The following is a 57,671-nucleotide window of genomic DNA, read 5'->3' on the forward strand; positions in this document are numbered from 1 at the left end:
GCTTCGTGCGGGGTCTCGTCTGTCTCGCTTTCCCGCAGGAGTCGAGCGATGCTTCTCCAAACAACGCAATGTATCACACTATTATTTTAGTCACGCTTTTCTTTATAATAAAAGAATTAATGTGCAGGTGGTGCCCCCGATGATTTCAAATCAAGAAACCCTTTATTTAAGTCCATATATGGCGATCTACGATATTGTTGTGCCAAAAGATAATATACTTCGCCAAATCAATGAACTTGTTGATTTTTCATTCATTTTAGAAGAGTTAAAAATAAAATATTGTTTAGACAATGGACGTAATGCCATTCCTCCAATTCGTATGTTTAAGTACTTATTATTAAAAGCTGTATCAGACGTCGACCTTGTAGAGCGTTCAAAGTACGATATGTTATTCAAGTATTTCTTAGATATGGCGCCAGGAGATCCAGTCATTGATTCAAGTTCGCTTACAAAATTTCGTCGGCTTCGTCTTCAAGACGTAAGCTTATTAGACATGCTCATTGGGAAAACAGTTGAGATCGCATTTGAGAAAAAAATCATCAACAGTCCAGCGATTATCGTGGATGCCACACATACAAAAAGATATTCATTCAATATAGTAATGGGATTTAAAATTTCGCATTGGTATATCTGTTTAAAGTTACCCTCTTCTTCAACTAACCTGCCCGTTAGCCATCCATGTAGCGCTGGTTTTTGCGCAACATGGATGGCTAATGGAGAGAAATAACGAAAACCGTCATTTCGATCAATCTTTTTCGAAATGACGGTTTTCTTCCTTTTTAAAATAGCATTAAATAGTGTTTAACGTATCAAAATAAAAATTTTAGATATTTGTAAAGTGTTCATTTTCCTTTTGTTCATAGTCTTCGCGACGATTTTTGATGTTTTGTAATACACTATTTAGCACATTCTGTTCAGCTAGCGTTTGATAAAGGACATTTTGTACCTCTGCTGCTTCCTTGTTTTCTTCTTGGTTACTTAGAAATTCACTGTATGTTCCCATATATTCATGATAATCAATATTAGAAAGTGTCTTAGCAGCAATTTGGTTGTGTTTAGTTAACGCAGAAGTAAACTGTTTACGCGCCTCATCTGGTTGGGCAGGTATTAGTTTGATTTTACCTTTTGTATCTGAGTCTCCTGTGAAGTCAAGGAATTGATAATCAAACGCCAATGGTTTAGCAAGAGCGATATGAGCGTGAAGAGCAACAGCATGGTCAGGAAGTTTTTCCGTTATTTCACGAAGGATATCGTTTCCTTTGTCAAGGTAACGACTGCCATCGAAGGCAAGAACGCGTCCTACTTCTTCAGAGAAATAGTCTTGAGCAAGGAATTCCTGATCGTATCCTGTAGGTGGTAAAACTCGAAGTCTTAAGTTATTTGATACGATGTTATGGCCGTTTATTTGCATAGCTACTTGAATGCTATAAAATCCTGGGTCATCAATTAACCAGCCATTTTTCCCTACAGACGCGAAAATAGTTTCGTACAGTGATTCACCAGGCATTATTACCTTGTTCTCTTTGTTCCACAAATATTGAGCATGAGGTAGTAATCGCCGTCCTTGTTTTCCATCTTTTTTAACCATTACAGTCATTCCGTATAAATCGGACAATATATGTTTATTGATGGATTGAGGTTGATTCGAAGTATTCGTTAGTTTGATTTCAATAACTGTAGGTTCTAACCATTGGAATATTGGTGATTTACGGTTAACCCTCAATTCAAGATTAAAAGAAGGGTGAATAGACATGTTTGGTTGCTCAAAACCATGATCTACAGCCCAGTCAGCATTACCCATTTGTACGAAGCGCTCAGGTGCATGTCGCATAAACAACAATTCTTGATCACTAAAACGATACTCAAAGTTTTTAAAGAACTCTTTGCCACCAGATTTACTATCATAATTGTAAGGATAATTCATAAAACTTAGAGCCTTTGGTTCTGGGATAAGAGGGCGCTCCAAAGGTTCCCAAGGATAACCTAGGTGTTTTTGCCAAGAGTGCAGCAGATTAAAAGCATGTCCCATCTCATGGCAAGCACACCAAAAACGATAGCGCTGTACAAAAGCTTCAGGAGCAGGGTCACCTTTAGGTGGATCGGCAATAAATGAATTATTAAAAATGGCAGTCCCTTGACGATGATTCGGACCTAAGCTATCAAACATAATACCGCCTAGACCATGGCCTTCTTCAGCTTCCGAATTTGCAAAGAATGTCCACATGGACCATTGGGGCTTATTATCAAAGTGCGACCAATATACTTGCATGGCATCATGCATCTCTTGAGTGTTCCACTTTTTATCAGTCCCTGCATAGTCTTTGGAAACAATATTATTACCGTCTGATATTTTTACATCAAACCCCGTGCGTTTGAAAACTTCTGAAATTGACAAAGTTTCATCCGGCAAAGATGCAGGCTTGTCTGGATGAGCGTGAGTTTGATAGGTAGTAACTGGCGTTGTATCTTCTTCAGCATCAAATTCAAATTCCACAGGGTGGAAGTAAGGAGATTGAAACTGGAAAGTGCTAGTTCTGTCTATCTCCCCTCCGATTAGAAACGCGACTTCTGCAGAATGCTGTTCAGGTAATGAACCGCGTGTTACTTGTATTTTCACATTTGTATAAGGAAATGATTGGTTGTCGTCTAAATATTTATTTCGAATATTGCCTGTCCATGTATCTGGACCATTCGCTGTTAACTTAGCAATCCAATGAATAGTAGAAGACTGGTTTGAAATAATAGTGCCACTTGCTACCATTTGTGGGTAGTATCCGTCGACATCGATCCGAAGTTCCTCACGAATTTGCTGTTCACTCCATACATATAAGCCACTAATTGGTGCGAGGGGAAATTCTCCTAAACTGGAAGGGGTAATGGCTTTTACTTTTGGTTCGTTCGTTTTGTTTTGATCCATCTGTATTACCTCCATGTTTATTATTTTTTGTTTTTCTTCCTCAATCCCAAGAGCCACAATGCTAAAAATGCAAAAGGTGTTTCAATTATTATATATGCAGCAGAAACTATAAATATGACACTATAAATAATAAAATAAATACAGTGGATAAAATGCGAGAATAATCTAATTATTTCCCAAGAAATACAAGAATGAAGAAAGAAGGTGTGGTCATGCATGTTAAAGAGTACGGAGATATACATAAGCCACTTATACTGTTGATTCATGGGGGTGGTGTTGGAGGGTGGATGTGGGATAAACAAATCCAATACTTTTGCGATTATCATTGCGTTGTACCAGAATTAATAGATAACGGGGCTAATAATAACTCTGATTTTTCAATTGAAGATAGTGCCAAAACCCTTCTATCATTAATAGAAGAAAAAGCAAAAAATAAATGTGTCATAGTAGTCGGTTTTTCATTAGGAGCTCAAATTGCTATTCAAATGGTTAGTCTAAAACCGCAATTAATAGACTTTGCCATCATCAACAGTGCTTTAGTGACACCATCCACCCTTAATAAAAAATAAATCCTTCGCCAAGCTTCAAGCTAAAACATTGTATGTAGATGAAGAATATTTTGAGCAATATTATGAAGATAGTTCAAAGATGAAAGTAGATACCCTGATAAAAATATTGCAAGAAAATATGTCTTTTGCTATCCCGCATGATTTTTCAAAAGCTCAAAGTAACATTTTAGTAACTGTCGGTGCAAAAGAGAAAGGCATCATGAAAAAATCTGCGATCCATCTTGTGAATAGTAATCCCAATTGTCAAGGTGTTGTGCTATCGAACATCGGCCACGGTGTCTCATTAGCGAATCCTGAGTTCTTTAACCGTTTTGTAGAAGAGTGGATTAAGGATGGTAAGTTACCAGAAGGGAAGGTTATCAATTAGTGCATCGATTAATTTTCTCAAATAGGCTTGTCCTATTCAAATTGAAGCAATGGGAGTGATACGAGTGTTTAGCCAAACACCGAATACACCGAATAGTCAAGTAACTATTCAGTAAAATACACATCAAACCATAACATTTTCTAAGGTTTGATCGTATAGCTTGGAGCCATTCCTTCGTATAGCACCATATTGATGGAGAATGGAATACTACAACAAATGAATAAGTGGTAAAATGTAGTAATGTGCTAATTTCAAAAATCTGACCTAAGGAGAGTAGTACAGATGGGGAAGAAGAAAAAAACCTTACCGAAAAATTTCGATGAACTAATTGAAGTAGGCGATATATCAGCATTAAAAGAGGTATTTATGCAATGCGAATTAGATGCCCGTGGCGGTTACAGTAAATCAACAGCTTTGAGCTTTTTCAATATACCGAATGAATTGGTCCGCTGGCTTGTGGAACAGGGTGCTGATATAAATGCTAGTGACAGTTACGGAAGAACGGCTCTACATAAACATGCAATAAGTTGGTGCGGTAATACTGAATTACTGCTTGAGTTGGGTGCAGATATAGAGGCCATTGATTATCAAAACGAGACACCTTTATTTGCCGCCGCAGCTTCATTCAAGCCAAATGCGGTAAACACGTTGATTGCCAAAGGGGCAAATATCAGCGCAGAAAATAAGTTGAAACAGACGCCCTTAGAAAAAGCTTTGGCAATGTGTAGAAACATAGATATCGTCAATATGGCGAAAGTTGCCGATATTTTGCTTAACGCTGGAGCAACTGAAACGCAGAAAATGAAAGACTCTATTAAGCGAATTGGCAATGACTTTGAGTTTCACAGAGAAGGCTTTAATAAAGAATATTTGAATCAAACAGATGAGGCACTTTTACGTCTATATGAGCTATTTGATGTTCCTCCAGTAGGGAAACGAAAGACTCACGATGGTACCTCTCCGATAGCAGTATCAACAAAGGGATGGCAGGCGCAACACGATGAACTTTGGAATTTATTAATTCCTTCACAAGGACATGCGAAAACCGTACAGGGTGAGGTTATCCGTATTACAGGTAAAATATCATACGAAATTTTAGATAACGGCAGTATCAACTGGGATAATCAATATCGTAACATGATTAACAGTTTAGGCCATTACTTTAGCTTGGGTACGCCATTACATCCAGATGCACTTCTAGAGGCTGAAAGATTAGCGAAAGAACTTCACAACGGCAATGGTAGTAAAGAGCCCGCGAGACTATGCGAACTAGCGGTGCATTGGGTACTCAGCAATCCTAATCCTATTACTTTGGAACAGCCCGACTATAAGCGATAACTTATGTACGACTTAATCAGCATATACAATAAACTTTTAAATGCACTATACATACTTTTTTCTAAGCACATATCAGCTAAGAAGAGGGATGAAATAAAGGGGGTTAATCAAACATGGCGGAACGCATACCATGCAAGACGGAAGACTGCAACGCAACAATTTTGCCGAGTACAGCAGTCAAAACAGGCGGCATCTGCATGCCTTGCCATCAGGAGCAAGAACGAAAAAAACAACAAGCTTATATTGAGCAGCACCGCAAAACAGTGAATCTCTTTGAAGGACTAACAGATTATGTAGATATTCTCAAGGTGATGCATGCACCAAGAAGGCAAGGTCCGCTTATCCAATACACTCCTTATCCTTTGAGCATGGAGCAGTTGTACATTTCGTTATCAGATAATGAAGCAGGCGCTATGCTGGAATATGCGATGGAATTACTCGCTATTAACAATGAAAGTGAAGCACAAGACATTTTATTATCTCTAGTATGCTATCGGAATGATAATATCTCGAATGCTTTGCCTGAGCTTATAGAGCGCGGCTTGTTTCATAACCCGATTGTTTTTAAAGATGCACCACAAGAAATTCAAGAGCAGCTTTTGGAGCGAGTGAAATGGGATGAGGATAACCGAAATCAGCTTCTCCTTGTGCTCGGATGGATGGGGAATGCCCTGGTCATAGAGCAGTTTCGGGAATGGCAAATGCAGCCGCCAAAATGGGCGGAGCAGTTGTATGTAACTCCTGAAACATACGCTCTCGATGGAGGATGGGAGCTAACCCCAGACGGAGAGAAGCGTGATCTAATTAATCATTTATGTTATCCAATTATGCAAGTAGAACAACAGAATAACGATTTAAATGAAATACATCATGCCCGTTTTCTTGAGATAAGCCATTCAACATGCCCATGGTGCAATAGGAAGTTAACAAAGTTGATGGACGTAGCTACATCTCACCCTTCCTTGCAATATCTAGACTTACAGATGGAGAATCTGCAGGTGATAACCTGTGATTTATGTGGGGGCTTTAGCACGATATACATAGAGCTGGACAATCATGGCGTGCCTGTATGGAGCCGCTATAATCAGGAACCTGCTTATCTTCCGGATATTGATGACGTAAACAGCAGTACTGAAATCCCGCTTAGTTTAGTCCTATCACATGAGCCACAATCACCGTATTATGCTGCAGTTTGGACCATGTCACAATTAAATTCGCAGATTGGCGGCCATCCAAGCTGGGTCCAGGATCCGGAGTATCCGCTTTGTCCATGTTGTGAACGAAGAATGCGGTATATAGGGCAAATCGATTATGCTGATTTCGATGGATATGCTGAAGGTATTTTTTATATGTTTGTATGTCTAAAAGACAAGATTACGGCAACAGTATATCAGCAAAGCTGAATAACGTTCATGTTGATGTAGCACCGTGTCAAAGGGCCAGATTCTTGAATTGGAAGGAAGTTAGCAAGACAGAGAATCTTTTCACTGGTACAGAAGGCAGCAACTGAACTGGATGTGCATGAAGTATTTGTTAAAATTTTAATGGAGGTGAACTATGAAGACGGAAATTATTATAACTGTAGTTATAATTATTGGAATAGTAATCTCAATAGACAAAATATACGGGAAAATTAATATGGAAAATTATTCTCCTATTTGGGAGTATTTTTCTAAAGCCCTTCTCTATGGGTTTATTGCTAGCATTACATTATTTTTTGAAAAGGAATCTCTAAGAGATGTTAATGCACTAGAATGGGCCATCATTGCAGTTTCAGCAATAGAAGGAACAGGGAACTATATTAATTATGTAAAAGAATCAAAACGGAGAAAAGAAGAAAAAAGAAAGACTTGAGGTAATCAAACTTAGCTACATTTCTATGATTTTAACCCAAAATTATCTAATGATTTGGAGTTAAAGTTTCAAGAAGAGCCAGAGCGACGGAAGGAAGAAGCGAACCGACGGAAAGAAATCCGAGCGACGGAAAGTAGAGGCGAAGTGACGGAAGGTAGAGGTGAAGTGACGGAAAGAAATCCAAGCGACGGAAAGAAGAGCCAGAGCGACGGAAAGAAGAGTCAGAGCGACGGAAGGAAGAGTCGAAGCGACGGAAAGAAATCCGAGCGACGGAAGGAAGAGTCAAAGCGACGGAAAGAAGAGTCAAAGCGGCGGAAAGAAGAGTCAAAGCGACGGAAAGAAGAGCCAGAGCGACGGAAGGAAGAGGCGAAGGGACGGAAGGAAGAGGCGAAGGGACGGAAGGAAACTAGTTGGCTCGAACAAATTAAAACCATATTTAAAACTCGATTCATTCAGTAGGGGTCGAGTTTTTTTTGCGATTATTACAAATGTTATTCAACTAACAGAGGCAGGATAAGAAGAAAGTAAATCCATGATGTGGGAAATAATGTAGTTCTCTTATGCAAACAACAACTCATAATAAAATCAAAACAATTCGGAGGTAAAAAAATAAAAAGTCCGTGATTGTACCATTATAGGTGGAGGTCCTTTTGGGTTAAGTGCTAGCTTAACTTTAGGAAGGGCTAGAATAAACATTGCATTATTTGACGATAGAACGAAAAGGAATAGAGTGACACAAGCATCACATGGACTTATTACTCGTGATGGGGTAAAACCACAATCGTTTAAAGAAATAGTGTTAAAAGAGTTGGGAATTACCCGTCCGTATCCTATTTTTACGGTAACAGTTACTGAGATTATTAAGAATATAGGTAATGAGCGATTTACTGTCAAAACATCTACTAGTCAGGAATTTGTTTCAGAAAAAATAATACTCACCACTGGTACTTGTGGACATTCATGACAAAATCCACCTACTTTAGCAGGTGGTAATTTAAAGCACTCTTATCTTAACTGATGTTAAAGTGAGAATCTTATTTTGACTTATTATGCATTATCTACCGAGTATTTTAACTTGAACGCCATAACTTAAATCACATTAATCATTGAAAATGCTTGTCATTTTCATTGCAACCTCTTCGGTAATCGCAAGAAATCGTTTGGAAATTGAGGTCATGTAACGATCCTTAAGTGTAATTATATTAAGTTTTGTTTGTAACACTGGATTTGCTAGTGGTCTAAGTACCGGTAAATCAGGAGAATTAAGTAGCTTGAAACAGCTAGGTACAAAACAAATCCCTGCGCCTTTCATTACCATCATAAGTGTTGGTAATGTTTCTGTCCCCCAGTAAATGACATTAGGCGTAAAACCACTTTTTTGACATGCCTCGATCACATCATCAGCAACACCTGATCCATAAGATGTTGTATTTAAAAGAAAGCGTTCGTTTGTCAAGTCTGCAATATCAATAGAATCTTTTTCACATAGATGATGGTTGGGTGGAAGAGCTAAAAGTAAAGGTTCTGTTAGTAATATTGAAGTATGGATGTCCTCAGCTCTCACTGAAGTTCGGACAATTCCAATATCTATTTTATGACTTCTTAGTTCTTCTAAAATATATGATGTATTACCCTCGCGAACATGTGTAACTATGTTAGGAGTTTCCTTTTGAATTTTTTTTAAGACATTTGGCAAAATAAATAGATTTGCTGAAGTAGTACAACCCAATTTCACCGTACCTCTAATTCCTTCATGAAACTCGACTAATTTCTTCTCCGTATTCTCAGATAAATCAAGTAATTCTTTTCCTTTTTCATATAAAAATAGTCCACTTGGTGTTAATTCAAGAGATCTACCTAAACGATTAAACAAAGTGACATTTAATTCTTGTTCAAATTTTCTAATTAAAATACTTAAGGGGGGTTGAGTCATTTGCAGTGCAGTAGCAGCTTTTGTAATGCTACCTTCCTCAACTACTGTAATAAAACAATGTAAACGATGAAGGTTCATTTTGATAACTCCTCCTTTTAGTATTCATAAAATATATGGAAGCCATATAAATATTATAATTTACATTATAAAAATGTAAAGATATACTATTTTCATAATTAAGAATAGTTCAAAAATTCAAGTTGGATTGTATGTCAGTTTGAAGTTAGTTGATACGAGAGTGTATCCATCCAATCGCAAATTATTAATTTATAAATGGAGGTTTTATCAATGACAACTAAAATTACTCAACAATCAAAAACTGTAGAGTTAGCTAAACTGGACAAAAAGCACTTGCTACATCCAGCTACAAATCCGAAGGCTTTAATTGACAATGGACCGCCTATTATCTTTGTTAAAGGTACAGGCGTTACAGTTACAAGTACGGATGATGTGGAATACATCGACGGGATGTCAATGCTTTGGAACGTGAACTTAGGGCATGGGAATCAAGAACTTGCAGATGCTGGTAATAGTCAATTATCTACCCTCGCGTATGCATCATCGTTTAAAGGATTCTCAAATGAACCATCCATTCTACTTGCTAAAAAATTAGCTGAGTTAGCACCGGGAGATTTAAATAGTGTATTCTACACTTCTGGTGGGTCAGAATCAAATGATACAGCAATTAAATTAGCTCGTTTCTACTGGGAGCTTAAAGGAAAATCAGAAAAAAGAAAGATTATTGCGCTAACGAATGCTTATCACGGTGTAACAATAGGAGCGCAAACAGCTACTGGTCTTGCAGCATACCACAAGTTCGCATCATCAAATATAGACGGAGTTGTTCGTGCAACAGCCCACCTATTAAACAGCGAGTTAGGTGATAAAAGTGATCCGAACTATGCAGATTCTATCCGTGGAACAATTGAAAGAGAAGGTGCGGAGACGATTGCCGGAATTATTATTGAACCTGTGCAAGGTGCGGGCGGGGTTAATATTCCACCTGAAGGTTACTTAGAAGTAGTTCGTAAAATTTGTGACGAGCATAATATCCTTTTCATAGCAGATGAAGTTATTTGTGGATTTGGTCGTACGGGGAAAATGTTTGGTGTAAACAACTGGAATGTTGTCCCTGATATGATGTCAATTGCAAAAGGAATTACGAGTGGTTATTCGCAACTTGGCGGGGTCATGATGAATGATGAAATTAGAGAAACAATTGCTAACTTCGATGCTGTTATCCCACATGGTTTCACATATAGTGGCCATCCGACTGCTTGTGCGATTGGACTGAAAAACATTGAAATACTAGAGCGTGATAATATTATTGACCACGTAAACGAAATGGAGAAAGAACTTAAAAAAGGTTTAGATTACTTAGCTGAAAAGCATAGTATTGTAACAAATTGCAGAGTAATTGGTCTGTTGGCTGCATTTGAACTTTATGAAGATCCAACAAGTGGGAAATTGTTTGATCCAACTGTTTTCCCAGCAAATGCGGTAGTTGACGCATGTTTCGATCGCCAATTAATAGTAAGAGCGCTTGGAGCATATAACCAAATTGTAGCAATTGCGCCACCGCTTATTATTAACAAGGAAGAAATTGAAAAAATGATTCAAATTATAGACGATGCGATTACTGCTTTTAAAAATACACGCAACTAAACTATTCCTATAAAGTAAGTTGAGTAGTGGTGGTTATAGTAAAAAAAGGGGAGGTTCTCTAGTGCTTTATATAAACGGTGAATGGCGAGATACAGGAAATAAATTAGATGTAACAAATCCTGCGACAGGAGAAATAATTAGCACTGTTGCTACAGGTAGTAAAACTGAAACTAAAGAAGCAATCGAAAGTGCGAAGAGAGCATTTGAATTCTGGGGTAAGACAACTGGAAATGAGCGCAGCAACTACCTGTTTCAAGTGGTTCAATTGATGAAAGAAAAAACAACAGAATTAGCTGAAACGATTACCCTTGAAAATGGTAAGCCTTTACCAGATGCTACTCGTGAAGTAGCAGGTGCGATCGGCTATCTAGAATGGTATGCAGAGGAGGCTAAGAGAATTTATGGGGAAACAATTCCTGCATCTGCAGCTGATAAACACTTAATGGTAATTCGCGAACCTGTTGGGGTATGTGCAGCTATTACACCATGGAATTTCCCGTTATCGATGATTACAAGAAAAATTGCACCTGCACTTGCTGCTGGTTGTACGATTGTTTTAAAACCGGCTGACTTAACGCCTCTTTCGGCGATAAAAGTATTCGAATGCTTTCATAAAGTTGGACTACCTGCTGGCGTTGCAAACCTGGTAATTGGCCCAGCTGAAGAAATTGGAAACGAGATGACGAGGAACCCAGACGTTCGTAAAATCACATTTACTGGCTCGACGCGTGTGGGGAAAAAACTTATCCGTGATTCGTCTGATACAGTGAAGAAAATATCAATGGAGCTTGGTGGACACGCACCGTATATTGTGTTTGAGGATGCTGATATCGACGCAGCAGTTCATGGTATCTTAGTGTCTAAGTTTATTAACTCAGGTCAAACTTGCATCAGCACCAACCGGATTTACGTAGCAGAAACTGTAGCAGATGAATTCTCAGAAAAGTTAGCTGACAAGGTATCTAAATTAGTTGTAGGAAATGGATTAAAAGATGGCGTAAATGTCGGTCCAGTAATTAATAAAGTGGCTCTTGAAAAAGTGAAAAGTCAAGTAGAAGACGCTGTGAAACACGGTGGTAAAGTAATTGCGGGTGGTAAAGTATGTACATTAAATAATGGTAGCGGTTACTTCTTTGAGCCCACAGTTATTCAATATGCAAGTGATAATATGAAGATTACAACAGAAGAAACATTTGGACCAGTTGCACCAATTTATACATTTAAGACGGAAGAAGAGGTAGTTGCAAGAGCAAACCATCCTGAATATGGTCTTGCAGCTTATTGTTATACGCGAGACATTGGTCGAGGCTTGCGAATGATGCGTGCTTTAGAGTTCGGAATTGTTGGTATTAATGATCCAGCTCCAGTGGTTGTACAAGCTCCGTTTGGTGGGATGAAGGAAAGTGGAATGGGAAAAGAAGGCGGTTGGTACGGACTAGAGGAGTACCTGGAGAAGAAGTTTGTATCGATTTATTTAAAATAATAAAAAATGTTACTAGGTAACTAAATATATCAGGCGTGTTGATTAGGGAAAAATAGGTTTAATATTGCGTGATAAATGGATTTTTTTGTTACTATTTTGCTGATATATTTCCATTTTAACTGATTGTAGCGTAGGGCTACTCGACTCCCGTAGGAAAGCGAGTAGCCCGTAGCAGAAATCAGCCTCTTCGAATGTATAAAAATGAGTAATCGACACACCTGTAAATATATTGTTGTAGACTTATCTACATTCTCCATGTCTCCCATACATTCTTTAGAAACTATGTATGGGAGACAGTCTACACAATTAATAAAGTAATAAACTTTAATTCCAATAAAATAAGAGGGTGAATTTATTATGTCTCAAGTAAATTTAAAAAATAATGGACAAGAAATAGTTGTCCGCAATATTTTAAAAGAGGATCTTGCTGAAGTTGCCGCACTTTCTATGAAGTGTTTTGGACCTGATATGGCATTAAAATATGAGCATTTTGAAAGTCAGATTGAGTTGTTTCCAGAAGGCCAAATCTGTCTAGAATATAACGGTAAAATTGTAGGAACCGCTTTAAGTCTAATTGTAAATTTTGAAGATTACGGAGAAAGTCACTCCTATTTTCAAATCTGTGATTTAGGATTTATTCGAAATCATAACCCGAATGGTAGAAACCTATACGGTATTGAAATTGGCGTACACGAAGATTTTAGAGGGTTACAATTGGGACGTCATTTGTATGATGGCCGAAAAAAAATATGTGAGAAACTTAACTTAGAAAGTATTTTAGTAGGAGGTCGTATACCTTATTACTATAAATATGCTGAGCAGATGAGTGCAGACGAGTATGTACTAGAGGTAATGAAAGGGAAAATATATGATCCTGTTTTAACATTCCAATTGAAAAACGGATATGTATTAAATAAAGTAATGCCAGGCTACTTACCTGGGGATGTTGAGTCATTAGAATATGCAACACTTTTGGAATGGAAAAATCCAGTTTACAAGCTTAAATTAGTATGAGTCTTTTGTCCGTTATGTTCGCCTATTTTAATAGGCGAACAGTGGATGCCCATTGTTAATTGCGATTATTTAACTTCTCTAGTTATGTAAGCGCTTTCAATTGATTGTTATAAGAGTTCCATTAGAAGTAAGTCTTAGGCAAAGGGAGGAGTTATAGTGGTTATCGCTGATAAAGTTATTTCGAGTGAAGCAGTATTTACAGGTTTAGAAAATGAAGCAAAGCCAGCTGCTATTGCGATTAAAGGTAACAAAATCATTGCGGTAGGTTCGATGGAGGAAATAACACCATTTATAGGTTTAGACACGAAGGAATATCATTATGGCAACCAACTCATTATGCCAGGATTTCATGATGCGCACCTTCATCTCATGTTTGGTAGTCTTTTCTCGCATGCAAGTATCAATTTATCGGATGCTCATTCGGAAGAAGAGGTTGCTAGTTTAGTAAAACAATTTTCGGAAAACGTGCATGCTGATGAGTGGATTATAGGCTATGGATGGGATCATACAAATTGGGCGGAGAAATGCTTGCCGACACGTTTTTCTTTAGACAAAGTAGTTCCTAATCGCCCAATTATTCTTTTTCACGCAGAAGGTCATTATTCATGGGTTAATAGTTTGGCACTTGAAAATGCAAGGGTTACAAATGAAACTGAAGACCCTCCTAATGGTACGATTCAAAAAGATGAAAATAATGAAATCACAGGTATTCTTCTTGAAACAGCAATGAATTTAGTTGTGGATATTGCTCTCGCATTTCCAGATAAACGGAAAGAAGAATTGTTTGAAGAGTTCTTAAAAAAATCAGCTCAATTAGGTATTACATCAGTAAATGATTTGTTTGCAAGTAGTTTTGATAAGTTAAATAGTTTCGCTATGTATAAGGCATATGATGAAGCTGGAAAACTTACGACTCGCATTCATCTTTACCCTGAGTTAAATGATGATATAGATAGAGCAATAAGCTTGCGTGAAAAGTACAATTCCGAAAAATTACAGCTTGCAGGACTTAAGCAGTTTATTGATGGCGTTGTAACTGGACATACCGCATACATGTTAGATCCTTACTTAGACAAACCTACAACACGAGGGAGTACTGCTTTTCCTGTAGAAACGATCAAAAATTGGGTGACAAAAGCGGACAAAGAAGGATTTCAAATTCGCTTCCATACAATAGGTGATGGCGCAGTTAGGCTTGCTCTAGATATATTTGAAGCAGCAAGGATGGAGAATGGTGTGAGAGATTCACGACATGCGCTAGAGCATATTGAAGTGATTCATCCGACAGATATTAAGAGATTTAAAGAATTGGGGGTTGTTCCATCTGTACAGCCTTCTCATCTAGCATTGATGCCAAAAGAAAGTCATACTTTGCGTGTCGGTAAAGAGAAAGCCCCTTATACGTATTTATGTAAAACGTTATACGACGCAGTCGAGTATATTGCTCTTGGTACAGACTATCCAATAGCAACATTAGATCCTTTTAAAGAAATTTTTCATGCGATTACGAGACTAGACTTTACTGGTGATTATGAGTGGAATAGTCAAGAGCAGCTAACACTCGCAGAAGCGTTGAAAGCATATACAAAAGGTTCAGCTTACAGCACATTCAGAGAAAAAGATTTGGGTACATTAGAAGTTGGAAAATTAGCAGATATTATTGTACTAGATAAAAACCTCTTTGAGGTAGAACATAAAGAAATTCTTCAAACGAAAGTTTTGTTAACAATTATGGATGGTGAAGTTGTTTATAGTGAATCAGTCTACTATCCTACTATTTTAGTTAATTGATCATTTTACCGGGAACATTTTTTTATTACTATTCGGGGAGTGGAAAAATGAAACATTCAGTTAATTTGTCTAGATCGCTTTCTTTAACGTCTGTTGTTGTTACTGGGTTGGCCTTTATGGCTTTAACTACAGTGTTTAGCACATACGGCATAGCCTCTCAAATATCTCATGGTATGGTCGCTGGATCGTATGTACTTGCATTAATTGTGATGATGTTTACGGCTCATAGTTATGGTCAAATGGCAAAAGCGTACCCTATTGCGGGATCTGCCTATACCTATGCGCAAAAAGCGATTAATTCTCATGTTGGTTTCTTAGTGGGATGGGCAATTTTAATGGATTATCTCTTGATCCCAATGGTTAACTTTTTACTATTTGGTATTTTCTTCTCAGCTGCAATACCTGAAGTTCCACAGTATGTTTGGATACTTACATTAGTAGTTCTTGTGACGTTTGTAAATGTTAAAGGTGTAAAGTTAAGCGCAAATGTCAACATGATTGTAATAGGCTTATCGGTATTATTTCTAATTGTCTTTTGCATCTTATCAGTTAAATCAATAGTAACTGGAACCGGGACTGGCATTTTATTTAACCTTGATCCCTTTTTTAATACCGAGGAATCATTTACGTATATAGTTGCTGGTGCTGCACTATTATGTTTCTCTTTCCTCGGTTTTGATGCAGTTTCTACTTTTTCAGAAGAAGTAAAAAATCCGGAGAAAAACATACCGCGTGCAATATCTTTAGTAACAATAATTGGTGGATTATGTTTTGTAGTCGTATCTTATTTTGCCCATAATGTTTGGCCAGATTATACGAGTTTTAAAGATGCTGATTCTGCTTCCTATGAAATTGCTTTCCTAGTAGGCGGGAATGCCTTACAAGCAGTATTCCTAGCAAAAACTGCAGTGGTTGTATTTGGTTCCGCGTCCGCTTCTCAAGCAAGTGCTGCACGTGTATTATACGCAATGGGAAGAGATGGACAATTACCTAAAAATTTTTTTGGAAAACTAAATAAAAGAACGAGAACCCCGGTAAACAACATTTTATTAATTGGTCTTTTATCATTATCTGCGATGTTTTTAAGTCTAACCTTTGTCGCGTCTTTCATTAACTTTGGCGCCTTACTTGCATTTACTGCTGTGAATTTATCCGTTGTTTTTTTATATTACGGTAAACGAAAAGAACGCTCCTTAAAGGGGACTATCTTCTATTTGATTTTTCCATTAATCGGAGCAGTACTTACAACTTGTTTGCTTTTCAATCTAGATGTTTATTCGATTACTCTTGGTAGTGTTTGGTTAGGAATTGGTGTTATTTATTTATTATTTATGACAAAAGGTCTTAAGCATAAACCACCAGTGCTCAATGCAGTTCAGATTGATTAGTCGCAGTTTAAAACATTAATGAAGCAGCTAAAAATATGTAAAGGGGATGGATGAATGACAGATAACACTACGCTTAAAAGGTCATTAGGTGTTTGGTCAATTGTTGCACTGGGATTAGGATATATGACGCCTACAGTGGTCTTTGATACGTTTGGAATTGTATCAAAATTAACAAATGGTGTAGTACCAATGGCGTATTTTGTCGCCTTGTTAGTAATGGTATTGACAGCGATTAGTTATGGAAAGATGGTACAGGTATTCCCGGCTGCTGGTTCAGCATATACATACACCCGGGAAACAATGGGGTCTCACCTAGGATTCCTCGTAGGATGGGCATCGTTATTAGATTATTTATTATTACCTTTAGTTAATGCATTAATTATTCGAATATATATGGAATCTCTGTTTCCGAATGTACCTGTTTGGATTTGGGTTTTTGCTTATGTCATTGTAGTTACTGCAATTAATGCTTATAGTATGGAATCAACATCGAGCTTAAACTTTATACTCGTTGTTTTCACGATTTGTTTAATAGGTATTTTCATAATACTTGCTTCTGTACAACTTTATCACGGTATGGGAAATGGTGCTTTATTCACGATTCATCCACTATCACATGAAAATGTGAAATTAATAGCCGTTTTAACTGGGGCAACAGTAGTAGCTTTCTCGTTTATCGGTTTCGACGCAATAACAATGTATACGGAAGAAGCAAAGGATACATCAACAGTTCCTAGAGCAATCCTTCTAACTGTTTTAATCGGTGGGGGTATTTTCTTTATCGCTTCTTATTTTACACAAGCATTATTCCCGGATGTTACTGTGTTCGAAAATGTAGATGATACATTGCCGGAAATTGGTTTATATGTAGGAGGGAAGTTATTTCAACTGCTTTTCATTGCAGGAGCATTCGCTGCCACTGTAGCTTCAGGACTTGCATCTCATGCAAGTGCATCTCGTTTGCTGTTTGTTATGGGCAGAAATGGTGTACTTCCTAAAAAAACTTTCGGATACTTACACCCTAAATTTAGAACGCCTGTTTTTACGATTGTTTTGACGGGAATCGTATCATTATTTGCAATAGGGCCAAATTTAGAATTAATTGCTTCAGTCATTAACTTTGGGGCATTAATTGCATTCACATTCGTTAACCTTTCTGTTATTGTTCATTTCTATATTCGTCAGAAAAGGAGATCAGGCAGTGAAACCTTTAAGTACTTAATTATGCCTTCTTTCGGAGCATTAGCTACTGGAGTTCTTTGGTATCATTTACACGCTGATGCATTTATAGGTGGAATCGTTTGGCTTATAATCGGAATCATTTACATGCTGTTTATAACAAGCTTCTTTAAAAAAGAACTTGGAAGCATGGACTCTATTGATGACTTGGAGTCATTAGATAAAGAGATCTTTAATGAGAATAAGATTAAAGTCTTGAATTAACTATTTAGAAGATGAGAATCTCTTAGATAATCTTCCTCTTTTTAATGACACAAGAAGTAAATAAAGGAGTGAATGCTTTGAAAGAAAAAATTCGACTGTATATAGAAGAAAATAAAGAAGAATTATTTAAAACAATTCAAGATGTCGTACGTATAAAAAGCGTTGTCGGTAATGAACAAGAGATGCAAGTATACATGAAAAAAAAATATGAAGAACTTAACTTGATTTTGCATGAGATTGAACCACAATATGAGAAGGTTTCAGCTCATGAAGCGTTTATTGATTCAGGTATTCCGTTTGAAGACCGAAAAAATATTATCGGAATACATAAAGGTGTCTCCGATGGTAAGTCATTAACGATTCATGGGCATGTAGATGTTGTTTCACCAGAACCATATTCAAACTGGACGATGGACCCATGGAGTGGAGATATTATTGGAAACAAGTTATACGGTCGAGGCTCTGCCGATATGAAAGCAGGACTTATTTCAAATTGGTTCGCATTGAAAACATTAATTGATTTAGGTTATCCAATTGCTGGAGATGTTCAGCTACATTCAGTAATAGAAGAAGAAGCTGGTGGTGGAGGCGGAGCTTTAGCATGTTTGGAGGAAGGCTTCGTAACAGATGGGTACATTTCGACAGAGCCACATAATTTGAATATGACAATAAGTCATGGGGGGATTATGTATTTCCGAGTGTACGTAAAGGGAAGAACAGCGCATGCTGGTTTAGCGCATGAAGGCATAAATGCTATTTCAAAAATGATGAAAATCCTTAGTGCACTGGATGAATTAAGCGAATGGCGTGCTAAAAATGTTAAGTTTGATTTATTTGAAAAGGGGTCTGGACAGTCCGTTCACTTAAACTTAGGGGTACTAAAAGCTGGGGACTGGGTATCTACAGTTCCAGGGGAAGCGATCCTCGAAGGAAGAATTGGTTTTATCCCAGGGGAAACTCGCGAAGAAATTAAGCAACTAGTACAAGACACGATTATGAAAGCTGTCTTAGGCGATGAATGGATGGCTAAAAATCCACCTGTTATAGAGTGGTTTGGATGGTCAACCGAGCCATGGTACCAAGACCCTGAGAACCCTTTTGTAAAATTATTTATGGAAAATGCAGAAGATGTTATGGGACATAAAGTCATCATGGTTGGAAGAGCTGGAGGAAATGATGCACGATTTACGCAGTATTACGGAAAACAAGGATTGTGCTTTGGGCCAATTGGAGAAAATATGCATGGACCAGATGAATGTGTTCATTTAGATAGCGTAGTAGAAGTAACTAATGTTTTGGCAAATTATATTATTAAGTGGAGCGAGAGTTAACTTTTGGGAATATCCATTGGTAGCTAAATGATTAGGATGTTATGGAAAAAGGAAGCAGGCTTAATGCAATTGGTATTAGATTTAAAACAAAATCTAGCATTAAAAATGACACAAGAAATGCAACAATCTTTGCAACCTTTATAAATGTCGTCTTTTGAATCGCATGACTATTTATCTTTATTCGACAGAAGACTCCAAGTGAGAATTATTTGTACACTAAAAAAACTTTTAATCGGGAAATTATGAGTATGGAAAATTATTTGATAAAACAAATCTCTCTTAACAATTAGATCGACGAAGCAATTCCTGTATCTGTAATTATTTGAAAATTAAATTAATTCATGTCCGAGATGTAAGTAAATCACATTTTAGTAGTTGGCAAGCGTATTGTTTAAAAACATTTAAAAGAGAGGATGTATTTTTATGAAAAGAAATTATTCTGTTGAAGAACTTAAAGTGTTAGACCAAAAGCATTTTCTACACCCTACTTCACCAGTAAAGACGGAAAATGGACCGGCATTTATTTTTACAGAAGGAAAAGGTGTTTATCTGTATGATATTACAGGAAAAAAAGTTATTGATGGTATGTCCTCGCTTTGGAATGTGAATATCGGACATGGAAGAACAGAACTTGGTGAAGTAGCGAAGAAACAAATGGGTAAATTAGCCTTCAGTTCTTGTTTTGCAACGTTTAGTAATGAGCCTGCTATTCTATTAGCAAAAAAGTTAGCAGAATTAGCACCTGGTGATTTAAATACTACATTTTTTACGTCCGGTGGTTCCGAATCCAATGATAGCGCCTATAAATTGGCTCGTCATTATTGGATATTAAAAGGGGAAAGTTCTCGAAAAAAAATTATCTCAAGATCGAGATCGTATCACGGGGTGGCAATCGGTGCTACAAGTGCGACGGGTTTAAAAGGATTTCGTGATTTTACAAATTCTAATGCACCGGATTTTCTATTCGTAGATCATTTCTCCATACAGGCTTTACGTGATTTGATTGAAACTGAAGGTCCAGAAACAATAGCTGCTTTCATCACCGAACCAGTACAAGGTGCAGGGGGGGTGCATGTTGCACCGGATAATTATTTCAAAGAAATTCGTGAAATTTGCAATGAGTACGGTATTTTGATGATAACTGATGAAGTTATCACAGGATTTGGTAGGACGGGTAAGTTCTTTGCGATGGAACATTTTAATGTGGTACCGGATATGATGTGCTTTGCAAAAGGTGTTACTAGTGGATATGCACAATTAGGTGGTGTAATGATCTCAGAGAAAATACACCAAGAATTTTCTGAGTTATCAGAAGGAACTATATTGCATGGATACACTTATAGTGGTCATCCAATGGCCTGTGCAGTTGGGTTGAAAAACATTGAAATTATAGAGAAAGATAATTTAGTAGCAAATGCAGAAATTCGTGGTCAAGAGCTATTAGCAGGGTTAAAAGTATTACAAGCGAAGTATCCATTTATTGTAGATGCAAGAGGTTTAGGTTTAATGGCAGGTATAGAAATTTCTTATGAAGGAAGACTCCTCGCTCCGCAAATAGTGACGGAGGCAGCAAAGTTGGGATTAATATGTCGCTCTGTTGTACTAGATGCTCAAGATATAGTTGTATTTTCGCCACCATTATCAATAAGCCAAAAGGAGTTAAGAGATTTATTGGCTATTCTAGAAAAAGCGATTCAAGAAGTAGAAAATCAGGTATTGGCAAATAAGTTGTAATACGAAAGGTGAGGTAATTATAATGAGGAAAAATTTATTTATTAATGGGGATTGGGTGGAAGCAGCAGAGTATACAGAATTATGCTCTCCGTATAGTAGCGAGGTCATTGCAGAAATACCGAAGGCAAATGTCGAGGAAGTAGAAGCAGCTTTAGTAGCTGCCGATGCAGCACGTGAAACGATGGCGAATATGCCTTTGTATAAGCGTGCGATTATTCTTGAAAAATTAGCTTCTTTATTAGAAGCACGTGCTGAAGAAGCGGCAGAGCTAATAGCACTAGAAGCAGCCAAGCCTATTTCAACCGCCAAAGCTGAAGTTCAGCGTACAATTCAAACGTATAAATTTGCTGCTGAAGAAGCAAAGCGAATACATGGAGAAACAATTCCTGTGGATGCTGCCCCCGGTGGAGACGGGCGCATTGCCTATACGGTTCGTGAACCATTAGGCATCGTGGCAGCTATTACACCTTTTAATTTCCCAATGAATCTAGTAGCTCATAAAGTAGGGCCAGCAATAGCATCAGGTAACACGGTTGTATTAAAACCTGCAAGTCAAACACCATTAACTTCCTATTTTATTGGTGAATTATTAGTAGAGGCAGGATTACCGAAGGGTGCGTTAAATATCGTTACTGGTGCAGGTTCTTTAATTGGTAACAAATTAGTCACGGATAATCGCGTGAAAAAGATTTCTTTTACAGGTAGCCCCGCTGTAGGTATTGGCATACGCAATCAAGCAGGTCTTAAGAAAGTAACGCTCGAATTGGGTTCTAATGCGGCTGTTATTATTGATGAAAATGTTAATATTGATAAATTAATTCCACGTGTTGTTTCCGGTGCATTTGCATTCCAAGGGCAGGTATGTATTTCAGTTCAACGAATCTATGTTCACGAAAAAATGTATGATTTGTTTGTAGATAAATTTGTAGCAGCTACAAAAGAGTTGAAACTTGGTGATCCCCTAGATCCTACAACGGATGTTTCAGCCTTGATTAGTCCACAAGATGTAAAACGAACATTAAGCTGGATTGAAGAAGCAAAGAGGCAAGGGGCAATTATTGCAACTGGTGGAGAATCTGAAGGGAATATCTTACAACCTACCGTACTATTAAATGTAAAACCGGAGCAGAAGGTTTCCTGTCAGGAGGTATTCGCACCAATCGTATCTATTATGAAATTTACATCAATTCAAGAGGCATTTAATCAAGTAAATGACTCCAAATATGGTTTGCAAGCTGGTATTTATACAGATAATATCCATGTTGCTTTACAGGCAACGCAAAAACTCCATGTAGGTGGTGTCATTATAAATGATATTCCTACATTCCGTTTAGATCATCTACCATATGGTGGCGTAAAGGAAAGTGGTATGGGAAGAGAAGGGCTGAAGTATGCAATTGAGGAAATGACAGAAATGAAACTTGTAGTGATAAACCAAAACTAAAAAAATAGGTAGGAGGAAATATAATGATAATTGGTGTACCTAAAGAAATAAAAAATAATGAAAATCGAGTAGGAATTACTCCAGCAGGTGTTGTGGCGTACAAAAAAAGTGGTCATGAGGTAATAATTGAATCGAGTGCTGGGCTAGGTAGTGGATTTACAGACCAAGATTATTTAGATGTAGGTGCTCAAATTACTAAATCGACTAAGGAAGCTTGGGATGTTGATATGGTGATTAAAGTGAAGGAGCCGATTCAGGAGGAGTACAAATATTTTAAAGAGAATCTAATTCTCTACACATACCTACATTTAGCGCCAGAGCCTGAATTAACGAAAGCTTTGCTTGAAAGTAAAGTTACTGGAATTGCTTATGAAACAATTCAATTAGATTCAGGTGCCTTACCATTGTTAACGCCAATGAGTGAAGTTGCAGGCCGAATGTCTGTACAAATTGGTGCACAGTTTTTAGAAAATTCCAAAGGAGGCAAAGGAGTTCTCTTAGGTGGTATTCCTGGTGTTGCACCTGGAAATGTAGTAATTATAGGTGCTGGAGTTGTCGGGACGAATGCTGCGAAAATGGCAGTAGGATTAGGTGCAAACGTAACAATTTTAGACGTTAATATTACACGCTTAGGTCAAATAGATGATATGTTCCAAGGACGTGTTCGTACACTTGCATCAAATACCTACAATATCGCTGAAGCAGTGAAAACAGCAGATTTGTTAATTGGTGCTGTGCTAATTCCAGGTTCACGTGCACCACAATTAGTTTCAAAAGAAATGATTCAAACGATGCAAAAGGGATCTGTTGTAGTGGATGTAGCGGTAGATCAAGGAGGTTCTATTGAAACAATTGATCGAATTACTACTCATAGTAATCCTACTTATGAAGTATACGGTGTTGTGCATTACGCAGTTGCGAATATGCCAGGTGCTTGCGCGCGTACCTCAACAATGGGCTTGTCAAATGTAACTGTTCCATACGGTTTGCAAATTGCTAATAAAGGCTATCGCCAAGCTGCTTTAGATAATCCTGTTTTAGCGAAGGGGATAAACGTAGTAAATGGAAAAATAGTATATAAAGCGGTAGCTGATGCACATGGATTACCATATACGGATCTACAAGTAGAATTAACAGTAGATTCAAATTCAGCGTTAGCAGTTAAATAGAATAACGAGAAATAATGTTATTTGAAATGAAAAGAAGGTGAAAGTTGGTAGAGAACGTAATCTACCAAGCTTTCACCTTCGTTGCGGATATTCCGTCGCTTTGCCTCATCCTTCCGACGTTTGGATTTCTTTCCGTCGTTTTGCCACATCCTACCGTCGCTCGGATTTCTTTCCGTCGTTTTGACTTTTTCTTCCGTCGTTTGGATTTCTTTCCGTCATTTTGCCACATCCTACCGTCGCTCAGGCTCTACTTTCCGTCGCTTTGACTTTTTCTTCCGTCGTTTGGATTTCTTTCCGTCATTTCGCCACATCCTACCGTCGCTCGGATTTATAGGGAATTACTGCACGCATTTGATACTCGTGTAATTGGGTAAATGGGTTCAAAATCATACCCGGAATCCAAAATAGTGGTCGTAAAATGCCCTGGAAATAGGTTTTCTACTTTCTTTAAAAGAGGAATCGCTGCTTTACTGACAGATGTCATGAGGCGAGAGGCGATATATTGACTCTTGGCTGTCACTACGAGATGCCCTTTAAAGTCAAACGCCGTCACTGTTCAGCGAAAGCGTAGTGCTAACGTAGCGGCAGCAACAAAGCCCAGCCGGAACGGAAATCAACCACATGTTTTGATGAAGAGCCAGGGTATATAAAAACAGTAAGATGTTAGGTATAATTATTATTTAAGAAAAGAAAAATTATTTAAATAGAAGGGAGAGAAAATGTGAATTGACAAATAATAATAAAACGGTTATCCGTTCAATGGATATTTTAAATTTATTTATCGATCATACTGAGCTGACATTTCAAGAAGTAATTGAGTTATCAGGAATCCCTAAAACCTCTGCTTTCCGCATGTTGAAATCTTTTGAGGAAATGGAGTTTTTAGAGAAGGGAAATGATGCAAAATATCGGTTAGGTATTCTCTTCCTTAAATTTGGACATCTCGTATCAATGCGCCTAGATGTGCGAAAAATTGCAGAACCAATTATGAATGAGTTACATAATGATGTAAAAGAAGCGATTAATTTAATCGTTCGTGATGGTGACGATGCTGTTTATATCGAGAAAATAGATACGAAGCAAAAAGTTCGACTCTACACAGCAATTGGTAGAAAAAGTCCTCTTTATGCAGGAGCATGTCCTCGTGCTGTATTATCCTTTTTACCGGATGCAGACATAAAGGAATATCTCGAATCGGTAGAACTTAAATCATTTGCAATGGGGACGATTACGGAAAAGGAAAGGCTTTTTGAAACGATTGTGCAGGCTAGAGAACTTGGTTATACAATTAGCCATTCAGAATTAGAAAATCATACATCTGCTGTTGCAGCACCGATTTACGATCATAAAGGAGAAGTCGTTGCAGCAATGAGTATTGCGGGACTAGAAACGAATTATCGAGGGGAAAACGTTGAAATCTTCGTCGATAAACTTAAGAAGGCTACCGCAGAGATTTCTAAACAATTGGGGTATGAGCCGCAATAAAAAATGGGTAGTCTCAAAAGTCATTTGAGATTACCCATTTTGCGTTGGAGTTGATAATTTATGGATGACATTTTTTAAAATATATGCACTGTATTTTAGTTGATTGTAGTGGAGACTGGGCGACTCCTTGGGGATCAGCGTCACAGATGAGACCCTGGAGCGAGCAACGCGAGTGAAGCGGCTCATCGGACGCCCCCAGGAAAGCGCCCAGTCGGAACGGAAATCAACCACACGGTTTGGTGAAAAGCCTAATTTTTAGGGAATATTTTTATCTAAATAGGCTATAACCTTTTTAAATGGAGCCCAAATGCTAATTCATTTCGTTTTCTTTCTTGATGTATTAATGCTAATTGAGCTTCTTCAAGAGAGACCTCTTTAAAGTAGATTCGACTATTTGCTTGCATTTGTGCTAATGATGGTAAATCGGCAGAAATCACTTGAGCTATTTTAGCATATCCACCAGTAGTTTGACGATCTGCCATTAAAATAATAGGTTGCCCACTAGAGGGCACTTGAATCGTTCCAAATGTAACCCCCTCGGATAATAATTCAAATGGCTCTTTTAATTGAATAGCCTCTCCTTGTAATCGGTAGCCCATTCGATCTGCGTGGGTTGTGATGGTGTAAGGCGTTGAAAGGAATTTTTTTAAACTTTCCTCATCGAAATGTTCATATTCAGAGCCCCTTATGAAGCGGATTGTTTGCGTTTTTTTAAATGTAACAAATGGTGTGTAATCAGCTGACCAAGAAAGGAACGTTGGTTCTTTTTTTAATTGGTTAAAAAGATCTTCTCCTAATTCTGATCGTCTTTCTAATTCAATGACATCATTCTTCAGCAATTTTCTTCCGTGAAATCCTCCAATCCCAGCACGTATGTAGGTGCTTTTACTGCGCATCACTTTGGGCACTTGCATTCCGCCACTAAACGATACGTAGGCTCGGCAACCACTAATCGCAGCATTAAATTTTAAAACAGAGCCTTTTTGAATGAAAAGTGGTCGCCACATTGGTGCTTCTTTGCCGTCTATCGTCGGTTGTAAATTGCCACCTGTAATAGCGATCAGTTCATCCGTTTCAAATAAAAGGGTTGTTCCATATAGTGTCACCTCAAGAGCGCCTTCTCCTTCTGCATTTCCAACAAGTAAATTCGCAATTCGTAAGGAAATTGAATCCATTGCTCCTCCGACGATAACACCAAACTTTTGTAGCCCATATCTTCCTAGGTCTTGAATGGTTGCTAGTATACCTGGCTGTAATACTTTTATGCCCATGTTTTCATCTCCCCACCGTTTTTATATTCTTCCAACGAAATTGGGACAAACTGAATTCGATCACCCGGTTGTAATAAGGTTGGAGGAGACTGTTCAGGTAGAAACAAACGAGCGGGTGTTCGTCCGATGATTTGCCATCCTCCTGGAGTTTCTAATGGGTAAATACCTGTTTGATTTCCTGCAATTCCAACAGATCCCGGAGTAATCGATAACCTTGGAGTTTCTTTACGAGGTGTTGCAATTTGTTTGTCCATTCCTCCCATAAACGGAAAACCTGGAGCAAAGCCTATCATGTAAACAAGATATTCTACAGAAGAGTGAATTTTAATAACTTCATTAGGTGTTAAACCATGATAAGAGGCTACAAAGTCTAAATCTGGACCCATTTCACCACCATATACTACAGGGATTTTTACGACACGTTCCTTTGTTGTTTCATTTATGTGAGATTGATTCATTAAAGAAAGAATTGTTGCTTTCACCTTTTCGTAGGGCATTTCGCCTTCTTTTCCTATAGTGGAAAAGTATACTTCAACCGGATTGTAATAAACCGTCACATTATTATAGGCAGGCACAACCTCGATGAATCCTTCAAATGGATTTCTCTCTAATAAATTCAATATAGTTTTAACTTTATTGTGAATCGCTTCACTGATTCCTTCACCTACATGAATGACTAGTGCAGAATCACTCAAAGGTCTTATTTGTACATTCTCTTTTAAATTCAGCATAAAAATCATCTCCTGAAGTTTCGTAATTCGGTATGTAAGTTTTAAATAACGGATTATTAATAGTATATTTAAACAATAAACGAAAACAAGTTTAATTTAAATGAAAATTTTAAAAAAAATATTCTTTCTCAAAATTTGAAATTTGCACTTTTCAGTAATAATAAAATATGTTAAGATTTTTTTAAATTTCAAAACTTAAGTTCCGAATATCGGTACAAAAAATGTAAACGTATTCAGTGTAACTATTTTAGTGGGAAGAAAATGGGGGAAGAAGATGTTTCGAGTTGATTTAAACTGTGATTTAGGGGAAAGTTTTGGTCGTTATCGACTTGGGGAGCAAGAAGAAATCTTAAAATATGTAACCTCGGCTAATATTGCTTGTGGATTCCATGCTGGAGATCCAACTGTTATGCGAGAGACAGTTAAGCTAGCCATTGCTAATGGTGTGAAGATCGGGGCACATCCAGGCTTACCGGATTTAAATGGCTTTGGACGACGTGAGATGAACATCACACCACAAGAAGCCTATGATATGGTTGTTTATCAAGTGGGAGCATTGCAAGGTTTTCTAACGACTTACAATGCAACGATGCAGCATGTAAAGCCGCATGGAGCACTTTATAATATGGCTGCTAAAAATCCGGCGATAGCTGAGGCAATCGCACAAGCGATTTATGATATTTCACCTTCACTTGTGTTATTCGGTCTCTCAGGTAGTGAATTAACAAAAGCTGGAGAAAAAGTAGGGCTTCAAACAGCCCATGAAGTGTTTGCAGATCGTACCTATCAAAAGGATGGTTCTTTAACATCTCGTAAGCAATCTGATGCATTGATTACCGATAAGGACCAAGCTGTGAATCAGGTTGTGAGAATGGTGAAAGAGGGAATTGTGCTGTCACAACAGCAAATCGAAATACCATTAAAGGCAAATACAATTTGTATTCATGGGGACGGGGAACATGCTGTAGAGTTTGCAAAATATATTCATTCAAGATTATCAGAACATCAAATATCAGTACGTGCAATCAAGGAGGGGGAGTCTAATGGGAGCAAAAATAACGGAAGTTAGTGAAGTAGTAATCGAACAAGAGAAAAAAGGTAAATTTGTTAAGAAAACAGCAAGTAAAAGTGTGTTAATAGGAGCTGCCTTTTTAATGGCTACCTCATCAATCGGACCAGGTTTTTTAACACAAACGACAGTATTTACACAGCAATTAGCGGCTAGCTTTGGATTTGTCATTTTAATTTCATTAATTTTAGACATTGTTGCACAGGTAAACGTTTGGCGAATCATTGCTGTTTCGGGCTTGCGAGGGCAAGAAATTGCCAATAAGGTGTTACCTGGATTAGGTGTGCTCCTTGCAATTATGATTGTTATAGGTGGTTTAGCCTTCAATATTGGGAACGTTGCTGGAGCTGGATTAGGGTTAAATGCAATGCTTGGGGTGGATCCAATTATGGGTGCCATTGTAAGTGCATTTTTTGCTATTTTTATATTTATCTATAAAGAAGCAGGAAAGGCAATGGACAAGGTTGCGCAAATTGCTGGTGGTGTCATGATTCTACTCATGCTATTCGTTGCTTTTAAAACGTCACCACCTGTAGGAGAAGCGGTTGTGAACACCGTTTGGCCTAAAGAAATCAGCTGGTTTGCGATTGTAACTTTGGTCGGTGGATCAGTAGGAGGTTATATTACTTTTGCTGGTGGTCATCGACTTTTGGACGCTGGCATCAAAGGACAAGAATCATTGCCAGAAGTAACAAAAAGCTCTGTGACAGGGATTTTGATTACTGGCGTCATGCGTGTTGCTTTATTTTTAGCGGTTCTTGGTGTTGTTTCAAAAGGTTTAGTGATTGATCCTGCGAATCCGCCTGCATCTGTTTTCGAACTAGCTGCTGGTAATATTGGTTATCGTATGTTTGGGATGATTATGTGGGCTGCAGCGATTACTTCTGTTGTAGGTGCAGCTTATACATCCGTTTCATTTATTCGTTCATTCCACCCTAGCATTGAGAAATATCATAATTGGGTGATTATCGCATTTATCGTCATTTCAACAACAACTTTTACTTTGGTTGGAAAGCCTGTTAATGTGTTAATTTTGGTAGGTGCATTAAATGCATTAGTTTTACCATTAGCACTTGGCATTATATTAGTTGCTGCACACAAAAAAGAAATTGTTGGTACATATAAGCATCCACGTTGGTTAACTGTCACTGGAGCAATAGTAGTTGTGCTTATGGGATATCTCAGCATTAATACATTAATTGAAGAAATTCCTAAAATTTTTAGTTAATCTAACAACTATCCATCCATGAGCATCTTTTTCATGGATGGTTATTTTATAAGGAGTGAATGGATGATGATAACATATAGTGCTTTAGAGCCAAATGAAATCCGTAAACTTATTCGCAATCAAGAAATTTTTGGACCAACTTCAGGCATGTCGATTGGGTTTACACAAGCAAATTTAGTGATTTTGAAGAAGGAGCATGCGTTTGACTTTCTATTATTTTGTCAGCGGAATCCAAAGCCATGCCCATTATTAGATGTGACAGAACCTGGATCATTTATACCTTCAAAAATTGCTAAAAATGCAGATATTCGCAAGGACATTCCGAAATATCGTATTTATCGGGATGGTATTTTAACGGAAGAAGTTTTAGATATTACAGATTATTGGGAAGAGGATATGGTAGGTTTTTTAATCGGGTGTAGCTTTACATTTGAAACACCTCTTCTTGAAGCAGGTATTCCAATAAGACATATTCAAGAAAATTGTAATGTGCCAATGTATAAAACAAATATCGCGTGTGAAAAAGCAGGTGTATTTGAAGGACCAACTGTTGTCAGTATGCGTCCTATGACACCTGAAGATGCGATTCGTGCAATCCAAATTACTTCGCGTTTTCCAAATGTACACGGTGCACCAATTCATATTGGTAGTCCAGAACAAATAGGTATTACGGATATTTCAAAACCAGATTTCGGTGATGCTGTGTCCATTAAGCCAGGGGAAATACCAGTATTTTGGGCTTGTGGCGTAACCCCTCAGGCAGTAGCAATGGAAAGTAAACCTTCTATTATCATTACCCATGCACCGGGTCATATGCTAATCACTGATATTAAGGAAACAAGCTTGAGCATACTTTAAGGTATAATTGAAAACATTTATAGCGTGATGAGGTTAGGACAATATCAATTTCAGAAATCTAAAAAGCTGGTGAGATTTTACGAAGAGTAAAATTTCACCAGCTTTGATTTGTTAAGTGGATGACTAAAATAACAATGAAGTGGATGGTTCATTACAATTGAAATAATATTAATATATACTTTTTTATTAGGAATTATATTGCTAAAAGAAGAAAGTGCAAGTTTGAACTAATGAGGTGTATATAGTTGGATTGGAAACCTGATAGAAAAGCGAAAAAAGCGATCTATAAACAACTCGCACAATATATTGAAAAGGGCATTGCAGATGGTACATTTCCACCTGATAAACCATTGCCATCAGAGAGATATTTAGCGAGCGCTCTAAATTTAAATAGAAGTACTGTCGTTCATGCTTATGACGAATTAGAATCGATGGGGCTAATTGAAAGGACTAGAGGAAGCGGTACTACCATTAGTAAAGATATATGGGGTATAACAAAAAAGCGGATTCCTAGCTGGAATAGATATATTGAGGCGGGTTCTTTTTTACCTAGTCAACCTGTCACGCAAAAAATAAGAAAAGAAGCAGTTGAACATCAATTAATAAATTTAGCTTCCGGTGAATTGTCAGAAGAACTTTTCCCCAAAAAATTTTTAAACGAAATAACGTCAACACGTTCTTTTATTGGAAGCCTTGGATATGATCATCCACAGGGCAATGAAATTCTAAGAACTACCATTGCAAAACACGTAAAAGAAAGTCGGGGAATCGAAACGGATCCTTCTTCAATACTGATAACATCAGGAGCGCAACAAGCATTACATTTAATTGTACAATGTTTGTTAAAGCCTGGAGATGCAATAGCAATAGAAGATCCTTCGTACAATTATAATTTGCCAATTTTTAGATCAGTAGGTATACAAATACATTATCTACCTGTCGATAATAACGGAATAAACCCAGAAGATTTGCAGTCATTATATAAAAAACATCGAATAAAAATGATTTTTTTAAATCCATATTTTCAAAATCCAACGGGCTCTTTATTGAATAAAAAGAAAAAAGAAGCGATTTTAGACATATCCTCAAAGCTTGGAATTCCAGTAGTAGAAGATGATCCCTATAGTTTAACAGCTTTTTCAGGAGATAAAATCGCTACCCTTAAATCAATGGATAGGAATGGCAATGTATTATATATTAGTTCTTTGTCTAAAATTGTTGCCTCTGGATTAAGAATAGGGTGGATTATTGGCCCAACATCGGTCATTGAAAGATTATCCGATGCGAAACAACAAATCGACTTCGGTCATTCTAGCTATACACAATGGGTAGCGAATGATTTTTTAGAATCAGACAATTTTCATATTCATATAAAAAAGTTGATTAAGGAGTTAGAAAAAAGAAGGGATAGAATTATAAAAAGCCTTGATACTTATTTAAAAGATCTAGTGGAATATTCTATTCCTCAAGGTGGTATTCATATATGGTGCAAAATACTTAAAAATTATAATGAAACCCAATTGCTTGAAGAATCTATTAAAAGAGGCGTCATTTATGTTCCTGGTTCTACAATGGGATCCAAAGATGGTTTTGTTCGTTTTACTTTCGCGAAGGAAGATGAAGATTCAATAGATGAAGGAATCAAAAGGTTTGCAGAAGCACTTAATAGTATATAGTTAAATGGATGGTCAAAAAAGCATCGAAGTGGATGGTTATAAAAAATATAAATCCCTTATCATGAAGAGGTGGATGATAAAACATCGATATAGCCTATTATTTTACATGAAACAAATAATATAGTAATTGCTATTAATTTTTTTGAAAGAGTTGGTATACTATGACATCAGGTTTGATTATTACACTAGTGATTGGATCTATTCTTAAATTGTTAATGAGCCCTCCTAGTATAGCTGTGGGATGGGGGGTCAGTAAATTTGAACTTCATAAAAAACTTGATTCAAAAGATGTGACGGTAACATTTAATGGAAAGAATTTAGAAGAGGAAGAAAAAAATAAATTTACAGACTATTTTAATAAAGCTTCTTTTTTGAAAAAACATTATATATTTCCAGGTAATGAAAAATTATTTTTACAACCAGAGTCTAATGTCACTCCATTTATTATGAACGTAAAAAGAGGCAAAAAAGATGTTAATTTCTTTGTTTTTAGTTACGACAATCACGTTGATGTAGTTAAGAAGCACAAGGAGAAGGTTGTTTCATATAGCATTAGTTCTGAACATCTTCAAAATTTCGTAGCTTTAACTACAAATGCAAAACATTAAAATATGGTTTTCGAAAATTAGGGATGCGGTCATTGACGTAGAATCCCTTTTTAATACCCTGAAGCATTACGTCGAAATTATTTTCCAATTCAATTGAATGGAGGATTTTTTTTTGACAAAAAAGTCGGGATTATAGTGCTACTCACTCAGCACTTAATACTTGATGAAAAACTTCCTTTAATCTTCTTTAAACTAGGGCTTTACTTCGATGTCAAGGGCTGTAGATCCAATGCGAATTTAAGCTCCATTTCAGCAGGTGTCTAAACACTCGCTGAAATAGAAGAAACAAGGCTAACAACTTAACACCGTGCTGTTGTTGTTGTTATTGCTGCCGCTTCGCTTTCGCACAGACAAACCATGTTGCTGCCGCTTCGTTGGCACTACGCTTTCGCACAAACAAACCATGCTGCTGCCGCTTCGCTTTCGCCCCAAAAGACATTTGTTGGCCAAAAGCCCCAGTGGGAATAGAAGTAAAAATAGAAGTAAACTACTAATTTTTGGGATAATTCTTGATTTATTATTCATCTCCCTAAAAGTTGGTAGTATAATTGTAGAAGCATGCATTCATAAAGGGGAGAAATTGATGACAGCTCAACAACAAGCAGCTATGCAATCCATGATCGATTGGCTAGCAGATGAACATGAACTTGGGCAAGAACCTAAGAAAATAGAAATTGCAGCAGAATTTGATTTATATGATATGCACTACTATATATTCAAGTATAAAAAAACAATACTCGGCAAATGGCTCCTTGGCGTATGTGGAGGCTATGAGGACCCTTCTGACACTGAGCATTGCGGTCATATATTCAGCGAGATGCAACCTTATGACCCTGCGACTGCAGAGCAAGAAGCTATAAAGATGGTAGAATTAATCCGCGAATACTGGATGCAGCGGGCTGCAGCATATGAAGCTACCCAATCCATGGAGGACGAGACGGACACGCAAGAGAATGGATCGGGTATTTTTAATGGGTTCGTTCTGCTTAACTCTGCAGAATGTGATATGGATCAGATAAAGGCCAACCTTTTGAATGATTGGAACATCACCTGCTCGTCAGTAGAGGATGAGGAAAACGCCGAAGAAACAGAGGATGGAACCTTGGTCTTTGAAGTGGACGACTGCATGTTAGCGGTTAGTTTTGTTGAAGCTCCCGTACCAGATGGTGAGGCGGAGTATTATGCCCAAGGCAATTATATGTGGAAGGAAGCCGTGGAGGTTACGCAAACCCATGTAGCTCAAATCATCCTGGCTGCATTTACTCGCTCCGGCTCCCCGCTGGACAGTGGCAGGCTATACACTAAGTTGGCGACCAGTTGTTTAAAGCTTCCTAACGCAATAGGGATCTATACATCTGGCACCGTATTCCAACCTGAACTTTTCCAGGATATGGCTGAAATCATGAAAAATGACGATATATTTCCTTTACTGAATCTTGTCTATTTCGGCCTCGTCGGAACGGAAACTGGGGTAGATGGATATACTTATGGGCTTACGTCCTTTGGCAAGGATGAAATTGAAATCATAGACAGTCAAGCATCCCTAGCCGAACTACGTGATTTTTTGATTACGATTTCCGGGTATATTGTAGAAGAGAATGTCACTTTAAGGGATGGAGAAACGATCGGCTTCTCAGCAGAGCAAAAGCTGCCGATTTCCCGTTCCGAGGGAGTTTATGTCGATGGGGATACTCTCAAAATCAAATACTAGTCGCATATCTAAAAGACACCGTAGTAGGTGTCTTTTTTGCTGCAAAATCAAATTAACTAATCGCGATATTTTCTAGTGTCATGAATGATATACTTACTCGTGGCCATTTTGCACGGTCTCCGAACTTGCTCTTTAGCATACAGAACCTTCAAACTCATTTAAAATAATGGGGATATAATTCTTTATGCTGCCATATCCAGTTTTTCATCTCAAAAACCATTTCTTCATAGCTAGGTACAGTAAATGAAAAATCATTTCGAGTGTTGACAAGGGTTTTATTTATGTTTACGAGCTCATATGGTCGTATGATGACTTTATTTTCCTTGAAATGTTTATTGAATAATTGCAGAAGGTCAAACTTTGAAATACTGCTATTGTTGACGAGGTGATAGAGGCCTGTTGTCCCTTCAATTGCTGCACGTTCAATTGCTTTTGCTAATGTTAGGGTGGTAACTCCCGTCCATATTGCACTAGTATAGCCATTAATAGTATCATGCTGCTTCATAAACCAATTGAAGAGACCAATACCATCTTCCTTCAAATCCGGACCAATGATAGAGTTGCGAAACGTTAGGTGTTGAGTGCTTTTAATTTCTCCTAAGCCCTTCGTACGATCATAAAAAGTTTCTCCGTCGAGAAGGCTTTTTTCATGATAGGGAGCTGTTTTTCCTGAGAACACACAATCCGTACTCAAATGAATAAGCTTGGTTTTCCTGCTTTTTAATAAAGATACAATGGCATGAGGCAAATAACTATTGAGATATACACTTTTCTCGCGGTCCGTTTCACAGGCATCATTTAAAACGCCGATACAATTGACTACAACATCGTAGTCGTCTTCTAGTAATAGTGACCTTAAAAAATTTGCATCAGAAATATCTCCCGTAATATTATTTCCATATGAAAAGGCTGTTCGTGAATAGGTAGTTACATCATGCCCTTTTGAGCATAAATAGAGTGAAATCGTGTGGCCAGCCATTCCTGTAGCTCCAAGAACTAAAAATTTCAAGGTTTTCCTCCCATCCAATTATGTAATTCTTCTTGAACAAGAGGGAGCTTTAATAATTTTTCTTTTATTTCAGCGACGGACAGTATTTTCGTATTAGTAGAGTTATATTCATCGGTTAGCGTAATTTTAGGAGAACCCTCATCAAGATATTTCCCATAATTTAAATCTCGATTATCTGCAGGGATTCTATAAAAATTCCCCATATCGAGTGCCTTTGCGGCTTCTTCCTTCGTTAATAACACTTCGTAAATCTTTTCACCATGCCGTGTTCCGATTATTTGTATCTTATTTTGTGCCTGAAATATTTCTAGTAAAGCCTGTGCTAAATCCTCAATATACGCAGCTGGTGATTTTTGTACCATAATGTCCCCGTTATCTGCGTGTGAAAAGGCGTATAAAACTAGTTCTACCGCTTCATCAAGACTCATCATAAAGCGTGTCATTTTTGGATCTGTAATAGTTAAAGGATTGCCAGCTTTAATTTGTTCGATAAATAAAGGAATAACAGAGCCGCGTGAAGCCATGACATTGCCATACCGTGTACCGCAAATCAATGTTTGATCTGGGTGGACCATTCTTGACTTAGCAATAAACGTTTTTTCCATCATAGCCTTTGATATGCCCATTGCATTTACTGGATAAGCAGCCTTATCAGTAGATAGGCAAATAATTTTTTTAACACCGGTTTGAATAGCAGCTGTTAAAACATTGTCGGTGCCAATGATGTTCGTTTTAACTGCTTCCAGTGGGAAAAATTCACAAGAGGGGACTTGCTTTAGAGCTGCAGCATGAAAAATAAAATCGACGTCATACATCGCATTGTAAATGCTTTGGATGTCACGTACATCGCCGATAAAAAATTTGATTTTTGGATGTTGATAGAGTTTACGCATATCATCTTGCTTTTTTTCATCTCTTGAAAAGATGCGTATTTCTTTAATGTCGGTATTCAAAAATCTCCTTAATACCGCATTACCAAAAGAGCCTGTGCCTCCGGTTATGAGAAGAACTTTATCTTTAAACATTTTATTGTTTCACACCCTTACATGTTTGGAGTACTAATTTATTTTAATCCTCTTCGATGTAAATCATATTCAGAATTTTCTCTCGGGAAGTTATACCAATATGCCAATTCATTTGTATATTTGCTGGTCGGATTTTTATCCATTAAGGCACAATTAAAATCCCAATCCCCGGCAATATCTTTTCTTATGGTAAAGGTTGCATCACCTATAAAACTTCTTCGAATAATTTTAAATTGTCCAGGTAAAGTATATCGATTAGATTCATCTTTTATAAATGTGTAGCCAGCCTTTGTTAACATGTTGTAGTAGTAAATATCAAACTGACCATCTACTTGGGCTAAGACGTTTCCAATAGCGGGTAAATAGTGATCATCACTATCAATGATAGCTATATAATCACCTGTAGCTTCGGCGATACAACGATTATAGGCTACACTAGCACCCAAATTAGTTGGATGGTTAATGATTTTCAAGGCAGGGCAGTTTTTTTGATAGTCCTTTAATAGGGCCACAGTATTGTCGGTGGAGCCATCATCGCAAACGATAATTTCATAGGCGTATTCTTTCGGGATACTTTCCAACATTGTTAATATCCACTCTTCACTATTATAGGCAGGTGATAAAAAGCTGATTTTCATGGATAACCCTCGATTCTTTTATTGTTAGTAAAAAATGTTCGATAGGCGTAAGCAGAAGGTTTAATGCTGTTAGCTTTGATTGACATAAAGGATTCTTTATTACAATATGCGTTGCAAGAGCTGTTCTATAGGCAATTGATTTAGATTCGTTGTTATTTAAAAGAGAGAAAGCACATTGAAAATAAGGTGATTTTACTAGTGTATTCACGGTGCTTATACTATTCTTTTCACGTTATTAAATGAGACATCATAATTTAATAACAGCATTGCATTTTAACTTCCTTCAGCAATTATTTTTTGTAGAGAAAGAGAAGGGTCAGTTACAGTATTGTTCTACTTCTAAAGGTGAGTGAGATAAAAGTGAATGAACCTGACCTGCTGAAAGAAGTAAAGCCTCCGGCGGGTGTAACGAAATCGGCTTTGTGCAAGCATAAAGCGATTCTGGACGCTTTTTTTATCTGTAGCGACAGCTACAATTATGCCGAGGCATAGTTGATAAGGGGGGATGATATGTCAAAAAAGATAGCCTTCATATGTAGCGTGGAATCGTATAAGCTTTCTGACGCACATATTTTCAAAGATTTGTGCCTTGTTCCGATTTTGTTAGGTGAATATTTAGGCTATGATGTTAGTATTTTGACGACGGAAATGAATGAGGCATTATTGAAACAAAATTTTCCTGCTGTTACTTTTCAACATATTCCGTTTGAGGATGACTATGTTGCTAATATGAATACCTATTTAATAGAGCATGCAAAGGACATCGATATTGCATTTGTAATAGGACCGTATCCATCGTATTTGTCGATATTAAAAACCTATAAAAAATTTAATCCGAACGGAAAAATTTATATGAAACTAGATGTTAATCGTTTTTGGTTAAACCGATTAAAAACCTATCCTTATTTTTCAGAGTTACTCCAGCTTTGTGATGTACTTTCCTCTGAATGTGAATCCATTCAAAACGCTATTCATGAATTTTTAAATTTAGATATTAAACGTATTCCTAATGGTTTTTATGAGCTATTTCAAACAGAGCCGGTTTCATATAAAGAGAAAGAAAATAGAATACTAACGGTTGGCCGTTTAGATGCTCCTGAAAAACAAATTCTTTTAGCAGTCAAAGCATTTTTAGCTGCACAACTTTCAGATTGGGAATTTCGGTTAGTAGGTCCCATGTCAGAGGCGTTTAGACAGGAGCTGCTGAACGTACTTGATGGAAACCCATTTGCGGCACAGGTTATTATTTTGGGACCGATTTATGATAAGGTGCAATTGGAGGAGGAGTATAGAAAGGCTAAAATTTTTTGCCTTACCTCTTTAGTAGAATGCTATGCTCATGTATTTGCTGAAGCTGCAAAGAATGGTTGTTACATTGTTTCGACTGATGTAGATGGGGCTTTGGATATTACTCATAATCAACGCTATGGAACAATTCATCCGACACATGATTGGCAAAGTGTTGGGCAGACATTGCAGCAAGTAACGAAACAGGAAGCTTTACTAGGGGATACGTGTGAACATCTCCAAGCATTCGCAAGGGCGGAATTAAATTGGAAGCAGATTGTGCAAAAGGTGGCACAATATTTAGGTGAAAAGCCAAGTTTAAATTAGGTTGAATCGGAAAGGTAGATCATCTCTATATAAAAAATCCCCTAGATTTTTCATCATCTAGGGGATAAACCTTCATTTGTTTGAAAACTTAAATCTTGTAGTTGTTATACTACCTTCAACTGAAAAGTCTATTGTTCTTTAAAGTTCGTTTTTCAGCCCAAGGGTATATCTTATTTTATTTCAAGTGTATATGGTTGAGTACTAGCTTTGCCGTAATATTCACTTACTTCAATATAGTAAGTGCCTTTATCCAGTTCGACTGTACCTACTTCAGCATCTCCAGCTCCGTAAAGATCTAAAGTTTCAACTGTTTTTCCTTTTGCATCAATAATACGGATGACACCATCTAGTGCTTTTTCTGTTTGAAGAGAGAAGGACACATTGCGTTTGCTGTCGTTATTAAATTCAAAATAGTCCTTATCACCAAATGGAACACCAGCATTTAAATATTGAGTAGCTACCCATTTATCATCTTTTTTCGTAAGTACAGTTGGTTTTGTCGGTATACCATTAACTAACTTAGAATCTGCATCCTCATCTTGTTTTTTATGATCAAACAAAGTTAGTGTATATGGCTGGATTGATACTTGTCCTACATTGCTTCCGTTAAGAACAATAAAATAACCGTGATCTTTTTTGGCTTTAAAAGAAGTATTTACATCTGTTGTTCCTCCAAGACCAAGTAGCATTTGAAGTAGGTCTTCACCTTGTCCAAATGGTATTTCAGTAGCCATTTCATGTGGATCGATTTCCATATTACCATTTGTATCTTCTATAATAGAGCCTGAAAATTTCAAGTCATTTTGAAGTTCATTAGGTAATTGAGCTAGCTGTTCTTTAGTATATGGTACAGAAGAAATAAGAAGACTCATGACTTCATCTTTCCCCTGTTGTTTATAGTAGTAGAAATCAGTATCATCTTGATAAATGAGATGATCTTTATAAGTAATACCAGGTTTTATCGTTGTTGCAGTGGTTGGTGTGTTATTACTTCTATTATCGTCTTCTGGAATTGCTGCCATTTTACTAGTTTTAAGTGTATATGGTTCAGCAGAACGATCACCAAAATTCATCACTTGTACTACATATGTTTTGTCCTTTTTCAATGCAATTGCCTTTGCATCGTTTGGATCACTTGCTGATCCAAAAAGTAGACTGAGTAACCCCATATCATTCGTTAATGAAGAAACTGGGATTAATTCATTTGTTTCCTCATCATATTCGAATACAGTACCGGCTGGAGATTGGTTTAAACCTTTTTGAATTCGGAAACCATATACAGCATCTTCTTTAGCTGTAAATGCGAAGTAATCTTGATCATCTTCTGTTTGGAAGTATGCTTTTTGATCTTTACCAATATCAAAACGAATTGCTTGGCTCATGATTTGGTCAACATTTTCCGGTTGTCCCATAGCATCTGGATTCATGAATATATTCATAAAATCATTTAGTTGATTACGTTTCTTTGCTTTATACTCCGTTAAAGGTAAAATTTCCTTTTGTACGTTGTCTTCTTGCATTCCGCCATTTGATGAAAGTCCATCTTCATCCTTAGGAAGGGTAACGACTTCACCTTTTAATGTGTAAGGAATGATGGATTCACTAACAGTTTGCTCAGTTTCAATACCGCCGCCAAAGAACATATCAAGTGAAAAATTCATACCGTTTTCATTAGATACGCTTATTACATACTCTTCCTCCGGTACAGCATCGACAACTAAGTTGACGCCATCGCCTTTATCCGTGCCGTAAGATGCTCGGATTGGGTAGGCCTCATTTAATCCTTCAGCATCTTCCTCCTCTGATGGAACATTAACTAAATCTTCTTTTAGATAAAGCTCCATAGAAGCAGAAACACCTGGAATCCCAGCTAAATCAAATTTCAGTGTCGTTGGTTCATTCACTGAAAATGTAAAATAATCTTTATCACCTAGATGATCTTCAGAAAGTAGGGTATAGTTTTTCCCGGCTGTACTGAATGGGAATTTTTCAATCTTCGCCATATGTTCCATATCTAATGCATCAATTGGTAATTTTTTAGTTGTTTGGGCCGTGAATACGTAGTTTGAATCACCTTTCGAGCTATAGCTGCCATTATGATCTTTTACGCCAATAAGAAGGGTTCCTTTTTGATCTGCTTTATATAGGTATCCTTCTTGCTTGCCTACACGTACATCATTGACTTTAATTGGTTCTACTTCTTTTTTATTACCTTCAGGGTAGAAGTATAAATCAAATGCATAATCATATTTGTCTGCACCTTTTAATGTCAGTTGAGCATACTCATTTGCATCTAGCTCCACCTTGTACCATTTCTTTTCGTCTGGTAACTTGAATTCACCTTTTTCAGTATTTACTATATCTTTTTTAAGGGCTTTTGCGTTTTTCAAGCGCTCTTCTTTTGTTTCAGAATACTGTTTTGGTAGATTATTAATATTAAACTGTAATGCTTTCACAGGATCTACAAGGCCATGTCCATATGTCAGATCATAGCCCTTTTCACCTAAATCCTTTGCGGTCATTTCGAGAATAGCTTCTATTTCATAAGGCTTTAAATCTGGATATTTTGATTTTAGTAGGGATGCCACACCTGCAACAACAGGAGATGCCATCGATGTTCCACTAAATTTTACAAAGGATGATCCTTTTTTCTCATCATGAACTGTACTGTAAATGTCTTCACCTGGAGCTACAAGATCAACCGATGGGCCATAGTTTGAATAGCCTGATAGCTTGTTTCGATCATTTGTAGAGCCTACACTAATAACGCCTTCGTAAGAAGCAGGGAAGGAGTAATTGTCTGTCGATTCATTTCCAGCAGCTGCTACAATGGTAACTCCTTTATCAATGGCTTTCTGAACGGCTTCCTCCACTAATGGAGAATCACCATAACCGCCAAGGCTCATATTGATAACATCTGCGCCTTGCTCAATGGCGTAAAGGATTCCTTGTGCAATAACGAAATCACTAGCGCCATCTTTTCCGTTGAATACATCAATTGGAAGAAGCTTGGCATTTGGATTAATCCCATGTCCTCCAATACCATTATCTTTTGCCGCGCCAACAATTCCTGCTACATGTGTTCCATGCTCATTAGGATAAGATGTATTGGCAGGTGCTGCTGCATTATATGGTGGTAGTACTTGAGATTTTAAATCTGGATGTTTAAAATCCACACCACCATCGATAACAGCTACTTTTACATCATTGTTACCTGCTAATTCTAGTGCTTTATCAATTTGAAGTAGACTCAAATGGTACATATCCTGTTTCTTTGGATCTACTTCTGTGCCAAAGGAATGATACACGTAGCTTGGAGATACTTTTTTAACCCCTTTTTGTTTCACATAGTATGAAACTGCTTTTTCTAAATCTGTTCCTTTGTTCAGTTGGATAACATCGTATCCTAATGAAGGAATAGAGCGGATCACTTTTGCGCCAATTTTTTTGTGCACATTCTTATCAAGACCGGAATGTTTGACGATAATCGTATCCTGACTAATCCATTCTTTTTGATTCTTAGATGTTTGATCCTTATTGCTAGCTACTTTCACTAACTCTTGGTTCTTCGCTGTTTTTTGTGGCGCTTCAGCAAAGGCAGAAGTAGCAGGAACCATTAGTGCTGCTGATGCTACTAAAGCAACTGATTTTTTCTTCCAGTTTTTCAACTGTTTTCCCTCCTTGAGTGTGCCAAATATTTGTGACATCTATACTAATACGGATGACTGATAGAAAAGTTTCATAATAAGTATATATTTTTCCAAAAGCACCATTCTATATTTTACCATATTTATCCCATTATAAAAATATGAGAAGAGTGGTCGAAACATTCTACTCGATTTGTGAGATGGGAGTAGGAGCACAGATTCAATTAACTATGAACAAATTATCTTAAAGCTGCTCAAGAAGTCTGTGCAAATCTTCCTTCGAACGAGGAATTTTAATGTTTTTTTTAAATAACTTTTTCTTTTGCAAGGCAATGGCCATTTCAAAGACCCATGGGCGTTCAAGATGGGCTCTTTCAAGCAAATCCTCTTGGAAGAACATTGCAACTGGATCTCCATTATAAATAATTCTCCCAGCTTCCATCACGATTATTTGATCTGCCCATTCATAAGCTAATGAAATATCATGTGTTGCCAGTAAAATGGTTCGTTCACCGTTCTCTAGTGTTTCTAAATACTGTAAAACTTGTGCACTATAATAATTATCTAGTCCAGCTGTCGGTTCATCTAATAATAAAACGGAAGGTTCCATTGCAAGTACTCCTGCCATTGCGACACGTTTTTTCTGTCCAACACTTAAAAAATGGATCGGTTTATCTAGCAATGCTTCGACTTCGGTTTGAGCGACGGCCCACGCAATTTTCTTTTCAATTTTTTCAGTTGTCCAGCCAAGATTCAAAGGACCAAATGCAATATCTTGCTTAACTGTGCCAGAAAAAAGCTGATTGTCGGCATCCTGAAAAACAATACCAACCTGTTGGCGTAATTGTTTTAATGCTTTTCTACTATAGTTCAGGTCATTGCCACAAAAGGATATACTTCCAGCGGTAGGCTTCAAAATACCATTTAAATGCTGAAATAACGTTGATTTTCCAGCTCCATTATGACCAAGTAAAGCGATTTTTTTCCCCTTTGGAATTTGAAGTGTAATATCTGTTAGTGCATAAGTTCCATCTGCATAAGCGTAGGATAAATGTGTTAAATCAAAGTATAAATCTGTCATCAGAAAAAACCTCCATAAATGATGAGCAGTATAAAAATAGTAGCAATACCTATCCAATTTTTTGTGTTATAGATAACATCGTTTTGCCAATAAACAGTTTCGCCTCCACGGGCTTCCATCGCATTGTTTAGTTCACGACTGCGTTGGAACATCTCGACAAATAAAGCTGTAATTAACATTGATACCGAACGAAGCCACTGTATAGGGGAGCTGTATCCTAGACGAGCCTGCTGGGCAAGATGAATTTTTTGCATACTATCTAAAAAGATAAAAATAAAACGATACGTCAGCTCTACTAGCTCTACAAATAGAGTTGGAATTCGCCATTGTCGTAGCACGTAACAAATAGAGTGGACTGATGTTGTGAGAATTAAAAAATACAAACAGCTAATGCTGCCAAGGACGATGAAAAAAAGCTGTTGTGCTGTCACGAGGCTCGCTCTGCCGATAAAAATTGTCCAACTATTAAGTGAAAATGACCAAATATACGCTGGTAACGTGCTAGTTGTTGGCGCTATAGAAATTAACATTGACACTAAACTTGATAGTAAAAAAAATCCGGGTAGCAATAGCAATTTAGCATAATATTTAGCAGGGATTTTTGCACCTAAAATGATAAAAGCACTCATCACAAAAAATGTAATGAGTGAAATTCGTTCATCTCTCATGATAAGCGACAATATAAGTAGTCCAAGGGATAACGTCATTTTTTCTAGCGGATGAACAGTCGCTAATTTATTTAAATAAGCATACTTATCAATGAGTAACATCGCTTAACTCTCTTTATGTTTGCCGCGCATTAAGCCAATGAAATAGCCGATAAATCCAGCGCCAATAGCAGCTTGTAGTGCGAATAATAAGCTTTCAATTTCACCACTTGGTGGCTCCCATAAGCTTTCAAACCATGGCTCGTAGTTAGCATCAATTTCACTAATTGCTGCCTCCGCTTCACCATCAGCCCCTCCGAATTCTGCCCCTTTTTGAATAAATAGGGGGATAATCGCTAGGAACACAACAATGGCTAAGAGTAGTAGGTTTTTTTTCATGTTAGTGTGCCTCCTTTGTTGAGAAAACACGTAGAGCCTTTAATTCACTCACATTGTATTTTTTTAGGAAGTTCATGACGATCACTGTTAAAATTCCTTCACTAACAGCAAGAGGAATTTGAGTTAAGGCAAAAATACCAGCAAATTTTGTGAATGAAGCCATAAAGCCTCCGACCTCAGAAGGGAAGGCAAGAGCTAGTTGCACTGAAGTGACAACATATGTACCTAAATCACCAAGCATTGCTGCTAAAAAGACGGCTACTGAAAATGATAATCCCATTTTTTGTGAGCCCTTAAATACATAGTAAGCGATAATAGGGCCCATAATGGCCATCGAAAAGGTATTTGCCCCTAATGTTGTAAGTCCACCGTGTGCTAGCAGTAAAGATTGGAATAATAATACGATTGTCCCGATAACACTCATCGCTAATGGTCCAAAAAGAACTGTTCCAAGTCCAACTCCTGTTGGATGCGAGCAACTCCCTGTTACAGAAGGGATTTTTAAGGCAGATAGTACAAAGGCAAAGGCACCCGATAGCCCTAATATCATTTTTGTTTCAGGATTTTCTTCAATGGTTTTTCGAATAGAACGTAATCCTAAAATAATAAATGGAATCGATACGACCCACCAAAAAATCGCCCATTCAATTGGCAAAAAGCCCTCCATAATATGCATCGCAAATGCACGATTTGGCACGAATAAAAATGCCAATAAGAAATAACTAAGCTTCCAACCTGAAAATTTCAAGAATCTCTCCTCCTAGCTTTAAAATTTTACGAATTAGTATTAGTATGCGATCGATCCAATGTGCCTTGGCGTAATTGTAGCTACCGCTTCGCTTTCGCTACAGAAAACATTTGTAGCTGCCGCTTCGCTTTCGCACAGATAAACAATTTGTCTGGATTTTGAATTGTGCATTCCTTTCAAAGTCCGTGACATCCGCCAGAGGCTTTTTTTTCATTCAGTAGGTGTTTTGGCCCGTTGGAACCATATCTGTACGCATCTACCACCTTGAGATGGAGTCTCTGCTGAATGAAAAAAAGCACTTCTCCGATAGTGGAAAAGTGCATAGCTAAAAAAGCAAATAAAATTCTAATCTGCTAAGCCGCACACCCATCCTCGTAGGTTGAAACGATCACGTATTTTTCGGCAGGTCTCCTGGCTTTAGTTCAACGTTTTATAGGTCTTCCCATCCTTTGGACAGTGACTTTTTCTATAAAACTCCCTAGTACAGTGGCGGGACCGCGCCGGACTTGAACCGGCTTCCCTTTTAAGCGAAAAGCTGAACAATTCGCACCGAAAAAAGATGAAGTTGTGAGATTTCACGACAAAGTGTAACATGAATTTCCATATTTATGCTATGATTTTTATGAAAAAATTTAAAATTGATAGTCTATGTCGAAAATTTAGATAAATCAAAAAGAAATGTCGCGTTTTTCTATTGAATTTTAAAAAAATTGTCACAAATTAAGAAAGTAATATTGAAATTTTTAAAAAATAAGCTATGATAGAAACAGTTTTCAATTACATGAAAATTGCTTTCAGCAAATGTCTTTTGTAGTGAAAGTGAAGCGTTCGCTATAGAAGCCTCCTACCTGTATAGATGGTGAGATGAATGCTGATTTAAGTTCTTTTCAGCGGGTGTCAAAACACCTGTACCTGCTGAAAGAAGGTAAAGCCCTCGGACAAGTATGCCGAGGCATACTTGATATATTAAAAAATTCATATAAAACGTCCATAAGTGCTTGAATATTTTCAAGATAATAGGGAAATCGGTGAAAGTCCGATACAGCCCCCGCTACTGTAATAGCTGATGAAATCGTGATTGCCACTAGTGAAACTAGGAAGGCGCGAAAGTAAAAGGAAGCTTAAGTCAGGAAACCTGCTTATGTGATGATGCATGCAAACTTTTCGGAGGGAGAAGTTGAAGCGAAAGCGAGTACCTGTATATATTCGTTTTTATTTGGCTTCTACTAAACCTTTACTCTTCGTCTAGAGTAAAGGTTTTTCTTTTTCCTAAAAGCAAATGAGGGGAGAACGAACGATTATGACAACTTGGAATTTAGAGGGTATGAAAACACATCTGTTTATTTGTAATGGCAGTAGCTGTATGAAAAAAGATGCTGAGGACATTACACAGGCGATCCGTGACGAAATACAGGTGCTGGCACTTGATCAGGAAATACATACGACGAGAACTCGCTGTAATGGCAGATGTAAGGATGCTTGTGTTGTCATTGCATATCCTCAAGGGAATTGGTACCGTATCCCGACAACAGAGCATGCGAAGGCACTCGTACAAGATTTAAATCATGAATCGTTACATAATGAGCATGTCTTTACATTGCGTGAAGGCTCGCTACACCGTACAGCACAAACAACAGCCATTAAAGGTATTGAAAAGGTGAAAGAGGGGTAACAACATGGCGCAAAAAGGTAAGATTTTCGTAGTTGGCTTTGGCCCTGGAGACTTTAAACATATTACGACTCGTGCTGTAGAGGCACTGCAACAAAGTCATATGATCATTGGTTATAAAACGTATGTTGAACTTATTCAGGATTTAGTTAGTGCAAAGTCGATTATTAGTACTGGTATGACGGAGGAAGTTTCACGTGCACAGGAAGCGGTACGTCAAGCAGAGGCTGGAAGTATCGTATCGGTCATTTCCAGTGGAGATGCCGGCGTTTATGGAATGGCAGGATTAGTGTATGAGGTATTAATCGAGCTAGGCTGGACAGAAGCCACTGGTATCGAGGTAGAAATTGTTCCAGGTATTTCAGCTATTAATTCGTGTGCGAGTTTACTAGGTGCTCCAATTATGCATGACGCCTGTACCATTAGTTTAAGTGACCATTTAACACCTTGGAATTTAATTGCAAAAAGAGTAGAAGCAGCAGCGATGGCGGATTTTGTTATTGCTCTTTATAACCCAAAAAGTGGACGTCGTACGAGACAAATCGTAGAGGCGCAACGAATTTTATTAGAATATCGTTCGCCAGATACACCGGTTGGACTTGTAAAAAGCGCATATCGCGACCGTCAAGAAATTACGATGACTACTTTAGCTGAAATGCTTGAACATGATATCGGCATGTTAACGACAGTTATTATTGGGAATTCAACAACATTTTTCTACGACAATAAGATGATTACGCCACGTGGTTATCAGCGGAAATATACACTTGGTGATGAAAAACAACCGTTACGACCACATCAACGACTCAAGGAAGAAAATGAACCATGGGCGATGAATCAAGAAACAGGAGCAGCTCGTAATGATTTTGCGACAGATCCTAATGCCAATCGTATTAAGCCCAGTTTAGCCATTAGACCACAACTAAAGCCTAAAAAATCGTCACTTGAAATGGCAACAGCAGCTCTTGCTTTGGTGAAGGGTACAAGCGCTATGAAAGTAACACCCAAGCTCGTTCAACAAAAAATCGAATCTGTTTTTGAATTAGCGGTTAGTCCTGGGGTAGCCAATAAGTTCTTTACGCCGCAACAAATGATGACATTAGCTGAAGTAGTTGGTGAGGAAGGGACGATGGAGTATACACCAGACCATCAAATTCATTTGAAAATTCCAACGTCTGAGCCTGAAGAAATTACAACAAAGCTCCGTGAAGTTGGCTTTTTACTTGCACCACTTGGTGACGTACTTTCGTTAAAAGCTTGTGACTTCTGTTATGGAGAAAAGTTCGATTCGATTCCATATGCGGAAGAGATTCAAGAAAAGCTTGGGGGTATGGCGTTACCGAAAACATTAAATATTGGCTTTAATGGCTGCGGTATGGCGTGTTATCGAGCAGTATTTGATGATATTGGCATTGTGTATCGTAAAAGTAAATTTGATGTTTTCATTGGTGCCAAGCCGGTTGGTCGTACAGCACATGCGGCCCAGCCTGTTGTTGAAGGGTTAGAGCCTGAACAGCTCATACCACTTATCACAGACATTATCGATGAATATAAAGCAAATGCGCATCCAAATGAACGTCTGTTTAAATACTTCAAGCGTGTGAAAAAGATCCTACATTTTACGTATCAGGATATGTCTTCAAAAATAAAAGTAGAGCCAGCTCCATGCGGCGACTAGTGAGGAGTAATGAAATGAAAGCAATTTTATTTGTCGGCCACGGGAGCCGTTTAGAAGCAGGAAATGAAGAGGTACGCGCGTTTATCGAGCAAATGACACCTCGGATTGATGAACGTTTTTTAGTTGAAACATGTTTTTTAGAGTTCGCTTCGCCGAATATTGAGGAAGGTATTACGAACTGTGTGAAGAAGGGTGCAACAGAGGTACATGTTATTCCGATTATTCTTCTTCATGCTGGACATTCAAAACTACATATTCCAGCAGAAATCGAACATGCACGCGAGCATTATCCAAATATAACGTTCACATATGGTCAAACAATCGGTATCCATGAAGAGATATTTGCTATTTTAGAAGACCGTTTAGCTGAAATCGGCTTTAATGCTGAAGAACAACATGAAGATACTGCTATTTTATTAATTGCACGTGGTGGCAGTGATCCTGCTGCAAATGGTGATTTTTATAAAATTACACGCTTGTTATGGGAAAAACTACCGGTTAAGTATGTGGAAAGTGCCTTTATGGGTGTCACTGATCCGCGTGTTGAAGAAGGAATTGAGCGTTGTGTGAAGCTCGGTGCTCAAAAAATTATTATGCTACCGTATTTTTTATTCACAGGTATCCTAATGGAACGTATGAACGGTATGTGTAAGCAATTTAATGAAAAATATCCGGACTGTGCTATTCAAATTGCTAACTATTTTGGCTATCATGAGCGTTTACAAAATGTACTATTAGAGCGTATTGAGCAAGCTGTAAATGGCACGTCAACAGGTATGCAAGATTTAGAAAATTATCGTGCTTATGCAGCAGTACATGGACATGCGCATCATCATCACCATCATGACCACGACCATGATCATCACGACCATCACGACCATCACGACCATGATCATCACCACCATGAAGAGGAGCCAGCGAAATGATTTTCATGTTAGCAGGGACGAGCGATGCTAGAAATCTAGCACTTGAAATCCAGTCAGCGGGTTATGCTGTGACAGCAACGGTCGTTACTGAATCAGCTGCTTCTAGCCTTGCTGAAGTAGGCCTTCCTTATTTAGTCGGTCGTTTAACGGCGGATGAAATGGCGACGATTATTACAGAGCGAGGATACCGTTTAGTGGTAGATGCCTCTCATCCATTTGCTGAAGAAGCTTCAAAAAATGCTATGGTGGCAGCTGAGCAAGCAAATGTTCCGTACATTCGCTATGAGCGTGCTCATGAGCATTATACACATCCATTAATTACGATTGTGAAAGATTACGACGAGGCAGCCCGGTTAGCAGCAGAAAAACGTGGTGTCATTATGCTAACGACGGGCAGTAAAACACTAGCAACCTTTACAAAGGTATTACATGGTTTAGAAAATACACGAGTAATCGCGCGTATGCTTCCTCGACTCGATAATATGGAAAAATGCGAAGCACTTGGTGTGGCACAAAGAGATATTGTTGCCATACAGGGCCCTTTTTCAAAGGAATTAAATGAAGCACTTTTTCGTCAATATGATGTGACGTTGATGATTACGAAAGAAAGCGGCAAGGTTGGCTCGGTGGATGAAAAGCTAGAGGCAGCCCTTGCATGTGGCATTGAAACGATTTTAATTGCAAGACCAAATATAAAATACGGACAGCAATATTCTACATTTGAAGACGTACTTCAAGCTGTACAAAACACACTTTAGGAGGCAATCCAAATGGACTTTAAAACAGATTTCAAACCATTAACAGTAGACCCAGATAAAATTTACGATTACAGTTTCTCTATTATTGCAGAGGAAATGGGCGAGCATAATTTCTCAGAGGATGAGTGGAAAGTTGTACGTCGCATCATTCATGCTTCTGCAGACTTTGAATTAGGGCGTAGCGTAATTATTACACCGGGAGCACTTGAGGCCGGTATTCAATCAATCCTTGCTGGTCGCCATGTTATTGCAGATGTGCAAATGATTGAAAGTGGTTCAGGGAAAAAACGCTTCCAAAAGCATGGGGGCGATTTACACTGTTATATCGCTGATGAAGACGTATCGATTGAGGCGAAAAAACAAAACACAACACGTGCAATTATTTCTATGCAAAAGGCAGCTAAATTACACGAAGGTGGTATTTATGCAATTGGGAATGCCCCAACAGCATTGCTAGAATTAATTCGTTTAATTAAAGAAGGCTTAGCGAAACCAGATTTAATTATCGGTATGCCAGTTGGCTTCGTATCAGCTGCTGAATCGAAGGAAGAGTTATTAAAACTAGAAGGTATTCCGTATATTACAAATGTTGGTCGTAAAGGCGGTAGTACAGTGACGGTTGCCGCATTGAATGCTGTCTCACTTTTAGCGGATGAACAGGCGAAAAAATAATGGAGCGGAAGCCTAAAAAGGATCCTAAAGACATGCGTCACGGTTATACAACGGGGTCCTGTGCGACTGCAGTAACGAAGGCCGCATTACTCGCCTTAATTACAAATGAAGAGCAAGAAACGAGTACGATTCATTTGCCAATTGGACGAGATGCAACCTTTACGATAGAAAAATGTACATTTCAGCATGACGCTGTTAGCTGTGAAACGATTAAAGATGCTGGTGATGACCCGGATGCAACACATAAAGCACTCATTGTTGGCACAGTTAGCTGGTCAGATATACCAGGCATTCATCTGGACGGTGGAATTGGGGTCGGGCGTGTAACAAAGCCCGGCTTACCAGTACCTGTTGGAGAAGCAGCTATCAATCCTGTACCACGGAAGATGATTCATAGTACTGTACAAGGTGTACTTGATGAATTTCAAATTAAACGAGGCGTTAACGTAGTTATTTCCGTCCCTAAGGGTGAGGAAATTGCAAAAAAAACGTTAAATGGGCGACTTGGTATTATTGGAGGCATCTCTATTTTAGGCACAAGGGGAACCGTCGTGCCTTTTTCGAGTTCTGCCTATATGGCCAGCATCGTCCAAGCAATTAGTGTTGCAAAAGAGGCTGGTTGTAAGCATTTAGTCGTCACGACTGGTGGACGTAGTGAAAAGTATGCGATGGCACAGTACCCGCATTTACCAGAGGAAGCGTTTATAGAAATGGGCGATTTTGTAGGCTTTACATTAAAGCATTGTAAACGACTTGGTATGGAGCAAGTATCGCTTGTTGGGATGATGGGGAAATTTTCAAAGGTGGCACAAGGTGTCATGATGGTGCACTCGAAAAGTGCTCCTATTGATTTTAACTTTTTAGCACAATTAGCAGTGGATATAGGTGCAGATGAAGAAACTATTACGAACGTACGAGAAGCAAACACTGCTTCCCAGGTTGGAGAAATTATGGCAGAAAAGGGCTATGATGCATTCTTCCACCACTTATGTGAAGCTTGCTGTTATTCTTCATTACATCATATTAAAGGCGGATTAACGCTATCCACATCGATTTATTCGATGCAGGGACAATTATTAGGAAGGGCTGATGACATTGCATCGATCGATGAAATTGATTGGGATCGGGGATAACGGGCAAGAAAGCTTACTACCGCAATATGTACAATGGATTGAAGACTGTGAGGTACTTGTTGGTGGGGAGCGTGTCCTAGAATTTTTCCCGAATTTCACGGGTGAAAAAATGTTAATTAAAGGTGGTCTTTCAGCGCTTGTCGAAAGATTATCTGCAGAAACAAGAACTACAGTTATTTTAGCGTCAGGTGATCCATTATTTTACGGAATCGGTGGTTATTTAGCGAAAAAGCTAGACATTGACGTGTATCCATATATGAGCTCTATGCAGCTTGCTTTTTCAAAGATGGGGGAAAGCTGGCAAGATGCTTATGTTACAAGTATTCATGGGCGTTCCATGAAAGGCTTAGCACAACGCATTGATGGTAAAAAGAAAGTGGCGTTGCTAACAGATGCAGAGAATAATCCGAATGAGTTGGCACGTTATTTAAAGCATTTTGACATGACAGAATATCGTGCATTTGTGGCAGAAAATTTACAGGGCACAAACGAAAAATTCGGCTGGTATTCGCTTGATGAATTAGAAGTGACTGATTTTTCTCCGTTAAATGTTGTCATTTTACAGCAAACTTCAGTACCGAAACACTATGCACTTGGTATTGATGATGAAGAATTCTCACAGCGTAAGCCAGACAAAGGGCTGATTACGAAAAAAGAAATTCGTGTCTTAAGTTTACAAGCGATGCAGCTACAAAAGGATAGCATCGTTTGGGATGTTGGCACATGTACGGGTTCGATGGCCATTGAGGCCGGCAAGCTTGCGCCAGAAGGTCAAATATTTGCCGTGGAGAAAAATGCTCCCGATTTAGAAAATTGTCTGCAAAATCAGCAAAAGTTCCGTGTAGATATGACAGCTATTCATAGTAAAGCGCCAGCAGGACTTGAAAATTTCCCTGATCCGGATGCGATTTTTATCGGCGGCACTGGAGGAGAAATGGTGGAGTTATTACAATTGTGCTGCACACGCTTAAAGCCAAATGGTCGTATTGTCTTGAATGCTGCAACAATTGAAAATTTATATAAAGCAGTCGAAGCGTTTAAGTCTTGTGGCTTTGCTGTAGACATATTGCAGGCACAGCTGGCGCGCAGTAAACCAATATTAGATATGACACGTTTTGTCCCATTAAATCCTATTTACATTATTTCTGCATATCGAAAGGAAGAAAATCATGAGTAATCTTGGTATTTTATATGGCTTGGGCGTAGGTCCTGGCGATCCAGAGTTAATTACAGTTAAGGCATTCCGTGTTATTCAAGAATCTCCTGTTATTGCCTATCCGAAAAAACTAAAGGGCAGTAAAAGCTACGCACATCGTATCGTAGATGTCTACATTAACCCGGAAGAAAAAGATATGCTTGGCCTAGTATTTCCAATGACAAAGGATGAGGCTGTATTAGAACGCGAATGGACGAAATCAGTAGAACTAGTCTATGAGAAATTAAAAGAAGGTAAGGACGTCGCATTCGTAACAGAAGGTGACCCATTATTATATAGTACGTTCATCCATATGATGAAGCTTATGCAGGACATGCACCCTGACGTTGAAATCCGAACAGTTCCTGGAATTTCTTCGTTCAATGGTTCAGCATCACGACTTGGGATTGCATTAGCAGATGGCGATGACCGTGTTGCCATTGTCCCTGCCCATGATGACTATGATGCCATGCGTGAAGCGATTGAAAGTCACGATGCAGTGGTGTTTATAAAAGTAGCGAAAGTTATTGATTTAATGCTTGAGGTGCTTCGCGATTTAGATTTACTTGATAAGGCATCGGTCGTAACCAAGGTAACATCTGACGAGGAAATCATTTGGGATGTACGGGAGCTAGATGGTGTCGATTTAGAATATTTAACGTTAATGGTGGTGCGTAAATAATGAAAAAAATATATATTGTCGGCGCTGGTCCTGGTGATCCAGATTTAATTACAGTAAAAGGCTTACATATGCTACAAACAGCAGACGTTGTCATGTATACAGATTCATTAGTGAATGAGGACCTAATTGCAAAGGCAAGACCAGATGCAGAGGTTATTCGCACAGCAGGTATGCATTTAGAGGAAATGGTAGCGGTCATGGTAGATCGCGTCAATGCAGGTAAAGTAGTAGCTCGTATGCATACAGGAGACCCTGCGATGTATGGAGCAATCATGGAGCAAGTAGCTCTATTAAAAAAAGAAGGCATTGGCTACGAGGTTATTCCTGGTGTTAGCTCTGTCTTCGCTTCAGCAGCGGCAATCGGGGCAGAATTAACCATTCCTGATTTAACACAAACACTTATTTTAACACGTGCCGAAGGACGTACACCTGTTCCAGAATTTGAGAAGCTACGCGATTTAGCGAGTCATCATTGTACAATTGCCTTATTCCTGAGCGCAACGCTAACAAAGAAAATAGTAAAAGAATTACAAAATGCTGGCTGGGCCGATGATACACCAGTAGCTGTTATTCAACGAGCTTCTTGGCCAGATCAAAAAATCGTCCGTACAACATTAATTGAACTGGATGAAGCAATGCGTGTCAATGGCATTCGTAAACATGCGATGATTTTAGCTGGCTGGGCATTAGATCCGACTATTCATGATAAAGATCAATATCGCTCCAAATTATATGATGCTTCCTTTACACATGGCTTTAGAAAAGGTGTGAAAACAAGTGATTGAGTTACAAGAGGGCGTATTGCCAGAAGTTGACCAACGAAATCCTTATGCAGTTGTCGCCATTACAAAGCATGGTGTACAAATCGGACGTCGCTTGCAGCAAACCTTTGCTGCGAGCGACTTATATTACATGAGTAAATTTGAGCAGGGCGATGAAGAAGAAAAGCATATTCAGATGTTTACTGGTACTGTGCGTCTACTGCTGCCAACTCTTTTTAAGCAATATAAAGGCTTAATTTTAATCATCTCACTCGGTGCAGTTGTACGTATGATAGCACCGATTTTAAAGGATAAAAAGACTGATCCAGGTGTTGTCGTCATTGACGACCGTGGTGAAAACGTGATTAGCGTGTTATCGGGACATTTAGGTGGCGCCAATGAGCTGACACATGAAGTAGCTGCAGCACTTGGAGCAAATCCTATTATTACAACAGCCTCAGATGTGCAAAAGACCATTCCGGTTGATTTATTTGGTGCTCGTTTTGGCTGGGTATGGGATAGTGCCGATAAACTGACACCTGTCAGTGCCTCTGTTGTCAATGAGGAGCACGTTGCAATCGTTCAGGAAACGGGGGAACGTGACTGGTGGATGCGTGACACAACGATGCCAGAGCAAATTAAAATTTATCCGTCAACATATGATGCGATTGAAGCGAAACCACATGCGACATTACTCATTACTGACCGCATCATTGACCCAAAAGAAGAAGTGCTTCTAGAAAATGGCGTTATTTATCGACCAAAATCGGTTGTGCTTGGCATGGGCTGTAATCGTGGGACAGCAGTGGAAGAAATTGAGCAAATCATTGATGAAACCCTTGCAGAGCTGAAGCTTTCGAAAAAAAGTGTGAAAGCGCTATGCACGATTGATTTAAAGAAGGATGAGCAATGTTTCTTAGAAATAACAAAGAAATACGATTGGGAATTTGTAACATATTCACCGGCGGAATTAAATGAAATTGATTTCCCTTCACCATCGGAAACCGTTTTTAAATATACAGGAGCATACGGGGTGAGTGAGCCTGCAGCAATGCGTTATGCGCAGGTGAAGTCACTTGTATTAGAAAAGAAAAAATCGGGCAATGCTACAATCTCTGTTGCTAGATTAACATTTTAAGGAGGAAGCCTATGCAAACGAATCGCTTTGTACTTGCTGGTACTGGTAGTGGAGTTGGTAAAACAACCTTTACCATTGGACTAATGAAAGCGTTACAAGAAAAGGGCAAAATTGTGCAAGGCTTTAAATGTGGTCCCGATTATATTGACCCTACTTATCATACCGCTGTTACAGGACGAGTATCACGCAATATCGATAGTTGGATGTTTTCACATGAAGCAGTGCGAGATATTGTCGCGCGCGCAAGTAAAGATGCTGATGTTTCCATTATTGAAGGGGTCATGGGCTTTTATGATGGCAAAAGTCCACTATCAAATGCTGGCTCTGCAGCAGACATTAGTGTCGTCACAGAGAGTCCCGTTATTTTAATTGTCAATTGTGCAAGTATGGCACGAAGTGTAGCGGCAGTTGTGAAAGGCTTTCAATTGTTGTCGGACCAACCGAATATCGTTGGTGTCATTGCTAACCAAGTAGGAAGTGTCGGTCATTATGAAATAGCGAAGGCTGCTATTGAGCAGGAATGTGGTATTCCTGTCATCGGCTATTTAAAGCGTGAGGAAGGGATTGATATTCCTAGTCGTCATTTAGGACTAGTCCCTGCCATCGAACGAGGGGAACTAGATACATTTTTTGATAAGCTAGGCGCTCTAATGGCTGAGACCATTGATTTAGATCAATTGCTTGCATTAACAAAGGCTCCTGTTCTACATGAATCAGGGCAAATTTTTGATGAACAACCTTCGCAAAATATTTGCATTGCCGTAGCAAAGGATGCAGCTTTTAACTTCTATTATAAAGAGAATTTGGATCTACTACGTGCAAAAGGAGCTGAGCTGCAATTTTTCTCACCACTTGCAAATGAGCCTGTTCCAGCTGAAGCAGACGGATTGTATGTCGGTGGGGGGTTCCCAGAGGAATTTGCAAAAATTTTGGCGGACAATTCGGTTGCCAAAAAGTCTATTCGTGAAGCAGTTGCCAAAGGTTTACCAACATTAGCTGAGTGTGGTGGCTTCATGTATTTGACGGAGGCTATTACGAATAGCAATGGTGACCGTTATGATATGGTTGGTGTTATTCCAGGAGAAGTAGCGATGCAAGCGAAGCTAGCGGCTCTCGGCTACCGTGAAATTTTTGGCACACCAAATAATTTTCTAATTGGGACGGATGAAGAAGCAAAGGGGCATGAATTCCACTATTCAAAATATAGTGGCTCGCATAATACGCCGGCCTATGAAACGAAGGGGCGTTTTGGTAACAAACAAGAGGGCTACCAAGTTGGAAATTTAGTAGCTGGCTATACGCATTTTCATTTCGTATCGAACCCAAAGCTTGTTGACAATTGGTTAACAGCTTGTAAGAAGGTGAAAAATCATGACTAATTATTTTCCTATTCACATCAATATTGAATATAAAACTGTAGTAATTGTTGGAGGGGGACATGTTGCAACACAGAAGATAGCTTCACTGCTTCCAGCTAAAGCTAATATTGTCGTTGTTAGTCCAACTCTAGATGAATCATTACTGCCTCTTGCCGAGTTAGGGCAAATTACGTGGCGTGAAAAAGAATTTGAAGCGCGTGATTTAGATGATGCAACACTCATCATTGCGGCTACAAATGATACGTCAGTAAATGAGGCTGTACAAGAAGCGGCACAACATTGGCAGCTCATCAACCGCGCAGATGCACAGGCTGAAAGCGACTTTATAACCCCAGCAACAGTGCGCCGAGGTCCTTTAGTGTTAACAGTTTCAACGTCAGGTGCTAGTCCTGCATTAGCGCGTAAAATAAAAGCTGACCTCGAAGAGCAATTTGATGAGGTTTATGACGACTATGTATGCTTCTTACAGCAGGCACGTTTAATGATTGCGGCTCAGTTTGACAAGGGCCCACAAAGGCGCAACGCTTTACAATCATTACTTGAACCGAGCCTACTAGAATGGACACGTAATGGAGAGATTGAGAGACGTGAAGCATTTTTACAACAAATACTGATGGGAGAAGCGCAATGAAAGACGGAATAGTGTATTTAGTTGGAGCTGGACCAGGAGATCCAAAGCTCATTACAGTGTACGGGCTCGAATGTATTCAAAAGGCTGATGTCATTGCATATGACCGTCTTGTGAATCCAAAATTACTAGAGTTTGCCAAAAAAGATGCAGAGCTTGTGTACTGT

The 57,671-nt window shown here is 38.3% G+C and carries 48 protein-coding genes, 2 pseudogenes and 2 riboswitches (1 of these 52 running past the window's edge); of the genes and pseudogenes, 38 read left to right on the forward strand and 12 right to left on the reverse strand.

The genetic code is table 11. The features are described 5' to 3' along the window. Positions 1 to 139 precede the first annotated feature (139 nt). Positions 140 to 580, forward strand: a pseudogene (locus tag PVA17_RS09810) (transposase); the annotation flags it as partial. A gap of 243 nt (positions 581 to 823) precedes the next feature. On the opposite strand, the gene PVA17_RS09815 reads toward PVA17_RS09810, so the two are convergent. Further along, positions 824 to 2,917, reverse strand: a complete 2,094-nt coding sequence (locus PVA17_RS09815) for a hypothetical protein (protein WP_274067579.1) — start codon at positions 2,915 to 2,917, stop codon at positions 824 to 826. A 206-nt stretch (positions 2,918 to 3,123) separates the two neighbouring features. Between PVA17_RS09815 and PVA17_RS09820 the strand changes: the two are divergent. From PVA17_RS09820 to PVA17_RS25540, 6 genes and pseudogenes are all read left to right on the forward strand, one after another. Next, a pseudogene (locus PVA17_RS09820) lies at positions 3,124 to 3,853 on the forward strand (alpha/beta fold hydrolase). 282 nt (positions 3,854 to 4,135) lie between these two features. Then, positions 4,136 to 5,191 carry an ankyrin repeat domain-containing protein gene (locus tag PVA17_RS09825; protein ID WP_274067580.1) on the forward strand — a complete coding sequence of 352 codons (1,056 nt, stop codon included), beginning with the start codon at positions 4,136 to 4,138 and terminating at the stop codon, positions 5,189 to 5,191. Between the two features lie 113 nt (positions 5,192 to 5,304). After that, positions 5,305 to 6,594, forward strand: coding sequence for a DUF1963 domain-containing protein (locus PVA17_RS09830; RefSeq protein ID WP_274067581.1), 1,290 nt, complete (start codon positions 5,305 to 5,307; stop codon positions 6,592 to 6,594). A gap of 154 nt (positions 6,595 to 6,748) precedes the next feature. After that, positions 6,749 to 7,045: a hypothetical protein gene (locus tag PVA17_RS09835; RefSeq protein WP_132360051.1), complete on the forward strand. Its 297-nt coding sequence runs from the start codon at positions 6,749 to 6,751 to the stop codon at positions 7,043 to 7,045. A 54-nt stretch (positions 7,046 to 7,099) separates the two neighbouring features. Continuing rightward, a complete protein-coding gene (locus PVA17_RS09840; protein WP_274067582.1) occupies positions 7,100 to 7,504 on the forward strand; it encodes a hypothetical protein in 405 nt (134 codons plus the stop codon). Positions 7,505 to 7,775: 271 nt separating this feature from the next. Continuing rightward, the gene (locus PVA17_RS25540; RefSeq protein WP_274067583.1) at positions 7,776 to 8,009 is read left to right on the forward strand and encodes a hypothetical protein; all 234 of its coding nucleotides are present in this window, start codon (positions 7,776 to 7,778) and stop codon (positions 8,007 to 8,009) included. Between the two features lie 135 nt (positions 8,010 to 8,144). Here the strand turns inward: PVA17_RS25540 and PVA17_RS09850 are convergent, their stop codons facing one another. Further along, positions 8,145 to 9,056, reverse strand: coding sequence for a LysR family transcriptional regulator (locus tag PVA17_RS09850; RefSeq protein WP_132360047.1), 912 nt, complete (start codon positions 9,054 to 9,056; stop codon positions 8,145 to 8,147). A 210-nt stretch (positions 9,057 to 9,266) separates the two neighbouring features. Between PVA17_RS09850 and PVA17_RS09855 the strand changes: the two genes are divergently transcribed. The 11 genes from PVA17_RS09855 (at position 9,267) to PVA17_RS09905 (ending at position 24,925) form a co-directional block, all read left to right on the forward strand. Beyond that, positions 9,267 to 10,643, forward strand: coding sequence for an aminotransferase family protein (locus tag PVA17_RS09855; RefSeq protein ID WP_274067584.1), 1,377 nt, complete (start codon positions 9,267 to 9,269; stop codon positions 10,641 to 10,643). Between the two features lie 61 nt (positions 10,644 to 10,704). Further along, positions 10,705 to 12,126, forward strand: a complete 1,422-nt coding sequence (locus PVA17_RS09860) for an NAD-dependent succinate-semialdehyde dehydrogenase (protein ID WP_274067585.1) — start codon at positions 10,705 to 10,707, stop codon at positions 12,124 to 12,126. Between the two features lie 357 nt (positions 12,127 to 12,483). Continuing rightward, positions 12,484 to 13,140, forward strand: coding sequence for a GNAT family N-acetyltransferase (locus tag PVA17_RS09865; protein WP_274067586.1), 657 nt, complete (start codon positions 12,484 to 12,486; stop codon positions 13,138 to 13,140). A gap of 156 nt (positions 13,141 to 13,296) precedes the next feature. Then, on the forward strand, positions 13,297 to 14,931 hold the full coding sequence (locus PVA17_RS09870; RefSeq protein WP_274067587.1) for an amidohydrolase: 1,635 nt from the start codon (positions 13,297 to 13,299) through the stop codon (positions 14,929 to 14,931). A gap of 47 nt (positions 14,932 to 14,978) precedes the next feature. Then, a complete protein-coding gene (locus tag PVA17_RS09875; RefSeq protein WP_274067588.1) occupies positions 14,979 to 16,319 on the forward strand; it encodes an APC family permease in 1,341 nt (446 codons plus the stop codon). A gap of 54 nt (positions 16,320 to 16,373) precedes the next feature. Further along, positions 16,374 to 17,762, forward strand: coding sequence for an APC family permease (locus PVA17_RS09880; protein WP_274067589.1), 1,389 nt, complete (start codon positions 16,374 to 16,376; stop codon positions 17,760 to 17,762). A gap of 77 nt (positions 17,763 to 17,839) precedes the next feature. Beyond that, positions 17,840 to 19,093, forward strand: coding sequence for an ArgE/DapE family deacylase (locus PVA17_RS09885; RefSeq protein ID WP_274067590.1), 1,254 nt, complete (start codon positions 17,840 to 17,842; stop codon positions 19,091 to 19,093). A 423-nt stretch (positions 19,094 to 19,516) separates the two neighbouring features. Beyond that, a complete protein-coding gene (locus PVA17_RS09890) occupies positions 19,517 to 20,827 on the forward strand; it encodes an aminotransferase family protein (protein ID WP_274067591.1) in 1,311 nt (436 codons plus the stop codon). Between the two features lie 22 nt (positions 20,828 to 20,849). Then, positions 20,850 to 22,271, forward strand: coding sequence for an aldehyde dehydrogenase family protein (locus PVA17_RS09895; RefSeq protein WP_274067592.1), 1,422 nt, complete (start codon positions 20,850 to 20,852; stop codon positions 22,269 to 22,271). Positions 22,272 to 22,294: 23 nt separating this feature from the next. Next, positions 22,295 to 23,440, forward strand: a complete 1,146-nt coding sequence (gene ald, locus PVA17_RS09900) for an alanine dehydrogenase (RefSeq protein ID WP_274067593.1) — start codon at positions 22,295 to 22,297, stop codon at positions 23,438 to 23,440. Positions 23,441 to 24,166: 726 nt separating this feature from the next. Further along, the gene (locus PVA17_RS09905) at positions 24,167 to 24,925 is read left to right on the forward strand and encodes an IclR family transcriptional regulator (RefSeq protein WP_274067594.1); all 759 of its coding nucleotides are present in this window, start codon (positions 24,167 to 24,169) and stop codon (positions 24,923 to 24,925) included. 281 nt (positions 24,926 to 25,206) lie between these two features. On the opposite strand, the gene PVA17_RS09910 is transcribed toward PVA17_RS09905, so the two are convergent. After that, positions 25,207 to 26,196 (reverse strand): 5-oxoprolinase subunit C family protein, encoded by a 990-nt coding sequence (locus tag PVA17_RS09910; protein WP_274067595.1) that lies wholly within the window; start codon positions 26,194 to 26,196, stop codon positions 25,207 to 25,209. After that, complete coding sequence (gene pxpB, locus PVA17_RS09915; RefSeq protein WP_132360019.1) at positions 26,187 to 26,927, reverse strand: 5-oxoprolinase subunit PxpB; 741 nt, start codon at positions 26,925 to 26,927, stop codon at positions 26,187 to 26,189. The genes PVA17_RS09910 and pxpB overlap by 10 nt, the downstream gene beginning before the upstream one ends. A 274-nt stretch (positions 26,928 to 27,201) precedes the next feature. Here pxpB and PVA17_RS09920 point away from each other — a divergent pair, with 274 nt between their 5' ends. From PVA17_RS09920 to PVA17_RS09945, 6 genes are all read left to right on the forward strand, one after another. Next, positions 27,202 to 27,996 carry a LamB/YcsF family protein gene (locus PVA17_RS09920; protein ID WP_132360017.1) on the forward strand — a complete coding sequence of 265 codons (795 nt, stop codon included), beginning with the start codon at positions 27,202 to 27,204 and terminating at the stop codon, positions 27,994 to 27,996. Between the two features lie 10 nt (positions 27,997 to 28,006). After that, positions 28,007 to 29,224 carry an NRAMP family divalent metal transporter gene (locus tag PVA17_RS09925; protein ID WP_274067653.1) on the forward strand — a complete coding sequence of 406 codons (1,218 nt, stop codon included), beginning with the start codon at positions 28,007 to 28,009 and terminating at the stop codon, positions 29,222 to 29,224. Positions 29,225 to 29,290: 66 nt separating this feature from the next. Then, positions 29,291 to 30,082: a putative hydro-lyase gene (locus tag PVA17_RS09930; protein ID WP_132360085.1), complete on the forward strand. Its 792-nt coding sequence runs from the start codon at positions 29,291 to 29,293 to the stop codon at positions 30,080 to 30,082. A 245-nt stretch (positions 30,083 to 30,327) separates the two neighbouring features. After that, positions 30,328 to 31,758 carry a MocR-like pyridoxine biosynthesis transcription factor PdxR gene (gene pdxR / locus PVA17_RS09935; RefSeq protein WP_132360013.1) on the forward strand — a complete coding sequence of 477 codons (1,431 nt, stop codon included), beginning with the start codon at positions 30,328 to 30,330 and terminating at the stop codon, positions 31,756 to 31,758. A 161-nt stretch (positions 31,759 to 31,919) separates the two neighbouring features. Further along, positions 31,920 to 32,366 carry a YfmQ family protein gene (locus PVA17_RS09940; RefSeq protein WP_132360011.1) on the forward strand — a complete coding sequence of 149 codons (447 nt, stop codon included), beginning with the start codon at positions 31,920 to 31,922 and terminating at the stop codon, positions 32,364 to 32,366. Between the two features lie 583 nt (positions 32,367 to 32,949). Then, positions 32,950 to 34,077, forward strand: a complete 1,128-nt coding sequence (locus PVA17_RS09945) for a DUF4261 domain-containing protein (RefSeq protein ID WP_274067596.1) — start codon at positions 32,950 to 32,952, stop codon at positions 34,075 to 34,077. 154 nt (positions 34,078 to 34,231) lie between these two features. Here PVA17_RS09945 and PVA17_RS09950 read toward each other — a convergent pair whose 3' ends face one another. From PVA17_RS09950 to PVA17_RS09960, 3 genes are read right to left on the reverse strand one after another with little or no spacing between them, the layout of a single operon-like run. After that, the gene (locus tag PVA17_RS09950; RefSeq protein WP_274067597.1) at positions 34,232 to 35,086 is read right to left on the reverse strand and encodes an SDR family oxidoreductase; all 855 of its coding nucleotides are present in this window, start codon (positions 35,084 to 35,086) and stop codon (positions 34,232 to 34,234) included. Continuing rightward, complete coding sequence (locus PVA17_RS09955; RefSeq protein WP_132360005.1) at positions 35,083 to 36,111, reverse strand: polysaccharide biosynthesis protein; 1,029 nt, start codon at positions 36,109 to 36,111, stop codon at positions 35,083 to 35,085. Before PVA17_RS09955 ends, PVA17_RS09950 begins: the two co-directional genes overlap by 4 nt. Positions 36,112 to 36,149: 38 nt before the next feature. Next, the gene (locus tag PVA17_RS09960) at positions 36,150 to 36,749 is read right to left on the reverse strand and encodes a glycosyltransferase family 2 protein (protein ID WP_132360003.1); all 600 of its coding nucleotides are present in this window, start codon (positions 36,747 to 36,749) and stop codon (positions 36,150 to 36,152) included. Positions 36,750 to 37,259: 510 nt separating this feature from the next. Between PVA17_RS09960 and PVA17_RS09965 the strand changes: the two genes are divergently transcribed. Continuing rightward, positions 37,260 to 38,363, forward strand: coding sequence for a glycosyltransferase (locus PVA17_RS09965; RefSeq protein ID WP_274067598.1), 1,104 nt, complete (start codon positions 37,260 to 37,262; stop codon positions 38,361 to 38,363). Between the two features lie 170 nt (positions 38,364 to 38,533). Here PVA17_RS09965 and PVA17_RS09970 read toward each other — a convergent pair whose 3' ends face one another. The 5 genes from PVA17_RS09970 to PVA17_RS09990 form a co-directional block, all read right to left on the reverse strand. Next, on the reverse strand, positions 38,534 to 42,031 hold the full coding sequence (locus tag PVA17_RS09970) for a S8 family peptidase (RefSeq protein WP_274067599.1): 3,498 nt from the start codon (positions 42,029 to 42,031) through the stop codon (positions 38,534 to 38,536). A gap of 223 nt (positions 42,032 to 42,254) precedes the next feature. Beyond that, positions 42,255 to 43,091: an energy-coupling factor ABC transporter ATP-binding protein gene (locus tag PVA17_RS09975; RefSeq protein WP_274067600.1), complete on the reverse strand. Its 837-nt coding sequence runs from the start codon at positions 43,089 to 43,091 to the stop codon at positions 42,255 to 42,257. Next, positions 43,091 to 43,861, reverse strand: a complete 771-nt coding sequence (cbiQ, locus tag PVA17_RS09980) for a cobalt ECF transporter T component CbiQ (RefSeq protein WP_274067601.1) — start codon at positions 43,859 to 43,861, stop codon at positions 43,091 to 43,093. Before cbiQ ends, PVA17_RS09975 begins: the two co-directional genes overlap by 1 nt. A gap of 3 nt (positions 43,862 to 43,864) precedes the next feature. After that, positions 43,865 to 44,137 carry an energy-coupling factor ABC transporter substrate-binding protein gene (locus PVA17_RS09985; RefSeq protein ID WP_274067602.1) on the reverse strand — a complete coding sequence of 91 codons (273 nt, stop codon included), beginning with the start codon at positions 44,135 to 44,137 and terminating at the stop codon, positions 43,865 to 43,867. Position 44,138: 1 nt separating this feature from the next. Continuing rightward, the gene (locus PVA17_RS09990; RefSeq protein ID WP_132359990.1) at positions 44,139 to 44,885 is read right to left on the reverse strand and encodes an energy-coupling factor ABC transporter permease; all 747 of its coding nucleotides are present in this window, start codon (positions 44,883 to 44,885) and stop codon (positions 44,139 to 44,141) included. Positions 44,886 to 45,269: 384 nt separating this feature from the next. Beyond that, positions 45,270 to 45,454: riboswitch (cobalamin riboswitch) on the reverse strand. A 406-nt stretch (positions 45,455 to 45,860) separates the two neighbouring features. Continuing rightward, positions 45,861 to 46,043: riboswitch (cobalamin riboswitch) on the forward strand. A gap of 142 nt (positions 46,044 to 46,185) precedes the next feature. Between PVA17_RS09990 and PVA17_RS09995 the strand changes: the two genes are divergently transcribed. The 13 genes in view from PVA17_RS09995 to cobA are tightly spaced (at most 14 nt apart) and all read left to right on the forward strand, a layout consistent with a single transcriptional unit that may run on beyond the window. Then, on the forward strand, positions 46,186 to 46,557 hold the full coding sequence (locus PVA17_RS09995) for a (2Fe-2S) ferredoxin domain-containing protein (RefSeq protein WP_132359988.1): 372 nt from the start codon (positions 46,186 to 46,188) through the stop codon (positions 46,555 to 46,557). A 4-nt stretch (positions 46,558 to 46,561) separates the two neighbouring features. Next, on the forward strand, positions 46,562 to 48,232 hold the full coding sequence (cobJ, locus tag PVA17_RS10000; RefSeq protein ID WP_274067603.1) for a precorrin-3B C(17)-methyltransferase: 1,671 nt from the start codon (positions 46,562 to 46,564) through the stop codon (positions 48,230 to 48,232). A gap of 14 nt (positions 48,233 to 48,246) precedes the next feature. Then, positions 48,247 to 49,158 (forward strand): sirohydrochlorin chelatase, encoded by a 912-nt coding sequence (locus PVA17_RS10005; protein ID WP_274067604.1) that lies wholly within the window; start codon positions 48,247 to 48,249, stop codon positions 49,156 to 49,158. Then, on the forward strand, positions 49,155 to 49,916 hold the full coding sequence (cobK, locus tag PVA17_RS10010; protein WP_274067605.1) for a precorrin-6A reductase: 762 nt from the start codon (positions 49,155 to 49,157) through the stop codon (positions 49,914 to 49,916). Before PVA17_RS10005 ends, cobK begins: the two co-directional genes overlap by 4 nt. 12 nt (positions 49,917 to 49,928) lie before the next feature. Then, a complete protein-coding gene (locus tag PVA17_RS10015) occupies positions 49,929 to 50,588 on the forward strand; it encodes a precorrin-8X methylmutase (protein ID WP_132359980.1) in 660 nt (219 codons plus the stop codon). Continuing rightward, positions 50,588 to 51,721, forward strand: coding sequence for a cobalt-precorrin-5B (C(1))-methyltransferase (locus PVA17_RS10020; RefSeq protein ID WP_132359978.1), 1,134 nt, complete (start codon positions 50,588 to 50,590; stop codon positions 51,719 to 51,721). The genes PVA17_RS10015 and PVA17_RS10020 overlap by 1 nt, the downstream gene beginning before the upstream one ends. Continuing rightward, the gene (gene cbiE, locus PVA17_RS10025; RefSeq protein WP_132359976.1) at positions 51,678 to 52,898 is read left to right on the forward strand and encodes a precorrin-6y C5,15-methyltransferase (decarboxylating) subunit CbiE; all 1,221 of its coding nucleotides are present in this window, start codon (positions 51,678 to 51,680) and stop codon (positions 52,896 to 52,898) included. Before PVA17_RS10020 ends, cbiE begins: the two co-directional genes overlap by 44 nt. Beyond that, positions 52,891 to 53,598, forward strand: a complete 708-nt coding sequence (gene cobI / locus PVA17_RS10030; RefSeq protein ID WP_132359974.1) for a precorrin-2 C(20)-methyltransferase — start codon at positions 52,891 to 52,893, stop codon at positions 53,596 to 53,598. Before cbiE ends, cobI begins: the two co-directional genes overlap by 8 nt. After that, positions 53,598 to 54,383 carry a precorrin-4 C(11)-methyltransferase gene (cobM, locus tag PVA17_RS10035; RefSeq protein WP_132359972.1) on the forward strand — a complete coding sequence of 262 codons (786 nt, stop codon included), beginning with the start codon at positions 53,598 to 53,600 and terminating at the stop codon, positions 54,381 to 54,383. The genes cobI and cobM overlap by 1 nt, the downstream gene beginning before the upstream one ends. After that, positions 54,376 to 55,497, forward strand: coding sequence for a cobalt-precorrin 5A hydrolase (locus PVA17_RS10040; protein WP_132359970.1), 1,122 nt, complete (start codon positions 54,376 to 54,378; stop codon positions 55,495 to 55,497). The genes cobM and PVA17_RS10040 overlap by 8 nt, the downstream gene beginning before the upstream one ends. Positions 55,498 to 55,508: 11 nt before the next feature. After that, on the forward strand, positions 55,509 to 56,876 hold the full coding sequence (locus PVA17_RS10045) for a cobyrinic acid a,c-diamide synthase CobB (RefSeq protein ID WP_274067606.1): 1,368 nt from the start codon (positions 55,509 to 55,511) through the stop codon (positions 56,874 to 56,876). Beyond that, complete coding sequence (locus PVA17_RS10050; RefSeq protein WP_132359966.1) at positions 56,869 to 57,507, forward strand: precorrin-2 dehydrogenase/sirohydrochlorin ferrochelatase family protein; 639 nt, start codon at positions 56,869 to 56,871, stop codon at positions 57,505 to 57,507. The genes PVA17_RS10045 and PVA17_RS10050 overlap by 8 nt, the downstream gene beginning before the upstream one ends. Further along, positions 57,504 to 57,671, forward strand: the 5' end (the start) of a protein-coding gene (gene cobA / locus PVA17_RS10055; protein WP_274067607.1) for a uroporphyrinogen-III C-methyltransferase. The gene runs 600 nt beyond the window's last position; the window shows 168 of its 768 coding nt (coding positions 1-168); the start codon lies at positions 57,504 to 57,506; its stop codon lies beyond the right edge, outside the window. Before PVA17_RS10050 ends, cobA begins: the two co-directional genes overlap by 4 nt.

The organism is Lysinibacillus sp. CNPSo 3705 (assembly GCF_028674935.1).
In the GTDB taxonomy this organism is placed as follows: Bacteria; Bacillota; Bacilli; order Bacillales_A; family Planococcaceae; genus Lysinibacillus.

What these genes read in the sequence shown, in the direction of transcription:
- PVA17_RS09910 (WP_274067595.1), bottom strand. Translation starts at nt 26,196, where the DNA reads ATGGGCATAAAAGTATTACAGCCAGGTATACTAGCAACCATTCAAGAC.
- PVA17_RS09890 (WP_274067591.1), top strand. Translation starts at nt 19,517, where the DNA reads ATGAAAAGAAATTATTCTGTTGAAGAACTTAAAGTGTTAGACCAAAAG.
- PVA17_RS09850 (WP_132360047.1), bottom strand. Translation starts at nt 9,056, where the DNA reads ATGAACCTTCATCGTTTACATTGTTTTATTACAGTAGTTGAGGAAGGT.
- PVA17_RS09920 (WP_132360017.1), top strand. Translation starts at nt 27,202, where the DNA reads ATGTTTCGAGTTGATTTAAACTGTGATTTAGGGGAAAGTTTTGGTCGT.
- PVA17_RS10050 (WP_132359966.1), top strand. Translation starts at nt 56,869, where the DNA reads ATGACTAATTATTTTCCTATTCACATCAATATTGAATATAAAACTGTA.
- cbiQ (WP_274067601.1), bottom strand. Translation starts at nt 43,861, where the DNA reads ATGTTACTCATTGATAAGTATGCTTATTTAAATAAATTAGCGACTGTT.
- PVA17_RS09835 (WP_132360051.1), top strand. Translation starts at nt 6,749, where the DNA reads ATGAAGACGGAAATTATTATAACTGTAGTTATAATTATTGGAATAGTA.
- PVA17_RS10020 (WP_132359978.1), top strand. Translation starts at nt 50,588, where the DNA reads ATGGAGCGGAAGCCTAAAAAGGATCCTAAAGACATGCGTCACGGTTAT.
- PVA17_RS09930 (WP_132360085.1), top strand. Translation starts at nt 29,291, where the DNA reads ATGATAACATATAGTGCTTTAGAGCCAAATGAAATCCGTAAACTTATT.
- PVA17_RS09945 (WP_274067596.1), top strand. Translation starts at nt 32,950, where the DNA reads ATGACAGCTCAACAACAAGCAGCTATGCAATCCATGATCGATTGGCTA.
- PVA17_RS09965 (WP_274067598.1), top strand. Translation starts at nt 37,260, where the DNA reads ATGTCAAAAAAGATAGCCTTCATATGTAGCGTGGAATCGTATAAGCTT.
- PVA17_RS09830 (WP_274067581.1), top strand. Translation starts at nt 5,305, where the DNA reads ATGGCGGAACGCATACCATGCAAGACGGAAGACTGCAACGCAACAATT.
- PVA17_RS09955 (WP_132360005.1), bottom strand. Translation starts at nt 36,111, where the DNA reads ATGTTTAAAGATAAAGTTCTTCTCATAACCGGAGGCACAGGCTCTTTT.
- PVA17_RS09855 (WP_274067584.1), top strand. Translation starts at nt 9,267, where the DNA reads ATGACAACTAAAATTACTCAACAATCAAAAACTGTAGAGTTAGCTAAA.
- PVA17_RS09880 (WP_274067589.1), top strand. Translation starts at nt 16,374, where the DNA reads ATGACAGATAACACTACGCTTAAAAGGTCATTAGGTGTTTGGTCAATT.
- PVA17_RS09995 (WP_132359988.1), top strand. Translation starts at nt 46,186, where the DNA reads ATGACAACTTGGAATTTAGAGGGTATGAAAACACATCTGTTTATTTGT.
- PVA17_RS10015 (WP_132359980.1), top strand. Translation starts at nt 49,929, where the DNA reads ATGGACTTTAAAACAGATTTCAAACCATTAACAGTAGACCCAGATAAA.
- pxpB (WP_132360019.1), bottom strand. Translation starts at nt 26,927, where the DNA reads ATGCTGAATTTAAAAGAGAATGTACAAATAAGACCTTTGAGTGATTCT.
- PVA17_RS10005 (WP_274067604.1), top strand. Translation starts at nt 48,247, where the DNA reads ATGAAAGCAATTTTATTTGTCGGCCACGGGAGCCGTTTAGAAGCAGGA.
- PVA17_RS09960 (WP_132360003.1), bottom strand. Translation starts at nt 36,749, where the DNA reads ATGAAAATCAGCTTTTTATCACCTGCCTATAATAGTGAAGAGTGGATA.
- PVA17_RS09940 (WP_132360011.1), top strand. Translation starts at nt 31,920, where the DNA reads ATGACATCAGGTTTGATTATTACACTAGTGATTGGATCTATTCTTAAA.
- PVA17_RS09985 (WP_274067602.1), bottom strand. Translation starts at nt 44,137, where the DNA reads ATGAAAAAAAACCTACTACTCTTAGCCATTGTTGTGTTCCTAGCGATT.
- PVA17_RS09875 (WP_274067588.1), top strand. Translation starts at nt 14,979, where the DNA reads ATGAAACATTCAGTTAATTTGTCTAGATCGCTTTCTTTAACGTCTGTT.
- PVA17_RS09815 (WP_274067579.1), bottom strand. Translation starts at nt 2,917, where the DNA reads ATGGATCAAAACAAAACGAACGAACCAAAAGTAAAAGCCATTACCCCT.
- cobM (WP_132359972.1), top strand. Translation starts at nt 53,598, where the DNA reads ATGAAAAAAATATATATTGTCGGCGCTGGTCCTGGTGATCCAGATTTA.
- ald (WP_274067593.1), top strand. Translation starts at nt 22,295, where the DNA reads ATGATAATTGGTGTACCTAAAGAAATAAAAAATAATGAAAATCGAGTA.
- PVA17_RS10045 (WP_274067606.1), top strand. Translation starts at nt 55,509, where the DNA reads ATGCAAACGAATCGCTTTGTACTTGCTGGTACTGGTAGTGGAGTTGGT.
- cobI (WP_132359974.1), top strand. Translation starts at nt 52,891, where the DNA reads ATGAGTAATCTTGGTATTTTATATGGCTTGGGCGTAGGTCCTGGCGAT.
- PVA17_RS09975 (WP_274067600.1), bottom strand. Translation starts at nt 43,091, where the DNA reads ATGACAGATTTATACTTTGATTTAACACATTTATCCTACGCTTATGCA.
- cobJ (WP_274067603.1), top strand. Translation starts at nt 46,562, where the DNA reads ATGGCGCAAAAAGGTAAGATTTTCGTAGTTGGCTTTGGCCCTGGAGAC.
- cobK (WP_274067605.1), top strand. Translation starts at nt 49,155, where the DNA reads ATGATTTTCATGTTAGCAGGGACGAGCGATGCTAGAAATCTAGCACTT.
- cbiE (WP_132359976.1), top strand. Translation starts at nt 51,678, where the DNA reads ATGACATTGCATCGATCGATGAAATTGATTGGGATCGGGGATAACGGG.
- PVA17_RS09865 (WP_274067586.1), top strand. Translation starts at nt 12,484, where the DNA reads ATGTCTCAAGTAAATTTAAAAAATAATGGACAAGAAATAGTTGTCCGC.
- PVA17_RS09895 (WP_274067592.1), top strand. Translation starts at nt 20,850, where the DNA reads ATGAGGAAAAATTTATTTATTAATGGGGATTGGGTGGAAGCAGCAGAG.
- PVA17_RS09825 (WP_274067580.1), top strand. Translation starts at nt 4,136, where the DNA reads ATGGGGAAGAAGAAAAAAACCTTACCGAAAAATTTCGATGAACTAATT.